53 protein-coding genes and 1 pseudogene (2 of these 54 cut by a window edge) are annotated in these 57199 nt (G+C 56.4%); 34 read left to right on the top strand and 20 right to left on the bottom strand.

Annotated elements, in window-relative coordinates; genetic code table 11:
- On the bottom strand, positions 1-419 hold the 5' portion of the coding sequence (proC, locus tag MWH02_RS06800; RefSeq protein ID WP_271460125.1) for a pyrroline-5-carboxylate reductase. 394 nt of this gene lie to the left of the window's left edge; the window shows 419 of its 813 coding nt (coding positions 1-419); the start codon lies at positions 417-419; its stop codon lies off the left edge, out of view.
- Between the two features lie 147 nt (positions 420-566).
- On the opposite strand from proC, the gene MWH02_RS06795 reads away from it, so the two are divergent.
- Complete coding sequence (locus MWH02_RS06795; protein WP_008106050.1) at positions 567-1010, top strand: YaiI/YqxD family protein; 444 nt, start codon at positions 567-569, stop codon at positions 1008-1010.
- On the opposite strand, the gene MWH02_RS06790 is transcribed toward MWH02_RS06795, so the two are convergent.
- Positions 1011-1703, bottom strand: a complete 693-nt coding sequence (locus MWH02_RS06790; protein ID WP_271460124.1) for a DUF2076 domain-containing protein — start codon at positions 1701-1703, stop codon at positions 1011-1013.
- A 284-nt stretch (positions 1704-1987) separates the two neighbouring features.
- Between MWH02_RS06790 and aroL the strand changes: the two genes are divergently transcribed.
- From aroL to ppnP, 7 genes are all read left to right on the top strand, one after another.
- Complete coding sequence (gene aroL / locus MWH02_RS06785) at positions 1988-2512, top strand: shikimate kinase AroL (RefSeq protein WP_271460123.1); 525 nt, start codon at positions 1988-1990, stop codon at positions 2510-2512.
- 108 nt (positions 2513-2620) lie between these two features.
- Entirely contained in the window at positions 2621-2812 is a 192-nt protein-coding gene (locus MWH02_RS06780; RefSeq protein WP_101762471.1) for a YaiA family protein, read from the top strand.
- Between the two features lie 357 nt (positions 2813-3169).
- On the top strand, positions 3170-3922 hold the full coding sequence (locus MWH02_RS06775) for an IclR family transcriptional regulator (RefSeq protein ID WP_192413994.1): 753 nt from the start codon (positions 3170-3172) through the stop codon (positions 3920-3922).
- A 189-nt stretch (positions 3923-4111) separates the two neighbouring features.
- Positions 4112-5671, top strand: coding sequence for an OPT/YSL family transporter (locus MWH02_RS06770; protein ID WP_271460122.1), 1560 nt, complete (start codon positions 4112-4114; stop codon positions 5669-5671).
- A 15-nt stretch (positions 5672-5686) separates the two neighbouring features.
- Positions 5687-6619 carry a DUF1177 domain-containing protein gene (locus MWH02_RS06765; RefSeq protein WP_210081288.1) on the top strand — a complete coding sequence of 311 codons (933 nt, stop codon included), beginning with the start codon at positions 5687-5689 and terminating at the stop codon, positions 6617-6619.
- Between the two features lie 2 nt (positions 6620-6621).
- Positions 6622-7299 (top strand): AroM family protein, encoded by a 678-nt coding sequence (locus MWH02_RS06760; protein ID WP_101762467.1) that lies wholly within the window; start codon positions 6622-6624, stop codon positions 7297-7299.
- Between the two features lie 104 nt (positions 7300-7403).
- Entirely contained in the window at positions 7404-7688 is a 285-nt protein-coding gene (gene ppnP / locus MWH02_RS06755) for a pyrimidine/purine nucleoside phosphorylase (protein WP_101762466.1), read from the top strand.
- 127 nt (positions 7689-7815) lie between these two features.
- Here the strand turns inward: ppnP and rdgC are convergent, their stop codons facing one another.
- Positions 7816-8727, bottom strand: coding sequence for a recombination-associated protein RdgC (gene rdgC / locus MWH02_RS06750; protein ID WP_101762465.1), 912 nt, complete (start codon positions 8725-8727; stop codon positions 7816-7818).
- Between the two features lie 145 nt (positions 8728-8872).
- Between rdgC and mak the strand changes: the two genes are divergently transcribed.
- Positions 8873-9784: a fructokinase gene (gene mak, locus MWH02_RS06745; RefSeq protein ID WP_110867766.1), complete on the top strand. Its 912-nt coding sequence runs from the start codon at positions 8873-8875 to the stop codon at positions 9782-9784.
- Between the two features lie 308 nt (positions 9785-10092).
- Here the strand turns inward: mak and eat are convergent, their stop codons facing one another.
- Positions 10093-11457 (bottom strand): ethanolamine permease, encoded by a 1365-nt coding sequence (gene eat, locus MWH02_RS06740; protein WP_061717487.1) that lies wholly within the window; start codon positions 11455-11457, stop codon positions 10093-10095.
- A gap of 259 nt (positions 11458-11716) precedes the next feature.
- Here eat and MWH02_RS06735 point away from each other — a divergent pair, with 259 nt between their 5' ends.
- Both MWH02_RS06735 and qhpR read left to right on the top strand, forming a co-directional pair.
- On the top strand, positions 11717-12721 hold the full coding sequence (locus MWH02_RS06735; protein WP_271460121.1) for a phosphotransferase enzyme family protein: 1005 nt from the start codon (positions 11717-11719) through the stop codon (positions 12719-12721).
- A 151-nt stretch (positions 12722-12872) separates the two neighbouring features.
- Positions 12873-13964 (top strand): AraC-like transcriptional regulator QhpR, encoded by a 1092-nt coding sequence (qhpR, locus tag MWH02_RS06730; RefSeq protein WP_271460120.1) that lies wholly within the window; start codon positions 12873-12875, stop codon positions 13962-13964.
- On the opposite strand, the gene MWH02_RS06725 is transcribed toward qhpR, so the two are convergent.
- On the bottom strand, positions 13894-14313 hold the full coding sequence (locus tag MWH02_RS06725; RefSeq protein ID WP_271460119.1) for a cell envelope integrity TolA family protein: 420 nt from the start codon (positions 14311-14313) through the stop codon (positions 13894-13896). The two genes, qhpR and MWH02_RS06725, sit on opposite strands and share 71 nt — an antisense overlap.
- A 154-nt stretch (positions 14314-14467) precedes the next feature.
- Here MWH02_RS06725 and MWH02_RS06720 point away from each other — a divergent pair, with 154 nt between their 5' ends.
- From MWH02_RS06720 to MWH02_RS06710, 3 genes are read left to right on the top strand one after another with little or no spacing between them, the layout of a single operon-like run.
- Entirely contained in the window at positions 14468-15145 is a 678-nt protein-coding gene (locus tag MWH02_RS06720; RefSeq protein WP_101762459.1) for a CsgG/HfaB family protein, read from the top strand.
- An 11-nt stretch (positions 15146-15156) separates the two neighbouring features.
- Positions 15157-15516, top strand: a complete 360-nt coding sequence (locus tag MWH02_RS06715; protein ID WP_101762458.1) for a DUF4810 domain-containing protein — start codon at positions 15157-15159, stop codon at positions 15514-15516.
- Positions 15513-16166 carry a GNA1162 family protein gene (locus tag MWH02_RS06710; RefSeq protein ID WP_210081254.1) on the top strand — a complete coding sequence of 218 codons (654 nt, stop codon included), beginning with the start codon at positions 15513-15515 and terminating at the stop codon, positions 16164-16166. The genes MWH02_RS06715 and MWH02_RS06710 overlap by 4 nt, the downstream gene beginning before the upstream one ends.
- Before the next feature lie 101 nt (positions 16167-16267).
- Here MWH02_RS06710 and MWH02_RS06705 read toward each other — a convergent pair whose 3' ends face one another.
- Positions 16268-19951: an AAA family ATPase gene (locus MWH02_RS06705; RefSeq protein WP_271460118.1), complete on the bottom strand. Its 3684-nt coding sequence runs from the start codon at positions 19949-19951 to the stop codon at positions 16268-16270.
- On the bottom strand, positions 19948-21165 hold the full coding sequence (gene sbcD, locus MWH02_RS06700; protein WP_271460117.1) for an exonuclease subunit SbcD: 1218 nt from the start codon (positions 21163-21165) through the stop codon (positions 19948-19950). Before sbcD ends, MWH02_RS06705 begins: the two co-directional genes overlap by 4 nt.
- A 197-nt stretch (positions 21166-21362) precedes the next feature.
- Between sbcD and phoB the strand changes: the two genes are divergently transcribed.
- The 6 genes from phoB (at position 21363) to proY (ending at position 29382) form a co-directional block, all read left to right on the top strand.
- Positions 21363-22052, top strand: coding sequence for a phosphate response regulator transcription factor PhoB (gene phoB / locus MWH02_RS06695; protein WP_007887040.1), 690 nt, complete (start codon positions 21363-21365; stop codon positions 22050-22052).
- A 20-nt stretch (positions 22053-22072) separates the two neighbouring features.
- A complete protein-coding gene (phoR, locus tag MWH02_RS06690) occupies positions 22073-23383 on the top strand; it encodes a phosphate regulon sensor histidine kinase PhoR (RefSeq protein WP_101762454.1) in 1311 nt (436 codons plus the stop codon).
- Between the two features lie 657 nt (positions 23384-24040).
- Positions 24041-24967 (top strand): PstS family phosphate ABC transporter substrate-binding protein, encoded by a 927-nt coding sequence (locus MWH02_RS06685; protein WP_271460116.1) that lies wholly within the window; start codon positions 24041-24043, stop codon positions 24965-24967.
- Positions 24968-25133: 166 nt separating this feature from the next.
- Entirely contained in the window at positions 25134-26237 is a 1104-nt protein-coding gene (locus MWH02_RS06680; protein ID WP_271460115.1) for a cobalamin-independent methionine synthase II family protein, read from the top strand.
- Positions 26238-26639: 402 nt separating this feature from the next.
- Entirely contained in the window at positions 26640-27959 is a 1320-nt protein-coding gene (brnQ, locus tag MWH02_RS06675; RefSeq protein WP_101762451.1) for a branched-chain amino acid transporter carrier protein BrnQ, read from the top strand.
- A gap of 67 nt (positions 27960-28026) precedes the next feature.
- Positions 28027-29382, top strand: a complete 1356-nt coding sequence (gene proY / locus MWH02_RS06670) for a proline-specific permease ProY (protein WP_101762450.1) — start codon at positions 28027-28029, stop codon at positions 29380-29382.
- Positions 29383-29715: 333 nt separating this feature from the next.
- Here proY and MWH02_RS06665 read toward each other — a convergent pair whose 3' ends face one another.
- The 3 genes and pseudogenes from MWH02_RS06665 to MWH02_RS06655 form a co-directional block, all read right to left on the bottom strand.
- Positions 29716-30525: an inositol monophosphatase family protein gene (locus MWH02_RS06665; RefSeq protein ID WP_101762449.1), complete on the bottom strand. Its 810-nt coding sequence runs from the start codon at positions 30523-30525 to the stop codon at positions 29716-29718.
- 190 nt (positions 30526-30715) lie between these two features.
- Positions 30716-31967 (bottom strand): annotated as a pseudogene (locus MWH02_RS06660) (mechanosensitive ion channel family protein).
- Positions 31968-32059: 92 nt separating this feature from the next.
- Positions 32060-32641: an ACP phosphodiesterase gene (locus MWH02_RS06655; protein ID WP_210081250.1), complete on the bottom strand. Its 582-nt coding sequence runs from the start codon at positions 32639-32641 to the stop codon at positions 32060-32062.
- 183 nt (positions 32642-32824) lie between these two features.
- On the opposite strand from MWH02_RS06655, the gene queA reads away from it, so the two are divergent.
- The 5 genes from queA to secF are packed head-to-tail and all read left to right on the top strand — an operon-like array spanning position 32825 to position 38263.
- Positions 32825-33895: a tRNA preQ1(34) S-adenosylmethionine ribosyltransferase-isomerase QueA gene (gene queA, locus MWH02_RS06650; RefSeq protein ID WP_210081249.1), complete on the top strand. Its 1071-nt coding sequence runs from the start codon at positions 32825-32827 to the stop codon at positions 33893-33895.
- Positions 33896-33929: 34 nt separating this feature from the next.
- On the top strand, positions 33930-35054 hold the full coding sequence (gene tgt, locus MWH02_RS06645) for a tRNA guanosine(34) transglycosylase Tgt (RefSeq protein WP_061717469.1): 1125 nt from the start codon (positions 33930-33932) through the stop codon (positions 35052-35054).
- A 24-nt stretch (positions 35055-35078) separates the two neighbouring features.
- Positions 35079-35411 (top strand): preprotein translocase subunit YajC, encoded by a 333-nt coding sequence (yajC, locus tag MWH02_RS06640; protein WP_008103990.1) that lies wholly within the window; start codon positions 35079-35081, stop codon positions 35409-35411.
- A 25-nt stretch (positions 35412-35436) separates the two neighbouring features.
- Positions 35437-37284, top strand: a complete 1848-nt coding sequence (secD, locus tag MWH02_RS06635) for a protein translocase subunit SecD (RefSeq protein WP_101762445.1) — start codon at positions 35437-35439, stop codon at positions 37282-37284.
- 10 nt (positions 37285-37294) lie between these two features.
- Complete coding sequence (gene secF, locus MWH02_RS06630) at positions 37295-38263, top strand: protein translocase subunit SecF (RefSeq protein WP_101762444.1); 969 nt, start codon at positions 37295-37297, stop codon at positions 38261-38263.
- A gap of 58 nt (positions 38264-38321) precedes the next feature.
- On the opposite strand, the gene MWH02_RS06625 is transcribed toward secF, so the two are convergent.
- Together MWH02_RS06625 and lysM are read right to left on the bottom strand one after the other, a co-directional pair.
- The gene (locus tag MWH02_RS06625; RefSeq protein WP_101762443.1) at positions 38322-38882 is read right to left on the bottom strand and encodes a SadB/YajI family lipoprotein; all 561 of its coding nucleotides are present in this window, start codon (positions 38880-38882) and stop codon (positions 38322-38324) included.
- Between the two features lie 14 nt (positions 38883-38896).
- Positions 38897-39337 (bottom strand): peptidoglycan-binding protein LysM, encoded by a 441-nt coding sequence (gene lysM / locus MWH02_RS06620; protein WP_271460114.1) that lies wholly within the window; start codon positions 39335-39337, stop codon positions 38897-38899.
- Positions 39338-39542: 205 nt separating this feature from the next.
- Between lysM and nrdR the strand changes: the two genes are divergently transcribed.
- From nrdR to thiL, 5 genes are all read left to right on the top strand, one after another.
- On the top strand, positions 39543-39992 hold the full coding sequence (nrdR, locus tag MWH02_RS06615; RefSeq protein WP_008103978.1) for a transcriptional regulator NrdR: 450 nt from the start codon (positions 39543-39545) through the stop codon (positions 39990-39992).
- 3 nt (positions 39993-39995) lie between these two features.
- The gene (gene ribD, locus MWH02_RS06610) at positions 39996-41099 is read left to right on the top strand and encodes a bifunctional diaminohydroxyphosphoribosylaminopyrimidine deaminase/5-amino-6-(5-phosphoribosylamino)uracil reductase RibD (protein WP_222233085.1); all 1104 of its coding nucleotides are present in this window, start codon (positions 39996-39998) and stop codon (positions 41097-41099) included.
- A gap of 90 nt (positions 41100-41189) precedes the next feature.
- Positions 41190-41660, top strand: a complete 471-nt coding sequence (gene ribH, locus MWH02_RS06605) for a 6,7-dimethyl-8-ribityllumazine synthase (RefSeq protein ID WP_007887008.1) — start codon at positions 41190-41192, stop codon at positions 41658-41660.
- A 19-nt stretch (positions 41661-41679) separates the two neighbouring features.
- A complete protein-coding gene (gene nusB, locus MWH02_RS06600; RefSeq protein ID WP_007887007.1) occupies positions 41680-42099 on the top strand; it encodes a transcription antitermination factor NusB in 420 nt (139 codons plus the stop codon).
- Between the two features lie 46 nt (positions 42100-42145).
- On the top strand, positions 42146-43123 hold the full coding sequence (thiL, locus tag MWH02_RS06595) for a thiamine-phosphate kinase (protein ID WP_271460113.1): 978 nt from the start codon (positions 42146-42148) through the stop codon (positions 43121-43123).
- Between the two features lie 166 nt (positions 43124-43289).
- Here thiL and MWH02_RS06590 read toward each other — a convergent pair whose 3' ends face one another.
- From MWH02_RS06590 to xseB, 4 genes are all read right to left on the bottom strand, one after another.
- Positions 43290-44264 carry an aldo/keto reductase gene (locus tag MWH02_RS06590; RefSeq protein WP_271460112.1) on the bottom strand — a complete coding sequence of 325 codons (975 nt, stop codon included), beginning with the start codon at positions 44262-44264 and terminating at the stop codon, positions 43290-43292.
- 91 nt (positions 44265-44355) lie between these two features.
- Positions 44356-46221 (bottom strand): 1-deoxy-D-xylulose-5-phosphate synthase, encoded by a 1866-nt coding sequence (gene dxs / locus MWH02_RS06585; RefSeq protein ID WP_101762438.1) that lies wholly within the window; start codon positions 46219-46221, stop codon positions 44356-44358.
- 19 nt (positions 46222-46240) lie between these two features.
- Complete coding sequence (ispA, locus tag MWH02_RS06580; protein ID WP_101762437.1) at positions 46241-47140, bottom strand: (2E,6E)-farnesyl diphosphate synthase; 900 nt, start codon at positions 47138-47140, stop codon at positions 46241-46243.
- Positions 47140-47382 (bottom strand): exodeoxyribonuclease VII small subunit, encoded by a 243-nt coding sequence (xseB, locus tag MWH02_RS06575; protein ID WP_101762436.1) that lies wholly within the window; start codon positions 47380-47382, stop codon positions 47140-47142. Before xseB ends, ispA begins: the two co-directional genes overlap by 1 nt.
- A 237-nt stretch (positions 47383-47619) precedes the next feature.
- On the opposite strand from xseB, the gene thiI reads away from it, so the two are divergent.
- Positions 47620-49068, top strand: coding sequence for a tRNA uracil 4-sulfurtransferase ThiI (gene thiI, locus MWH02_RS06570; RefSeq protein ID WP_101762435.1), 1449 nt, complete (start codon positions 47620-47622; stop codon positions 49066-49068).
- A gap of 114 nt (positions 49069-49182) precedes the next feature.
- Here thiI and yajL read toward each other — a convergent pair whose 3' ends face one another.
- Positions 49183-49791 (bottom strand): protein deglycase YajL, encoded by a 609-nt coding sequence (gene yajL, locus MWH02_RS06565; protein ID WP_192236713.1) that lies wholly within the window; start codon positions 49789-49791, stop codon positions 49183-49185.
- A complete protein-coding gene (gene panE / locus MWH02_RS06560; protein WP_271460111.1) occupies positions 49745-50665 on the bottom strand; it encodes a 2-dehydropantoate 2-reductase in 921 nt (306 codons plus the stop codon). The genes yajL and panE overlap by 47 nt, the downstream gene beginning before the upstream one ends.
- Positions 50666-50790: 125 nt before the next feature.
- Here panE and MWH02_RS06555 point away from each other — a divergent pair, with 125 nt between their 5' ends.
- Positions 50791-51282, top strand: a complete 492-nt coding sequence (locus tag MWH02_RS06555) for a YajQ family cyclic di-GMP-binding protein (protein WP_101762432.1) — start codon at positions 50791-50793, stop codon at positions 51280-51282.
- Here the strand turns inward: MWH02_RS06555 and MWH02_RS06550 are convergent.
- Positions 51279-53051, bottom strand: a complete 1773-nt coding sequence (locus MWH02_RS06550; RefSeq protein ID WP_192236711.1) for a sigma-54-dependent Fis family transcriptional regulator — start codon at positions 53049-53051, stop codon at positions 51279-51281. The two genes, MWH02_RS06555 and MWH02_RS06550, sit on opposite strands and share 4 nt — an antisense overlap.
- 275 nt (positions 53052-53326) lie before the next feature.
- Here MWH02_RS06550 and exaC point away from each other — a divergent pair, with 275 nt between their 5' ends.
- A complete protein-coding gene (gene exaC / locus MWH02_RS06545; RefSeq protein ID WP_271460110.1) occupies positions 53327-54847 on the top strand; it encodes an acetaldehyde dehydrogenase ExaC in 1521 nt (506 codons plus the stop codon).
- A 36-nt stretch (positions 54848-54883) separates the two neighbouring features.
- Positions 54884-55918, top strand: a complete 1035-nt coding sequence (gene adhP, locus MWH02_RS06540; RefSeq protein ID WP_192236781.1) for an alcohol dehydrogenase AdhP — start codon at positions 54884-54886, stop codon at positions 55916-55918.
- A 33-nt stretch (positions 55919-55951) separates the two neighbouring features.
- Here the strand turns inward: adhP and MWH02_RS06535 are convergent, their stop codons facing one another.
- On the bottom strand, positions 55952-57199 hold the 3' portion of the coding sequence (locus MWH02_RS06535; protein WP_192236709.1) for an MFS transporter. The gene runs 117 nt beyond the window's last position; 1248 of the gene's 1365 nt are visible here — the last part of the coding sequence; its start codon lies beyond the right edge, outside the window; the stop codon is at positions 55952-55954.

Raw genomic sequence — 57199 nt, 5'->3', positions numbered from 1 at the left:
ACCAGCACGTTTGGCGTCACCGAGGTCATACCTTCGTTCACCAGTGATGGCGTATTGGGCATCACGCGGATGATTTTGCGATCGTGGCCGAGCACCGATGCCAGAGAATCCAGCGTCACGCCTGCGGCGATCGAGACCACCAGCACATCTTTCTTCAGCTGGCCGGCAAGATCTTTCAGTACTTTGAGAATCACATTGGGTTTCACCGCGCCAAACAGGATATCCACTTCGCGCGCCAGACTTTCCACGCTGTCTGCGGCGGTGACGCCATATTGCTGCGCCATCGCCTGATTGGTGGCGGGCTTATGGTCGAACACCCAGATATTGGCGGGGGCGATCTGCCCGCTGTTGACCAGTCCGCTAATGATGGCTTTCGCCATATTGCCGCAGCCGACAAACCCGATTTTTTTATCCAGCATCGCTTTATCCTCTAAGTGGTTCATTTTCTGTGGGGGTAAGCTTACGTCAGCGAGGATTAATAACAAGGCGGGCGGCCAGCAAAAACAGTTGCCATTCTGCCGTAGCACGGCAAGATCAGCCTCATTGTCTGTGAAAAAGGAGTCATCATGTCGATTTGGGTTGATGCCGATGCCTGTCCCAATGTCATCAAAGAAGTGCTGTACCGCGCGGCTGAGCGCACCAAAGTTACCGTGACCTTTGTCGCCAACCAACCGCTGCGCGTGCCGCCGTCGCCGTGGCTGAAAACGCTGCAGGTTGCTGCCGGGTTTGACGTGGCGGATAACGAGATTGTGAAACGGGTGCAACCCGGCGAGCTGGTGATTACCGGCGATATTCCGCTGGCGGCAGAAGTGCTGGAGAAGGGCGCTGCGGCGCTCAATCCGCGCGGAGAGCGTTATTCGACAGACACCATTCGTCAGCGCTTAACCATGCGTGACTTTATGGAAACGATGCGCGCCAGCGGGATTCAGAGTGGCGGCCCGTCGACCTTAAGCCAACGCGACCGCCAACTGTTCGCCAATGAACTGGATAAGTGGTTACGTCAGCGCTGATCAGACGAAGCTATCATCGTCGTCAAAGTCGCCGCCGCTGCCAAAGTCACCGAAATCATTGTTGTCCGCCAGGTTGTTATCCCAGCCCGAGTTATCATTCAGGAACGCATTGTTGCTGTCGTTGCCGTTAAAGGTGTCGAGGCTGTTATCGACCTGCGGCAGCGCCGGTTCGTTGATGATGTTAACGATCTCTTCCGGCTGCGAATGGTGGAACATGCTGGTCAGCATATCCGCCATCACCACGCCGCCCGCCACGCCAACGGCCGTCTGCAATGCGCCGCCGAGGAAGCCGGTGCCGCGTGCCGCCGGCGCAGCAGATTGCTGCAGTGGTGGCGCATATTGCTGTTGTGGCTGCGGCGGTGGATTCCCCCACGCTGGCTGTTGTTGCGCCGCCGGGCGCGATCCGCCACCAAACAGGCTGGAAAGAAAACCGCCGCTGCTCTGCTGCGGTGCCTGTTGCTGCTGCGCCTGCGCCAGACGATTTTCCAGATCCGTAACCTGCGCATTAAGCTTTTTCAGCGCCGCTTCCTGAATCAGGATCGCCTGTGACATGTAGTAAGGCGCGCCGGGCTGATTCTGTAAATGCTGTTTGATTAACTGCTCTGCGCCAGCATCACGCGGGCCGCTTTGCGTCTCAGCCTGTTTCAATCGGCTGAACAGGTTTTCAATAAGTTGTTGTTCTTCGCTTTGCATGGGGAACCCTCCGTTAAGGTATGCCTCATATATGAGGGCGCGACCGAAGAAAGTAAATCAGCGGCCTGGTAAGGAAATGTTGGCCGCTGTTACATTTGGCCCGATGCACGATTCATGCATTGTTTTTTGCAGCTTAATCAAACGACTAGCTTAGGATGTGACTGAAATACGCGTAAATCGTGCCTCGCGGGTGGCTGATAAAATAAAATCCAGGTATTATGCGACGCATTATTGACCTGATGACGTTGCCCGTGCGGCACAATTACGGCGGAGGATGAGCCTGGATGTCATTACCCATCTATCTGATCGGCGCACGCGGTTGCGGTAAAACCACGGTTGGCCAGGCGCTGTCGCAAGCGCTGGGCTATGCCTTCAACGATACCGATCACTATTTGCAACTCATTACGCAACGCAGCGTGGCGGAGATTGTCGCATCTGAAGGGTGGGATAGCTTCCGCGCCCGCGAAACGGAATCGCTGCGCGCGGTCACCGCTCCGAATACGGTCATCGCCACCGGCGGCGGCATGGTGCTGGCGGAAGTGAATTGTCGCTTTATGCGCGAACACGGCCAGGTGATTTGGCTGAACGCGCCTTCAGACGTGCTGGCCGATCGTCTGGAACATCAGCCGGAAGCCGCGCAGCGTCCCACCTTAACCGGCCGCCCGATTGCCGAAGAGATGGGCGATATTTTGCGTGAGCGTGCTCATTTGTATCGCCAAACCGCGCATCATGAAGTCAACGCGATGCAATCGCCCGATCGCGTAGTAGAGCAAATTCTGCAATCGCTCTCTTTAGCGCGCGCCAGCTAAACCCTCAGATTTCTCTCTGTTTTTTTGCAGCGATCCTCAGTTGTCTATACTTAGCGTTAGGCAGAGGATCACCGCTGTCTGTGGACAACTGATAGAAGAGGGAAAACAATGCCAACGAAACCACCCTATCCGCGCGTCGCGCGTATTGTCGCCGTTGAAAAAGGTTCGGCGGATCAAACCGTCACCTGGTATGAATTACGTGCCGACCATCCCAAACCCGATACATTAATAAGCGAACACAAAAGCGAAACCGAAGCGCAAGATGCCAAAGAGCGCTACGAAGACGCTGAAAAAGATTAAGTTTACCCGTCATATTTCAAGCTGCAGGTGCGTTGGCTGCATGTGTTCACCCCAGTCACTTACCTAAGTAAGCTCCTGGGGGATTCACCCATTTGCCGCCTCCCTGCAACTTGAACTCTATAGGGTAAAGAATTCAGCCGAAAAACTGCAATATTCCAAAAAAGTTACACACTTTCCTGCGGAATATTTAACTCACCTGATTACGTCATTTATTTCCCACTTCACGCCGTATTTTATTCTGCCTTAAATTCCCTCAGAAACGTCCGGCTTAAAATTTGCGCTTGACCGTCAAAGCGTCGCGCTTTACTTTCTGGTTATTGAAAGAGGAACTGTGTTCCATATAGTGAAACCAACGCCATGACCACACTCGAAAATGCCTCCGCTGTACTGAAGCTGTTTCAGCGCTTTGGCGTGACGCAGGGCCATCCCGGCTTGACCTTTACCGAGGTGGTGGATGCGTTAGGCATGCCGAAAAGCACGGTCTCGCGCCTGTTAGCGACCATGGAGAGTGAAGGCTTACTTGAGCGTGACACTGAAAGTCGCTGCTTCCAGATTGGTCGCGTGCTGCTGTCGGTGGCGGGTCACTATCTGTCGACGCCGCTAGTGGATAGCGCGTCGGCGCCGATGGCGCGCCTGGCGGCCAGCAGCGGTTGCATGGGTTATATCTCGGTGCTGGATGGCGACGATGTGCTGGTGATGCGCATGTATCACGGCCGTTTCTTCACCCAGTTGGTGACGCCGCCGGGCACGCGCGTTTCATTGACCGGCACTTCGACCGGACGCGTGCTGCTGGCGCAGCTCAGTGATGACGAGGTTCGCGAACGTTTTGCCAGCAACTGGCAGGCGGCTTCGATGAACTCGCCGCTGAGCGTCGATGCGTTATGCAAAGAGTTAGCGGTAATTCGCCAGCAAGGCTGGGCACTGGCGCGCAATGAGACGCTGCCGGGCATCAGTTCGCTGGCGGTCGCGGTAACCAATAAACATCGCGGTGAAAGTGCCGCTCTCTGTCTCTCGTTTTTATCGCAAGAAGCGGCGCCCGGATATCCGGAGAGGCTGCTCAGCGAACTACGCGCAACGGCTGCACTGATGGCCGAAAAATACGGCGCATAATCCTGTCCAAAACAGGGAACCCTATTTTAGTTTTGAAGGCGTTTATTCGCGCCACACCAGGGAAATAGCAGGTCTTCGGACCTGCTTATTTCAATAATCAGGGAACGATTAATATAAAAACGTTGATGTCCCACGTGTCGGGCACTTCGAATTAAAGCGTTTTCTACAGGGTGAAAATACGGGGATCTCATGCGTCAAAATAATCCAATAAAAAGCGTTGGCGTTGCCTTAATGCTGGTTCTGCTGTCCGTTGCCGGCGCCATCATTGGGGTTCAGCTTATTACCACCATTGGGGTAACACCCAATACCTCTATTATCGGCGCGCTGTTTGCCATGCTGCTGGCGCGTATTCCGCTGCAATGGTTTCGTCGCTATCGCTCCATTGAAGTACAAAACCTCGCGCAAACCGCCATCTCCTCTGCCACCTTCGGTGCGGCCAACAGCCTGTTGATGCCGATTGCGGTGCCGTGGGCGCTGGGTGAGCCGCAACTGGTGCTGCCGCTGTTTGTTGGCGTCAGCGCGGCGATGCTGCTCGATGCTTATTTACTCTATCGTCTATTTGATACCCGCGTCTTCCCGGCCAGCAATGCGTGGCCGCCGGGCGTGGCGGCAGCCGAAGCGATCAAAGCCGGTGACAAAGGCGGTCGTCAGGCTTGGCTGCTGGTGGTGGGGATTGTTGGCGGCATCGTGGGTTCGATGCTGAAGATCCCGATGTCGGCATTTGGTACCGCGTTTATCGGTAATATCTGGGCGCTCAGCATGCTAGGTATGGGTTTCCTGCTACGCGCCTACGCGCAACCGGTTGCTGGCATTGATATCAACGCACTCTATATTCCGCACGGCGTGATGGTCGGTGCCGGTTTGGTGGCGTTAATTCAGGTGGTGCAGGTGATTCGCAGCCGCCGCAATGATCAGGTCAACGTCAGCCGTAGCGACAGCGAAGTCAAACGTTCGCTGGGTTTCGGCACCGTCGGTTACATCGTCATCTCCACGCTGCTGGCGCTGGCGGGCGGTCTGTGGAGCCAGATGGGCCTGCCGATGCTGGTGCTGTTTATCCTTTACGCCGCCTTTGCTGCCTTCGTGCATGAATTGATTGTTGGTATCGCCGCCATGCACTCTGGCTGGTTCCCGGCCTTTGCGGTGGCGCTGATCACCCTGATTCTCGGTATTCTGCTCGGCTTCCCGCCGCTGGCGTTGTGCCTGCTGTGTGGCTTTACCGCCGCTACCGGTCCGGCGTTTGCCGATATGGGTTATGACCTGAAAGCCGGCTTTATCCTGCGCGGTAACGGTGCCGATGTGCAGCAAGAGCTGTGGGGCCGCCGTATCCAGCTGATCGCCGCGATGATTGCCTTTGTGATCTGTATTCCCGTGGTGTGGTACGCGCACACCATTTTCTTTGCCGAGAATCTGCTGCCGCCGGTGGCGCGCGTCTATGCCAAAACCATTCAGGCCGGTGCCGAACCGGGGATTGCCGGAAACCTGCTGATGTGGGCGATTCCGGGCGCGATTATTCAGTTGATCGGCGGACCAAAACGTCAGCTTGGCGTCCTGCTGGCGACCGGCTTGTTAATCAACAACGCCGCGGCAGGTTGGGCGGTGATGGTGGGCATCGCGCTGCGCATTATCATCCTGCGCGTGTGGGCCGAGCGTGGACGTTCACCGATGGAGGTGATGGCCGCCGGATTTATCGCGGGCGACGCGCTCTATAGCTTCTTCCATTCACTTTTTGCCAGCGGCAGCAAAAAATAATCCAGGAAATTGATGATGAGTTTACAGCAGACACTGCAGGTCTTTGAGTTACTCGATAGCGCTTACATCGATGGCCAACAGGTGGTCGATCTGTTCGCGGCCTATCCGGGCGTCACCGCCAGCACGAAACGCGTTAGCGGGCCAAAAGGGCGGACCGATTTCGTCCGCATCGATATCCCCGGTGCGCAGGGCAAAAGCAACGGCGGCAGTGCGCCAACACTCGGCATCATTGGCCGTCTCGGCGGTATCGGTGCGCGTCCAACGCGCATTGGTATGGTGTCGGATGCCGATGGCGCCGTCGCGGCGGTGAGCAGTGCGTTGAAGCTGGCGCAGATGCAGACCAAAGGCGACGTGCTGGCCGGTGATGTGATTATCACCACCCACATCTGCCCGGATGCGCCAACCCGTCCGCACGAGCCAGTCGATTTCATGGATTCGCCGTGCGACGACATCACCATGAATGACAACGAAGTGATCGCTGATGTTGATGCGATTCTGTCGATCGATACCACCAAAGGTAACCGCATTCTCAATCACAAAGGCTACGCGCTGTCGCCGACGGTGAAAGAGGGCTACATCCTGCGCGTATCAGAAGATCTGTTACGCATCATGGAGATGACCAGCGGCAAACCGGCGGTTACCTTCCCGATCACCACGCAGGACATCACGCCATACGGCAACGGGGTTTATCACCTCAACAGTATTTTGCAACCTTCCACCGCGACGGATGTACCGGTGGTCGGCGTGGCGATCTGTGCCGAATCGGTGGTGCCGGGCTGCGGCACCGGCGCCAGCCACGAAGTGGATATCGCTTTAGCAGTGAAGTTTGCGGTCGAAGTGGCGAAAGAGTTCGGGCGTGAAACCTGTCACTTCTACGACCCACAAGAGTACGCGCTGCTGCTCTCTTTGTATGGTAGTCTCAGCCATCTGCGCACCCGGAAAGCCTGATGATGAACATCTCCCTGGTCACACTGACGATTGGTCAATCACCGCGCAGCGACATTCTGCCGCTGCTGCTGGAACATCTGCCCGCCGATCAGGTGGCGCATGCCGGTTTACTCGACGGCCTGACGCTAGCCGAAGTTGAGCTGCAGTATGCGCCCGCGCCGGGTGACAAGGTGCTGGTATCGCGTATGACCAGCGGCGAGCAGGTGCGCCTGTCCGTAGCAAAAGTGGAGCTGGGACTGCAACGTAAGATTAACGCGCTGGAGCAGCAGGGCTATGACACCATTTTGCTGCTGTGCACCGGCGAGTTTGGCGCGCTGAAAACCCAATCCGCTTTGCTGCTGGAGCCCGATCGCATCATCCCACCGCTGGTACGCGCGATTGTGCAAGATCATAAAGTCGGGATTGTGGTGCCGGTGGAAGAGCAGATTGCCGAGCAGGCCAACAAGTGGCGCAATTTGATCACTCCGCCGTGTTTTGCCGTTGCCAGCCCGTATCTGGCGGAGCAGGCCGATTTGGTGGAAGCGGGATTGTCGCTGCAGGAGCAGGGCGCGGATGTGGTGGTGCTGGATTGCATCGGCTATCACCAGCAGCACCGCGATTTCCTGCAGAAAATGCTGGGTATCCCGGTGCTGCTGTCGAACGTGCTGGTGGCCAAGCTGGCGGCAGAATTGATCGTCTAACGCAGGGAGATCACAAGTTGCGATCTGTGGCGCTAATTCGCGTGACAGATCAGCGAGTTCCTTAGTAATCTGCCAGTCACGATAATGTGCTGTGAGGAAGTAATATGCTCAATACAAGTGAGTATTTCGACGGAAAAGTGAAATCCATTGGTTTCGACAGCGTGACCATTGGCCGTGCCAGCGTTGGCGTGATGGCCGAAGGTGAATACACCTTCGGCACCAATCAACCGGAAGAGATGACGGTGGTGAGCGGCGCGCTGAAAGTGCTGCTGCCGGGCGAAACCGAGTGGAAATGGTACGAAGCCGGCACCAGCTTCAACGTGCCAGGCCAAAGCGAATTCCATCTGCAGGTGGCAGAGCCTTCTTCTTATCTGTGCCGCTACCTCTAAACTCAAGCTTTAGAACATCTTAAACCTGCGACTTCTGTTGAAGCGCAGGTTTTTTTATTGCTCGACCCACGAAAATCCTGCGGGTTTGTCGTAGGGTCACCCTTAATGGCGATCAGGATCGAGAGGATTAACGCTTCGCTTCGCCGCCTAACGCTTCGACCAGATTGCCGATCAGCGCGGCCAGTTCGCTGGTCATAAGAATAAAATCGGCATCGAAACGCTGGGCGAAATCATCGCGGTCGATGTCATCATTCTGCTCACGCAGCGTGTCGCTGAACTTCAAACGCTTCACTGAAGCATCATCGGCAATAACGAACTGAATGCGTTCCTGCCAGTCAAGCGCTAGCTTGGTGACCACTTTACCGGCTTCAATGTGTGTAGCGATTTCGTCGGAAATCAGATCCTGCTTCTTACAGCGGATCACGCCGCCATCTTCCAGCATGGCTTTCAGCTCGGCTTCATCCATCAGGGCAAAACCGGCTGGCAGCTCACCTGAGCGCACCCATTCGGTCAGCGTCAGCTCGATCGGATTCTCCAGCGTCAGCGGTACCACCGGCAGCGAACCGAGGCTTTTACGCAGCAGCGCCAGCGTGTCTTCGGCTTTCTTGGCGCTGGCACAGTCGACGATGATCAGATTGTTAACGGTGTCGATCCACATATACGTCTGGCTGAAACGGCTAAACGCGCGTGGCAGCAAGCTGTGCAGCACTTCATCTTTCAGCGAATCTTTCTCGGTCTTCTTCAGCTTGCGGCTCTGTTCAGCTTCCAGCTTGTCGATTTTGGCTTCCAGCGCCTGCTTCACCACCGGCGACGGCAGAATCTTCTGCTCGGTGCGTGCACAAATCACCATCTGACCGTTGATTTCGTGCGTCAGCGCTTCGCTGCGGTTGCCCATCGGTGAAACCCAGCCGGTTTTCGCCATATCCTGGCTGCCGCATGGCGAAAAGGTAAAGGCGTCGAGCTGTTTTTCCAGATCGTCTGCGGACAGCGGAATGTCACGATTCAGACGATAAACCATCATATTTTTAAACCACAACATCGGGATTCCTTACCGTGGGTGCGATCGGGCGCACAAGTCTCAAAGTCAGCGCGCATGATAGCGAAACATCGGATTGGTTTCATTGCCTTTCCCGATTCAGCCTTCTACTGTATTGGTCACCAGAACGAATAATGAGGAATAAATCGTGCGCATCGGGATTGATTTAGGCGGGACCAAAATTGAAGTGATTGCACTGTCTGATCAGGGTCAGGAACTGTTCCGTCATCGCGTTAACACGCCGCGTGACGACTACGCTGCCACGGTTCAGGCGATTGTCGATTTAGTGCTGCTGGCGGAGGAGAAAACCGGCCAGCAGGGCACGGTCGGCATCGGCATTCCCGGCACGATTTCGCCCTACACGCAACGGGTGAAGAATGCCAACTCCACCTGGCTGAACGGTCAGCCGCTGGATAAGGATTTAGCGCAGGCGCTGAATCGTGACGTGCGCATCGCCAACGACGCGAATTGTCTGGCGGTTTCCGAAGCGGTAGATGGCGCGGGCGCGGGTCAGCCGCTGGTGTTTGCGGTGATTATCGGCACCGGATCGGGCGCGGGCGTAGCGATTGGCGGTGAGTCGCGCATTGGCGGTAACGGCAATGCTGGTGAGTGGGGCCACAATCCGCTGCCGTGGATGGATGAGGATGAATTGCGCCATCGCGCGGAAGTGCCCTGTTATTGCGGCTTGCAGGGCTGCATTGAGACCTTTGTATCGGGTACCGGCTTCGCTATCGATTATCAGCGTCTGAGCGGTAAAGCGCTGAAAGGCGCGGAGATCATCAAGCTGATTGAGCAGCAGGATCCGGTGGCGGAACTGGCGATGAATCGCTACGAAATGCGTCTGGCGAAATCACTGGCGCAGGTAGTGAATCTGCTGGATCCCGATGTGATTGTGTTGGGCGGCGGCATGAGTAACAACGATCGCCTGTACCAAACCGTGCCGGCGCTGATGAAGCAGTGGGTGTTTGGCCGCGAGTGTGAAACGCCAGTGCTGAAGGCGGTACATGGCGATTCGAGCGGCGTGCGCGGGGCGGCGTGGTTGTGGCCGTTGAAAGGGTAGTTTCTGGCACGCACCTCTGTATGTGCTCGCTTTCCCCCTCCTCGGTTTGTGCTCGCTTTCCCCCTCCTCGGTCCTCCCCCATAAATGGGGGAGGAAGATGCTGCCACATGTCAGTGAGGAAGCTGCATGTGGCAGCGTCTCCTTCCTCCGCTTGCGGGGGAAGGCCGGGATGGGGGACAGCGTGCACACTTCCACCAATGGGGGAGGAAGATGCTGCCACATGTCAGCGCTGAAGCTGCATGTGGCAGCGTCTCCTTCACCCGTTTACGGGGGAAGGCCGGGATGGGGGACAGCCAGCACTAACCCACTCACTCACCCACTAACATCGAATCCTGCGGCGCGTTATCACGCTGGGCTTTCGTCGCCAGGAAGTAGACATATCCCACCGCCATAATCGCCACAAACAAGCCGCCAATCACCGGGTTGAACCACAGCATCGCCACCAGACACACCAGCGACAGCACCAGCGCAATGCCCGGCACAATCGGATAGCCAGGCGCACGGAAGCTGCGTTCCATCTCTGGCGCAGTGCGACGCAGTTTAAACAGGCTCAGCATACTCATCAGATACATCACAATCGCGCCGAACACCGCCATGGTGATCATCGCAGCGGTCAGCGTCATGCCTTGCAGATTAATGAAACCATCGCTGTAGATCGCGGCGATGCCAATCAAACCGCCGGCGATAATCGCGCGGTGCGGCGTCTGAAAGCGCGACAGCTTCGCCAGACTTTGCGGCAGATAACCGGCGCGGGCGAGGGCGAAGAACTGGCGCGAATAGCCGAGAATAATGCCGTGGAAGCTGGCAATCAGACCAAACAGACCAATCCACACCAGCATGTGCATCCAGTTGGAGTTTTCACCGACAATCATCTTCATTGCCTGCGGCAGCGGATCGTTGATGTCCGACAGCTTGCGCCAGTCGCCAGCGCCACCGGCCAGCAGCATCACGCCAATCGCCAACACCACCAGCGTCAGAATGCCGGTGATATAGGCTTTGGGAATAGTGCGTTTGGGATCTTTGGCCTCTTCGGCCGCCATCGCCGCGCCTTCAATCGCCAGGAAGAACCAGATGGCGAACGGAATCGCGGCAAAGATGCCAGACATCGCCGGCATGCCGAAGTGATCGCTGCCCGCCCAGCCGTTAGCGGCAAAGTTGGCGATGCTGAAGCCCGGCGACACCACGCCCATAAACACCAGCAGCTCCAGAACCGCCAGCACAGTGACCACCAATTCGAACATCGCCGCCAGCTTAACACCGAGAATGTTCAGCGTCATGAAGACGATATAAGCGCCGACCGCGGCGGTTTTCGGATTGAGATCGGGATATTGCACGTTGAGGTAAGCGCCAATCGCCATGGCAATCGCCGGCGGTGCGAACACGAACTCAATCAGCGTGGCGAGGCCCGCGATCAAGCCGCCGGTTTCACCGAACGCGCGGCGGCTATAGGCAAACGGACCGCCCGCATGCGGAATCGCGGTGGTCAGTTCGGTAAAGCTGAAAATGAAGCAGGTATACATGGTGGCGATCATCGCGGTGGTAATCAGAAATCCCAGCGTGCCCGCCACGCCCCAGCCGTAACTCCAGCCAAAATATTCCCCGGAAATCACCAGTCCAACCGCAATGCCCCACAAATGCAGGGTGCCCAGCGTGGGTTTGAGCTTATTCGTCATCATCTTCTCCCCGTCGTCATTGTTGGTGCGGCAGCTTCACCGCGCTTTTTTATCTTTGCGCTACAGTGAAGTGATAATGCCGCTGCCGGGCGCGGGAAAACTTGACGCGGGCGCAGTGAGTTTTGTCCTCCACGGTCAACTCTGAGGCAAGAAAAGTGCCAGATGCACGCTGCGGTCAACTTTGGGTTGTCTGCGGTCAAGCAGTCAGGACGACGTCATCCCATGCTGATACCACTTGCTTGATGCTGGAGATTGATGAATGAGTGCCGAACAATCCGATACCTTAACCGATACTGAAATCACCCTGCTGGCGCATCAGGCGCTGGCCCGTTATCCCGCGGCACTGCGCGGCGAACTCAAGCTGCTGTGCCGCTCGGAAAATGCCACCTTCCTGTTGCAGGCGGCGGGCAAACGCTATGCGCTGCGTCTGCATCGTCCTAACTATCACAGCAAAGCGGACATTCAGAGCGAGCTGCTGTGGCTGGATGCGCTGCGTGACATTGGCATCATGGTGCCGCAGGCGATCCCGGCCAGCGAGGGTGAGACCGTGCTGACGCTGCCGATGGCAAACGGCGCCGAGCGCTACGCCGTGTTGTTCCACTGGATTGAGGGTGACATGCCCACCACCGATGTCGATCCCAAAGCGTTTCAGCAACTGGGTCACATCACCGCGCGCTTGCATCAGCACAGCCGCAGCTGGCAGAAACCGGCGGGTTTTCAGCGTATCATCTGGGATCATCACACCATGGTCAGCGATCATAGCCATTGGGGACGCTGGCAGGACGCGCCGAACCTCAATCCGGCCGATCACGGCATCGTCGCCGAAGCGGTAGCGCGCGTCGGGCAGGAGCTGCAGGGCTTTGGCAAAGGGGCGGATCGTTATGGTTTGATCCACGCCGATCTGCGTCTGACCAACCTGCTGCTGCATAAAGGCGAAACGCGGGTGATCGACTTTGATGACTGCGGACTCGGCTGGTATCTGCACGATCTGGCGGCGGCGATCAGTTTTGTTGAGCACCATCCGCGCGCCGCCGAATGGGTGGATAACTGGATCCTCGGTTACGAAAAAGTGGCGCACATCAGTGATGACGAGATGGCGCTGGTGCCGACGCTGCTGATCCAGCGCCGCATCCAGATGACCGCGTGGATGGGATCACACGCGGAAACGGAAATGGCACTGAGCCTTGGGCCGCGCTGGGCCGATCACTCGGTGCGCCTCTGCCGACGTTATCTGGAAACCAATCAGCTGCCGGTTGGCGTCTGATGCACCAGCAGTGAGCAGCTTTGCGCTGTCGCGGCGCAGCAAAGGTCGCCATTCATGGCGACCCTGCGACAAAATCCGCAAATCATTCGCCTGGTACGAATATTGCTGGAATCCTCAACCTGTTTCACTCGCGCCACACGCAGAGGTTCCGATGCAATCATTCATAACACCCACTGAAGCCTTGAGCGCCTTGTCCGTCAGCGCCAGCAACCGCGGCGTTTTGGCGGCGGCGGCCACCGGACTGAGCGGGTTTATCACTGACAAAGGCGGCGATGTCGATCGTATTTTTGGCATCAGCGGCATCAACTCCGAACTGCTGGCGAGCCCTACGCTAAGCCTGGGTTTGGTGAACTACTGCCGTGTAATGGAAGAGGCTGCGCGTCATTCCGGTTTTGATAACTTCGGTTTGCATTACGGTAAGCAGTTCAAACCGCAGTCATTAGGCTTGATCGGGTATATCGGCCTCTGTTCGCCCACGCTGGAGCAGGCGCTGCACAACGTGGTAAATGCCTTTCCGTGGCATCAGCACGACACGCTGACGCGGCTGGTGGATAAAGGCGAGTGCTGGCGGCTCGATTATCAGGTGCGCCACGGCGCGATCCTCTCCAGACGCCAGGATGCGGAGCTGACGCTCGGTATGTTTCTCAACTTGATCCGCCACGTTGCCGGCAAAAACTGGGCACCGCGTGAAGTGCACTTTGAACATCCGCGCCCGGAGCAGTGGCACGAGCACTGCAAAGTGTTTGATGCGCCGGTGTGGTTTGATCAACCGTTCAACTCATTACTGATCCCGAAACGCGATCTGCTGCGCAGCATGCCGGAACAAGATCCGATGTTGCTGATGGTGATGCAGGATGCTATCCGCCGCCTGAACAGTTGTGCCAGCCTGCAAAGCGTGGTGGAGCAGGCGCGATCGCAGGTCAATCTGTCACTGATGCAGGGCGAACCGGTGCTGGAAGATATTGCCGAAAAAATGGGCTTGTCGAGCTGGTCGCTGCAACGGCGGCTGCGTGAGGAGGGCATCAGTTTCACGGCGCTGGTGGACAAGGTGCGCTGCGAGATGGCGACGCACTATCTGCAACAGAAGCAGCTGCCGATCTCAGAGATGGCGCTGCTGCTCGGCTATTCCGAAGTCAGCGCCTTCTCCCGCGCCTTCCGCCGCTGGTTTGGCATCAGCCCGCGCCAGTGGCGCCAGGATGGCTCGGCGTTGCCGGGGCAAAACCGAACCACGCTGGCTGGCTAGCGTCCGGCGGCGGCGGTAAATGGTTGCTTTGACCAATCAACTGCCAGGCGCGCAGGCACAGCGTTTCGTCGCCTTGCGTCTGCGTCACCGCGTAGCGCCCGCTGTTTTGCCACTCAAGCCGCACCAGACATTGCTGACCGGCATAACGGCGCGCATCGCGGAAATGCTGGTTGAGCTGATGCTGCATCTCATCAGTCCACTTGCAGGATGCGCTGCCCGGCGCGCTCTGCGGCTGACACAGATTGGCGATGCTATCCTGTTGCTTTGGCTCAGAATGCTGACAAGCGCTGAGGCCCACAACAATCATTAACCCGCCCAATAATCCCGCCATTCGATTAATTAAATTCATTAATATGCCTGTACTTTCACTAAAGTTCCTCTCTCTCACTGCCGACAGTCTACAGACCGACTCAACCAATGCTATGGCATTACTCTGACTGTCGGCAGAACCAGAATTTGCCGCAGCCTTGCGGCTTTATCTCCTTTTGATTCATGGATTAGAAATGCAGAAAAAATATGCCCTTGCGGCACTCTCCTTGTTAAGCGCCACGCTGCTCAGCGGCTGCGCGACCGAATCGTCACGCGCCATTGAAGCGCCACAGGTACGTGCGGCCAGCCAGCCCGCGTATCAGGGCGTGCGCAGCCCGATTGCGGTTGGCCAGTTTGATAATCGCTCCTCGTACATGAACGGCATCTTCTCCGATGGCGTGGATCGTCTTGGCAATCAGTCGAAAACCATTTTGGTCACGCACCTGCAGCAGACCAATCGCTTCAACGTGCTGGATCGCAGCAACCTGAAAGAGTTGCAGCAGGAAGCCGGCTTTAAGAAGAGCGAGCAGAACATCAAAGGTGCGACTTACATCATCACCGGCGATATCACCGAATTTGGTCGCAAAGAAGTGGGCGATCAGCAGCTGTGGGGCATTTTGGGGCGCGGTAAGAACCAGATCGCCTATGCCAAAGTCAACCTGAATGTGGTGGATGTCACCACCTCAGAAGTGGTGTACAGCGCGCAGGGCGCGGGTGAATTCAAGCTGTCAGCGCGTGAGATCGTCGGTTTCGGCGGCACCGCCAGCTATGACTCCACTCTCAACGGCAAAGTGATGGATCTGGCGATTCGTGAAGCGGTAGATCATTTAGTGGATGGCATTAACAGTGGCGCATGGCGTCCGGCGAAATAAGGATATTGAGCATGAAAGGGTTGCAACTGAGCGCGGCGCTGATCGCTGCGGGTGTGCTGGCAGGCTGTGCGCCAAAAGGGCCGGAACCGATCTATTACTGGGGCGATTACCAGCAGCAGATCTACAGCTATTACAAAAAAGATAGCGATCCGCAGAAGCAGATCGAAGCACTGAATCTGGATATTGAAAAAGCCAAATCGGTCAACAAACCGGTTGCGCCGGGCCTGCACGCGCAGCTCGGCCTGCTGTACGCCAAAACCGGTGCTACCGATAAAGCCTTCGGCCAGTTTGCCACCGAGAAGCAGCTGTTCCCGGAATCGGCGCCCTATATGGACTTTCTGATGAAGAAAAAACAAGGAGTTGCCCAGTGAACAAGCTGATTGTGTCTTTAGGCGTACTGGCCACGCTGCTATTGACCGGCTGCGCGCATAAAAAACCGTACGATTACAGCGCCTTCCGCGCCAGCATGCCGGCCTCAATTCTGGTGTTGCCTGCGGATAACCGCGCGCCGGATGTGAACGCGGCGAACAGCTTCACCTCGCTGGTGACGCGTCCGCTGGCGGAAGCGGGCTATTACGTGTTCCCGGTGGCGGTGGTGGATGAAACCTTCCAGCAGAACGGATTGACCAACGGCCATGAAATTCAGGCTGTCAGCCCGCAGCGTCTGCATGACATCTTCCACGCCGACAGCGCGCTGTACATTTCAGTGACCGATTACGGCAGCAGCTATCAGGTGATCCAGAGCGTGACCAGGGTGTCGGCGACGGCGCGTCTGGTGGATTTGCGCAGCGGTAAAGAGCTGTGGCAAGGCATTGCCACCGCCAGCGACGCGGAAGATGGCAACAACAATAATGGCGGTATTATTGGCATGTTGGTCTCTGCTGCGATTAAGCAGATTGCCAGCAATGTGTCGGATAAGGCACACACCATCGCCGGTGTGACCAGCGCCCGTCTGCTGGCGCAGAACGAGCAGGGCGGTTTGCTGGCCGGCCCTCGTTATAAGTTGGTGAGTACGCGATAAAAGAATGCAGTGAATCGTAGCGGCGCGATTTATCGCGCTCTTTTCGGATGGACACCGCCTTAACAAGCGCAATAAATTGCGCCGCTACGAATTGTGCGTTTTTAAGCGAGATCGCCCGGCAACTCGAGCTTGCTGTAACCCAGGCCATTCATCTTGCGGACACGGATCTGCACCGGAATACGCTCTTTCATCGCTTCGACATGGCTGATCACGCCGATGGTTTTGCCGCTGGCGTTGAGGGCATCGAGCGCATCCAGCGCGGTATCCAGCGTCTCGGCATCCAGCGTGCCGAAGCCTTCATCGAGGAACAGCGATTCGATGCGCGTTTTATGACTCACCAAATCTGACAGCGCTAACGCCAGCGCCAGGCTGACGAGAAAACTCTCGCCGCCCGATAGCGTGCGCGTATCGCGCGTGGCGTCAGCTTGCCAGGTATCAACCACTTCCAGCTCCAGTTCTTCACTGATGCGGCGTTGCAGCAGATAGCGACCGTGCAGGCGATCGAGCTGACGGTTCGCCAGCCACACCAGATGGTCGAGCGTCAGACCTTGTGCGAAGCGGCGGAATTTATCGCCTTTGGCCGAACCCACCAGATCGTTCAGACGCCCCAGCTGCGCCAGTTCCACTTCATCGGTGGCGATTTGCGTCAGCAACGATTGCTGCTGCAAACGCTGTTGTGCATCGCTGTGTAACTGCTGCTGCGCTTCGCCCTGTTGACGGGCATTGTCACGTAACGTCACGCGCAGCTGTTCCAGCTGCTGCTGAATCGTGGCGGCGATCTCATCGCTAAGATCCGCAGGCCGCTGCTGCTGATGCGCCGTCCAGCGCTGCATAAGCTGTTCGCTGAGGGTGAGCTGCTGCTGGCGCTGCTGATCGAGCGTTTGCAACTGCTGGCGCAGCTGCTGCACCTCGCGCTCCTCCAGCAGGGCGGCACGCAGCGCGCGCTCATCGTCAAAATCACTCTGCTGCAGCGCGGCGAGGAAGGCGCTTTCTGCTGCGGCAGCGCGCTCACGTAAGGTGTTTTGCTGCGCCGCGATCTGCTCGCACTGGCCATTCAGGCCGTGCAGCAAGCTTTGCGCCTGTTGCCAATGCTGAAGCTGCTGCGCCAGCGCCTGTTCACACTGTTGCAGCGCGGCATGCTGCTGCTGCCGGGCTTCTGTCACCCGACGATCGCCAAACAGCTGTTGACGCTGTTGTTGCTGCTGTTGGCGCTGCTGCTGCAAAGCGCTGAGCGTCTGCTGCAGCTCATCCAGCCGCTGCTGTTCACGCGCCAGATTCTGCTGCAGGCTGCTGCGCTCACTTTCGGCTTTCGCCAGCTGTGGCTGCAACTCGCCGTGTAACCGTTCATTTTCCTGCCATGCGATCCAGCGTTGTTGTAAGGTGCGCAGCCAGCTTTCCCGCTCAGCGACATCTGGCAGGACGAGCTGATGCTGCGTCAGCTGCTGTTCCAGCTGCTGCGCCAGTTGCTGCATGGCGCTGCGTTCGCTGGCCTCGCGCTGGCTGATTTCATCCAGCGTCTGCTGCGTGCTGGCGATCTGCTGCTGCGCCAGCTGCTGCTGATTCTGATGCTGCTGCCACAGCTGCTGCTGTTGCAGATGCGCATCCTTTGCCTGCTGCAGCGCACGCGCGGCGTTTTCCCGCGTCTGCAGCTGCTGTTGCTGCAGCTGTTCCTGCGCATCCTGCTGCTGTTGCCACTGCGCAAAATCGTCCTGCTGCTCTAGCGTGCAGGTAAGTGCCAGCTCACCGCTCAGCGCTTGCCATTGGGTGTTCACCGTCGCCAGTTGCTGATCGTAATCGCTGATCTCCTGCTGCAACGCCTGCTGCTGTTGCAGCGACAGTTTCTGCTGCTCGCCTTTGGCGGTGCCGGACTCTTTTAACTGCGCCACGCGTGTTTCCAGCGCGGTTAAACGCTGCTGATTGGCACCGGGCTCAAGCTGCTGATATTGCGCAATCGCCGGATGCTGGCACGAGCCGCACAGCGGGCAGGGCTGATCCGGCTGCAGTTTGGCGCGCTCGTCGGCCAGCTGGGCGATGGTGCGCTCCAGCTCGCAGATTTTGCGCACATCGAGCAGCGCCTGATGTTCCCGTTTGTACTCCTCGCGCAGCGCTTGCAACGTCTTTTCCGCGTCCTGATGCTGCTGCTGGAGCTGCGCCAGTTTCTGCTGACGCTGCAACCGCTGCGGTTGCAGCGCGCGCCACTGCGCGGCGAGCAGGTTAAGCTGCTGGCGCGCAGGGCGTTGGGTTTGATGCTGCGTCAGGGCGTCGCGCAGTTGCGCGCTGCCGATCTCCGCCTCAAGTGAAGTCAGTGCTTGCTCCGCTTGCATACGCTGCTGCGCGGCCTGCGCTTCGGCTTGCTGCAACGGTTGCGCCGCCTGTTCACGCTGAGCCTGCGCCTGTTGATGCTGCTCCAGCTGGCTGCGCTGCTGTTGGTGCTGTGCGATCAGCTGCGTCAGCGTCTGCTCGCGCTCATCCAGCCGGGCGATCTCCGCCTGCCAGCGCGTTAATTCCGAGCCCCAATGGGCGACAGCGGCTTCGCGGGTGCGGAATTCCTGCTGCTGCGCCAGCTGTTGTTGTAAACGTTCACTTACCTGCTGTTGCTGGCTGAGTGCGGTTTGGCTGGATTGCAGCGCCTGTTGTTGCTGCAGATGCAATCGCTGCTGTTCATCCAGCTGCTGCGCGAGGGTGGTGATGCGTTGATCGAGCGGGATAACCTGCTCGGTGAGCAGCGTTTCAAGCTGCTGCTGTTGCTGTAACGCCTGTTCACGCGCCTGCTGCGCAGCCTGATAATGGTTTTCGCCCTGTTGCAGCGCGGTTTTGGCTTGCTGCCGTTGCGCTTGCAGCTGCTGCGATTGCTGTTCCAGCGTACGCAGATCGCCCTGCAACTGTTCGCGCTGCTGCAACTTCTCGCGCAGTTTTTCTGCCGGTTCGGCGCGCGCCAGCCGCTGACGATCGTCATCCGCCTGCTGCCAGGCCTGTTGCGCGGCAAGCAGCGTCTGTTCGGCCTGCTGCTGCTCTTGCGTTAGCTGTTGCTGCTGCACCAGCCATTGCTGCTGATGCTGCGCCAGCGTCAGCTGTTCGCTGAGAATTTTCTCCTGCGCGCCAAGTTCCGCCAGCTGCTGCGTCAATTCTGCCCGGCGCGCTTCATCCAGCAGCGACATGCCACCGGCGCGGGCGCGCAGCGTATCCAGCTCGCTGCGCGCGGTGCGCCAGCGTTCATAGATCTGCACTGAGATTTGTCCGTAGATTTCGGTGCCGGTCAGCTCTTCCAGCAGCTCGGCGCGTTCGCCGGGTTTGGCATTCAGGAAGGCGGCAAACTGGCCTTGCGACAGCATCATTGAGCGGGTAAAACGGGCGAAATCGAGCCCCGACAGGGTCTCAATCGCTTTTAGCTTGTCGCCAACTTTATCGGCAATGATTTGATTATCGGCGACGCGCGCCAGCTCGACGCGCGGTGCCTGCAGCTTACCGTCGGCTTGGCCGCGCGCGCGGTTCTGGCTCCAGAAGGCGCGCCAGGCTTCGCCTTTGATCTCAAACTCCACCTCCGCCAGACACTCGGCGGTGTCGCGGGTGATCAGCTCGTTCTGGGTTTGCGACAGCGTGCCGAGGCGCGGCGTCTGATGATAGAGCGCCAGGCAAATCGCATCGAGTAAGGTGGTTTTGCCCGCGCCAGTGGCGCCGGTAATGGCAAACAAGCCGTTGCTGGCAAAGGGCTCGCGACGGAAATCGATAAACCATTCGCCGCGCAGCGCATTGAGGTTTTTAAAGCGTAGCGTCAAAATTTTCATGCGGATGGATTCTCCAGCGCGGCAAGCTGGGTACGGAACAGCTGCGTTAACTGCTCGGCCTGCCCGGCATCCAGCTGATCTTCCTGCGCCAGTCGGCGAGCAAACACGTCTTCCACTTTTAGTTCGCTCAGGGTTTCGTTCTCCAGCCGTTCGAGGCTGCGCTGCCGCTGTTCGCGGCTGCGGCGCACCAGCAGCACTTCGACCGGCAGATTTTCGGTGAGCGCTTCAATGCGACGTTGCAGATCGCTGAGATATTCCTGCGTGGTGATCTCAATATCCAGCCAGACTGGCTGTTCGCTGGCGCTCGCGCTGAACTGCGCCAGCTGATGTTCAATCTCCGCCATCGAGCCTTTCAGCATCTGCATCGGCTGGAAGTGCGGGATGGTTAGCGGCGTAACGGTATCGAGCGTGGTGCTGAATTCCAGCAGGAAGACGCTTTTCTCGCGGCCAAGCTCATCAAAACTGAGCGGAATCGGCGAACCGCTGTAATGAATGTGCTCGCTGTTGGCGATGCGCTGGGCGCGATGGATGTGACCGAGCGCGATGTAATCGGCGGGCGGAAACGCCTGCGCCGGGAAGGCATCCAGCGTGCCGATATAGATGTCGCGCACCGAATCGCTTTTAGTCACGCCAACAGTGGTGAGATGACCGGTGGCGATGATCGGCAGCGTAACGTCCTGCGCATCGCGCTGCGCCTGCGCGGCAGCAAAGCAGTGCTGATAATGCTGCTCGATCGCCTCCAGCAGCGAGATCTGCTTTTCGCGGCCGGATTGGCCGGCCTGGCTGCGCAGAATGTCGCGCGGACGCAGATAAGGAATGGCGCACAGCAGCGCGCCCGGCGCGCCATCGCGCTGCTTCAGGGTTAATACCTGCTGTTCGCCCTGCGGCGTGGCGCTGGTGATCACCTGCGTATTCAGGCAGGCCAGCAGCTCGCGCGATTCATTCAGCGTCGCCACCGAGTCGTGATTGCCCGCCAGCACCACCAATTGGCAGCCGCTTGGCTGCAGCGCCACCACAAAACGGTTAAACATTTCACGCGCGTAGCTCGGCGGCGAACCGGTATCAAACAGGTCGCCGGCGATAATCAGCGCATCCACCTGATGCTGCACAATCTGATCCAGCAGCCAGTCGAGAAACGCCTGATGTTCCCGCGCGCGACTTTTGCTGTAAAAGAACTGACCGAGATGCCAGTCAGCGGTGTGAATGATGCGCATGTTTGCTCCGTGCTCTGTTTAGCGAAGGCGAATTATAACCACTTAAGATCACAAAGAAAAAAAGCAGAATTTTATTGTGACATTTCTGTTTTTTATCTATCTATCTTAGGGCGGTGTTTTCATAAAAGTGTCACAAAACTGACGCATAATGGCGCCGCAAATCCCAGTGACACGGTGTCACACTAGCAGGAGTTACAATGGCTAAGCGCATTTTGGTTGTGGAAGACGAAGCTCCCATCCGTGAAATGTTATGTTTCGTGCTGGAACAGAATGATTACCAGCCTATTGAGGCGGAAGATTATGACAGCGCGATTGGTAAGCTGATCGAACCCTGGCCTGATTTGATTCTGCTGGACTGGATGTTGCCCGGCGGCAGCGGGATTCAGTTTATTAAGCATTTGAAGCGCGAAGCCATGACGCGCGACATTCCGGTGATGATGCTGACGGCGCGCGGTGAAGAGGAAGATCGCGTGCGCGGTCTGGAAGTGGGCGCGGATGATTACATCACCAAGCCATTCTCACCGAAAGAGCTGATGGCGCGTATCAAAGCGGTGATGCGCCGTATTTCACCGATGGCGGTGGAAGAGGTGATTGAGATGCAGGGCCTGAGCCTTGATCCTTCCTCACATCGTGTGATGTCGGAAACCACGCCGCTGGAGATGGGACCGACCGAGTACAAACTGCTGCACTTCTTTATGACCCACCCGGAACGCGTGTACAGCCGCGAACAGCTGCTGAACCATGTTTGGGGCACCAATGTGTATGTCGAAGATCGCACCGTCGATGTGCATATTCGCCGTTTACGTAAAGCACTGGAATTAACCGGCCACGATCGCATGGTTCAAACCGTGCGCGGAACAGGGTATCGTTTCTCTGCCCGCTATTAAACGTAAACGGAGTGTTTACCGTGCTGGAACGACTCTCCTGGAAGAGATTGTTGACCGAGCTGGCGCTGGTCTGTTTACCTGCGCTGGTGTTGGGTCTGTTGTTCGGATATCTGCCGTGGCTGCTGCTGATTGCGGTGACCGGCGTGATGTTCTGGCACTTCAGAAATCTGATGCGTCTGTCGCACTGGCTGTGGGTCGATCGTTCAATGACGCCGCCCACCGGACGCGGCAGCTGGGAACCGCTGTTTTATGGCCTGTACCAGATGCAATTGCGCAACCGGCGGCGTCGCCGCGAGCTGGGCAATCTGATCAAACGTTTCCGCAGCGGGGCAGAATCGCTGCCGGATGCGGTGGTGCTGACCACCGAAGAGGGCACTATTTTCTGGTGCAACGGCCTGGCGCAGCAGCACCTTGGCTTGCGCTGGCCGGAAGATAACGGCCAGAACATCCTCAATTTGCTGCGTTATCCTGAATTTTCCCGCTATATCCGCCAGCGCAAGTTCGACATGCCGCTGACGCAGATCCTCAATAATCAGCGTCATATGGAATTCCGCGTGATGCCTTACAGCGAAGGTCAGTGGCTGATGGTGGCGCGTGATGTCACCCAGATGCACCAGCTGGAAGGCGCGCGACGCAACTTTTTTGCTAACGTCAGTCATGAACTGCGCACGCCGTTAACGGTATTGCAGGGTTATCTGGAAATGATGGACGACTCGGTGATGAACGAGCGCACGCGCAGCAAGGCGTTGCATACCATGCAAGAGCAGACGCGCCGCATGGACAGCCTGGTGAAGCAGTTGCTGACCTTGTCGCGTATCGAAGCGGCGCCAGCCATCGATCTCAAAGAGACGGTGGATGTGCCGGGCATGCTGATGCTGTTGCAGCGTGAAGCGGAAACGCTGAGTCAGGGACGTCACACCATCCATTTCCATACCGATCCGCATCTGAAAGTGTTCGGCAATGATGAGCAGCTACGTAGCGCCATTTCCAATCTGGTCTATAACGCGGTGAATCACACGCCCGATGGCACGCGCATCGACATCAGCTGGCTGCGCACCAAACAAGGCGCGCAGTTTAAGGTGTGTGATGACGGGCCGGGCATTAGCGAGCAGCATCTGCCGCGCCTCACCGAGCGTTTCTATCGCGTGGATAAAGCGCGTTCGCGCGCCACCGGCGGAAGCGGATTGGGGCTGGCGATCGTGAAGCATGCGTTGGGACATCACAACGCGCGGCTGGAGATCACCAGCGTGCCGCATCAGGAAACCTGTTTCAGCTTCCTGCTGCCGCCACGCTTGATTGTGGCTAACGTGATGCAAGAGCGGGTTAATTAAGGTCGTAGGATCGCTATTCATGGCGCCATACTTATCAGTTAATAAAGCCTTTTTGGTGCGGGCGCTGACACATCTGCTGCGTCACGGGCCGTCCTCGCGCCGCTAGCGCGGTACCTTCGGCTTCCACGTTGTGCCGACGGACCGTTCGCGGATCGGCCTTCCCTGGCCGACCCCGAACTGCCTCGCGCATCCATGCGCGAGGCTCCTGGCCCAACGTAAAAGCCTCAGCGCTGCGAATGGCCCTTTTGCCGCAGCAGACGCGCCAGCGCCTGAAGCGAATGAGTCCTTTTCAACAACACGCACTGAAGCTTATGAGCAGGCCGGGGGCACTTTTGGCCCGGCAATCCGCAGCGCTGAACGAAGCGAGGAAGCCAGGAGAGCCCGCAGGACGCGGGCGAAAGGCGGAGCCGGGACAAGGAAGTCCCGTCTCCGCCGGTCCGTCAGGCAGACGAGCGAAGTGAAGGTACCGCGTAAGCGGCGCGAGGACCGCCGGACCAAAAGTGACACCGGCCTGCGCACTCGTCGTTGGTTTAACTGACAAGCATTACGCCATTCATGGAGACCAATTCCCGCCTCATTAACAACCCATACGCAATGTATTGCGTGATAAATCGCACCGCTCCAGAATAGGCGTCTTACTGAATTGCGGAATCGCCAATGAAATCGCTGCTGATCTCCCTCTTGCTGCTTTGCTCTGCTTTGGCACACGGCCAACAAACCATGCTAACCGGCAATCTGAGCAGCGTTGGATCGGATACGCTGGGTTATCTGATGACATTATGGGGCGAGGATTTCAGCCGCCAGTCGCCGGGCGTCAACGTTCAGGTGCAGGCGGCGGGATCTTCTACTGCGCCGACGGCGCTGGCGGCAGGTGCTGCCCAGCTGGGCGCGATGAGCCGGCCGATGCAGATCGACGAACGTCAACTTTTTAACGCGCGCTACGGCTATCCGCCGCTGGCGGTGCCGGTGGCGATGGATGCGCTGGTGGTAGTGGTTAATCAGGACAATCCGCTGTCGCGCATCGCGCCGCAACAACTCGATGCGCTGTTCTCCATCACGCGTCTGTGCGGCGGGCAGCAAGTGCCGCAGCGCTGGGGCGATCTCGGCCTGAGCGAAGGCCAGTGGGCCACGCGCAGCATCCAGCGCTATGGCCGCAACTCGGCGTCGGGAACATGGGGCTTCTTTAAGCAGCAGGCGCTGTGCAAAGGTGATTTTCGTGCTGATGTCGCTGAATTCCCCGGCTCTGCGGCGGTGGTGCAAGCCGTTGCCGCCACGCCCAACAGCATCGGTTATGCCAGTTTTGGCTTTCATCTCAGCGGCGTGAAAATGCTACCGGTGGTCACGGCGAACGGCGACAGCGTGATGCCGGATGCCGAATCGATTCGCAACGGCCGCTATCCGTGGTCGCGCCCGCTTTATATCTACGTCAACAAAGCACCCGGCAAACCGCTGCCGCCGCTGGTGAATGCCTTTCTGCATCAGGTGTTATCGCCACAAGGTCAGCGTCGGGTGAGCGAAGCGGGTTATCTGCCGTTGTCAGATAGCCAGATGGCGCAAGCGCGAGCGGCAATTGAGGGAAATTGAAGAACGTGCATCTGAACATGAAATAGTTTCATGTAAGCTGAATTTTCTTCCGTTGCCGAAAGGGTAACAGCGTGGCATTCTTTTTGGACATATAGCCGTCCAGATGGCTGAAATAACCCAGCGAAATTATACCCTGACGCAACTATGCGCTCAGCCAGGAGATAAAATGCCACGTCATAACCCGTCCCGCGCCGATACCGTCGGCAGTTTTCTGCGTCCCGCAGCCATCAAGCAGGCGCGTGTGCAGTTTGCCAATGGTGAAATCAACGCTGATCAACTGCGTCAGGTTGAAGATCGCGAAATCCGCCATGTTGTGGAGCAGCAGCGTGCCAATGGCCTGCAGATCGTTACCGATGGTGAATTCCGTCGCGCTTGGTGGCACTTCGATTTCTTTGGCGATTTGCACGGCGTCGAGCTGTTCGAAGCGGAGCAAGGCATTCAGTTCAACGGCGTGCAGACCAAAGCGCACGGCGTGAAAGTCACCGGTAAAGTGGCTTTTAATCCTCAACACCCGATGCTGGATCACTTCCGCTTCCTGCAAAGCGTGGCGGGCGATGCGGTTGCCAAGATGACCATTCCCAGCCCAAGCGTGCTGCACTTCCGCGGTGGCCGTAAGGTGATCGATGCCACGGTGTATCCCGATCTGAAAGAGTACTTCGCCGATCTGGCGCAGACCTACAAAGACGCCATCAAAGCGTTTTATGCGGCTGGTTGCCGTTATCTGCAGCTGGATGACACGGTGTGGGCCTATCTGTGCTCAACCGAACAGCAGCAGCAGATCCGCGAGCGTGGTGAAGATCCACAGGAACTGGCGCGCATCTATGCTGAAGTGCTGAATACTGCACTGGAAGGTAAGCCAGAGGATCTGACCGTTGGGCTGCATGTGTGTCGCGGCAACTTCCGCTCAACCTGGATTTCCGAAGGTGGCTATGAGCCGGTCGCCGAAGTGCTGTTTGGCGGCGTAAATATCGATGCTTTCTACCTTGAGTATGACAACGAACGTTCAGGTGGTTTTGAGCCGCTGCGCTTCCTCAAGCCGGGTCATCAGCAAGTGGTGCTGGGTTTGATCACCACCAAAACCGGCGAGCTGGAGGATGCGCAGCAGGTGAAAGCGCGTCTGCAGGAAGCAGCACAGTTCGTGAGTCTTGATCAAATCTGCCTTAGCCCGCAGTGTGGCTTTGCCTCAACCGAAGAGGGCAACAGCCTGAGCGAAGAGCAGCAGTGGCAGAAGATTCGTCTGGTGGTCGATATAGCAAGAACAGTCTGGTAATGCTGTAAAGTTAGCCAAACAGGCGCGTAAATCGCGCCTTTTGTGCATCTGCAGGCTGATTTATGCAAAGAGATCTCTCGCATCGAGGAAACATTTAGCAAATCATCTGAGGTGTTTTGCCGCTATTCCACCGTGATTCACTGCTTTCTCCCACTATCTTGTTATATCCTTCTGGTTTTTCGATCCTGTATTGCCTTTCTTCGCTATAAACGTTCTAATTTGCGCCGTTGTCGATTTATCCCTCTGCGAACAGAAGAAAAGTAGATTAAATCACCTGCGCTTTAACGATTAGACCCGCATAACACGCTGGTCTTGCCTGATAAGCCCTTGTTTTAGCGCATCCAGAGGACAACACGAACTCAACTTCCACCGCAACATCAGCTACAGGCAGTACAGAAGTTTATGACACATCGTTTAACCTCCAAGGATATCCTGGCGCTGGGCTTCATGACGTTTGCCCTGTTCGTTGGCGCAGGAAATATCATCTTCCCACCGATGGTGGGGATTCAGTCTGGCGAACACGTTTGGATTGCGGCTTTCGGCTTCCTGATTACGGCTGTTGGCTTACCGGTGATCACCGTCATCGCGCTGGCGCGTGTGGGCGGCGGCATTGATGCGCTGAGCTCGCCGATTGGTAAAGCCGCAGGCTTGCTGCTGGCGACCGTGTGTTACCTGGCTGTTGGCCCGCTGTTTGCCACGCCGCGTACCGCCACCGTTTCCTTTGCCGTAGGTATTGCACCGCTGACCGGCGACGGCACGCTGCCGCTGTTCATTTACAGCCTGATTTACTTCGCGCTGGTGATTGGCATCTCACTGTATCCGGGCAAACTGTTGGATACCGTCGGCCACTTCCTCGCTCCGCTGAAAATTCTGGCGCTGATTGTGCTCGGCGTTGCCGTGCTGATCTGGCCGGCCGGTGGCGTTTCGCCGGGCACCGAAGAGTATCAGCGTGCCGCCTTCTCCAGCGGTTTCGTTAATGGTTATCTGACCATGGATACGCTGGGAGCGCTGGTGTTCGGTATCGTCATCGTCAATGCGGCGCGCTCACGCGGTGTGGAAGATGCCAAACTGCTGACGCGCTACACCATGCTGGCGGGCATCATTGCCGGTATCGGTTTGACGCTGATTTACCTGACGCTGTTCAAACTCGGTAACGATAGCGGCGCATTGGTGGCGCAAAGCGCGAACGGTGCTGAGATTCTGCATGCTTACGTGCAGCAGACCTTCGGCGGCATGGGCAGCTTCTTCCTTGCGGCACTGATCTTCGTCGCCTGCATGGTGACGGCGGTGGGCCTGACCTGCGCCTGTGCAGAATTCTTTGCGCAATATGTTCCGCTGTCGTATAAAACGCTGGTATTTATTCTGGGTCTGTTCTCGATGGTGGTGTCGAATCTCGGTCTGAGCCATCTGATTCAGATTTCGATTCCGGTGCTGACGGCGATTTATCCGCCATGCATCGTGCTGGTGGTGCTGAGCTTCACGCTGAAGTTCTGGAACAAAAGTTCGCGTATTATCGCGCCGACCATGCTGGTAAGCCTGCTGTTCGGTATCGTTGATGCCATCAAAACCACCAGCTTTAAAGATGTGTTGCCGCTGTTCAGTCAGCATTTGCCGCTGGCCGATCAGGGACTTTCCTGGTTGCCGCCATCGCTGGCGATGCTGGTGATTGCCGCGGTAGTTGATCGGGCAAAAGGACGTGAGCAGGTCGCGGTTCATCAGTAAGCGACATTGCTGTTAATTCCAACCACGGGCTTGCCCGTGGTTTTTCATTTTCAAGGTACTGAGTGTTATGCAAGAAACCAATAAGCTCAAACGCGGACTGAGCACGCGCCACATTCGCTTTATGGCGCTGGGATCGGCGATTGGCACCGGGCTGTTTTACGGCTCGGCAGATGCCATCAAAATGGCGGGTCCAAGCGTGCTGCTGGCGTACATCATCGGCGGTGCGGTGGCGTACATCATCATGCGTGCGTTGGGGGAAATGTCGGTCAACAATCCGCAGGCCAGCTCATTCTCGCGCTATGCGCAGGATTATCTCGGCCCGCTGGCCGGATACATCACCGGCTGGACCTACTGTTTTGAAATCCTGATTGTGGCGATTGCCGACGTAACGGCTTTTGGTATCTACATGGGCGTGTGGTTCCCCGATGTGCCGCACTGGATTTGGGTGCTGAGCGTGGTGCTGATTATCGGCGCCATCAACCTGATGAGCGTGAAAGTATTTGGCGAAGTGGAGTTCTGGTTCTCCTTTTTCAAAGTCGCCACCATCATCATCATGATTCTCGCCGGCTTCGGCATGATTTTCTGGGGCATCGGCAACGGCGGCCAGCCGACCGGCATTCACAATCTGTGGACCAACGGCGGCTTCTTCGCGCACGGCATTGTCGGCATGCTGCTGTCACTGCAGATGGTGATGTTTGCCTACGGCGGCATTGAGATTATCGGGATTACTGCCGGTGAAGCGGAAGATCCGAAGACCTCGATTCCACGCGCCATCAACTCCGTACCGATGCGTATTCTGGTGTTCTACGTTGGTACGCTGTTCGTCATCATGTCGATTTATCCGTGGAATCAGGTGGGCACTTCTGGCAGTCCGTTCGTGCTGACCTTCCAGCATTTGGGTATTGCGGCGGCGGCATCAATTCTTAACTTCGTGGTGCTGACGGCGTCGCTGTCGGCGATTAACAGCGATGTGTTTGGCGTGGGGCGTATGCTGCACGGCATGGCGCAACAGGGCCACGCACCGAAGGTATTCCAGAAGGTTTCGAATCGAGGAATTCCGTGGGTGACCGTTTTGGTGATGATGCTGGCGATGCTGATTGCGGTGTATCTCAACTACCTGATGCCAGAGAAAGTGTTCCTGGTGATCGCCTCGCTGGCGACCTTTGCTACCGTTTGGGTGTGGATCATGATTCTGCTGTCGCAGATCGCCTTCCGCCGCAAGATTGGCAAAGAGCAAGCCGGTAAGCTGGATTTTGCCATGCCGGGCGGTAGCGCTACCGCATGGTTCGGCGTGCTATTCCTGGCCTTCATTATTGGGCTGATTGGTTACTTCCCGGATACGCGCGTGTCGCTGTACGTTGGTTTTGCGTGGATTGCGCTGCTATTACTGGCGTGGCCGCTAGTGAAAAAGCGTAAAAGCTGATGATATTGTAAGGTCGCCATTGATGGCGACCTTTATTATCGATGACGATTAAAAATAATAAAAAAAAATAATCACGCTATCCCGAAATAATAAAATGCCAAAAAATATCTCGGCGCATCCTGGCGCCGAAAAGAACAACAAAAAAGGAGAAAATAAGTATTACTAAGGGATGTTTGACTTGCGCAGCATATCGTATTTTTATTGATGCCGGGATGTTTAAGAAAAAAAGAGAAAATTCTCACTTCGGAATAGAATATTACTTACAGCGCGCTTAAGTAATTTTGCATGAAGGTTAAGTTCGCATAAATTAACGAACTTAACCGATTACGGAAATTATAACGATAAATGCCCAGGCAGCAGCGCTTTCAGCTGCGGATAAATCACCGCATTAGCCAGCAGCACCGGATTGCCGTTCTGCAAGCCGTGATTAGCCAGATAATCGTTGGTAATGCCGCCCGCTTCGCGCATCAGCACAATGCCCGGCAAGCCATCCCACGGATTCATATGCGCTTCGTAGTAACCAATTAAGCGACCGGCCGCCGCCCATGCGCTCATCAACGCCCCCGAGCCGTTGCGGATAAACATGCCGCCCTGCGCCAGTAATGCGCTGATAAAAGTGGTCAGCGGTTCAATCGGTTGGCTGTTGGAGCTGCTCAGACCAAGCAATCCCTGATCGAGCTGCTGCGCGCTGTGCGCCTGAATGCGCTTATCATTAACCCAAGCACCTTTGCCGCGGCAGGCGTGAAAGGTTTCATGATGATTGGGATCGCACACCACACCAATCACCGCTTCGTTTTCACAAACGATCGCCAGCGATACGCACCAGTTGTGCAAGCCGTTAAGAAAGCTGCTGGTGCCATCAATCGGATCGAGCACCCAGATAAAGCGTGCGCCAGCAGTATTGCCGCCGCTCTCTTCACCCAACACCGCATCGTCAGGAAAGCGTTCGTGGATCAAATGCTTGACCAATGCCTCAACGTTGCGATCGGCTTCGCTGACCACATCCTGCAGATCTTTCTTATGCTCAACCACTAATTGATGACGTTGCTGATACCAGGATAGAGCCCGGCTGGCGGCGGTTTTGGCAACATCACAGGCGAAATGATAACGTGCGTCGAGTTCGGTAAGCGAAGCTGATGACATCTTTCCCTCTTATGATTTTCAGGCTGGCGAAGCAACAACAGACGCCAAAAATGGCGTATTGGCTGTGTGACGAAGTTAACAAAAGTTAAGAAAGGCTTCATTAAGCCGCAGATGGCTGCGCGTGACAAGAGGGGGAAAAGCCCGCCAGTGAAATTTTTCTTCTTACTGGCGGGTAATACGGGATGAAGCCTTAGTGGCGGGTTCTTACGCCAATTTTGACGCATGTCATTACCGGTTGGCGATTGATGGACGCGCAGACCGAAAGTAGGTAGCACTGCGTAAATATGGTCAAAGATATCCGCTTGAATATTCTCGTACTCTTTCCACACCGTGGTGTTGGTGAACACATACACTTCCAGCGGCAGACCGTTTTCACCTGGCGCTAACTGCCGCACCATTAACGTCATCTCTTTGTGAATACGCGGATGCTGCTCCAGCCAGCTCTGCAGCCAGACGCGGAAGGTACCGATATTCGTCAGGCGGCGACCGTTGAGTGGCGAATCTAAATCACAGCCCAGTTGCGCATTCCATGCGGCCACTTCTTCGCTTTTGCTATCCAGATACGGTGCCAGCAGATGCGCACTTTTCAGCTGCTGCATCATGGCATCGTCAAGGAAGCCAATACTGGTGGTATCAATATGAATGCTGCGCTTAATGCGACGCCCACCGGATTCCGACATGCCGCGCCAGTTTTTAAAGGAGTCGGAAATTAAGGCGTAAGCGGGAATGGTAACAATGGTGTTATCCCAGTTGCGCACTTTTACCGTGGTTAAAGAAATATCGATGACCGCACCGTCCGCGCCATATTTCGGCATTTCCAGCCAGTCATTCATTTTCAGCATATTATTGGCCGCTAACTGAATACCGGCCACCAGACCCAGAATCGGATCTTTAAATACCAGCATCAGCACCGCGGTCATGGCACCGAGTCCGGTGATCAATACGCCGGGCGATTTACCCAACAGCAGCGAAATAATCATGATTACCATTAAAATGGCGGCGATCAATTTCACGCTCTGGATAATACCGCGCAGCGGCAATTGCTGTGCCAGCATGCTGTTCGCGCTGAGCTGCTGCAGTAAATCCAGCAAGGAGAACAACATCAGCAGGGCGAAGATCATCATCCACAGCTGGGCGAAAATCAGCAGCGCTGCATAGATCTGAGCACTGTCGTGCAGGAAGAGTTCAGTCTGTAATTTGAATAGCACACCTTGCATCAGCCAGACGCTGCGGCTAAACAGGCGGCTGTTAATCAGCGCTTTTGGCCACTGACGGCTACTTTTCTCGGTGTAGCGACGCAGCAGCGGCAAGATAGCGCGGTGCAGAATGGCGTGAGTAAGCAGTGATATGGCAAAGATTATGGCAATCACTATCCCCAACGCCAGGATGTGCGTGTAGCTAAGACCGGCTTCTGCGAGCCGGTTGGCAATAAGATGCTGCATGAGATTTCCCTGAGTGTGACGAAGATTAAGGTCACGCAGGGTAGGTGATGGGAAATTTCCCGTCCAACAGACGGGTCTTGAATTACCTAATATTACAATTCCTGCGCGCGCGCGGCGGCCATTAAGCGCGGATAAAACTGGAAGAACAGCGGCTTAAGTTGCTCGTAGTGATCAACAAAATCCTGATAGGAGTCGCGCAGCGCGGCTAAGCGCGGACGGCGATGCGCCATGCCGTTGAGCACGCGTGCCAGCCGCGTTGGTTCGGCATAGTGCTCAAACCAGCGTTCGCGCCACATCACTGCGTTCAGCTCAATGAAACCTTCCGGCGTGCCCGCCAGCTGCGGCACGATGTTTTGTTCAGCCGCCGCGGTAAATGCCACCAGCGACTGCGTTGGGTTGAATTTATCCCAGTGCAGCGCGAGGAAATGGTCCCAAATCACGTCCAGCGTGATGGGGGCCACGCGGCGCGTTTCCGGACGAAACAGCGCACGCGCAATCCGCACTTCGGGCAGGTTATCGGTCAGGACGTCGAGGCGACGATGCATGGCAATGCCATCCACCACCGGTGCAGGCCATTGTGATTGCACGTTGCCGCGCACGAAATCGGCCATAAGATTGCCCAGCAGAGAGCTGTTAGCCAGCTGCGCCAGGTGAAGGTGAGCGAGAAAGTTCATGGCGCATTATATACACGTCATACATCAAGTTACAGGTGCGTGGGCTGCTCTCGTTTGCCGCCTGCCTGCACCTCGAATTATTTTGTGTATTCGCAGAATCACAGAAGCGCAGCCAGTTGTTCAGAATTTGCCGCTTTTCCGCTAGACTATGCCGCCTGATTTTAAGTCCTGAAGAAGTGAAGCATGCGCGTAGCCGATTTTACCTTTGAGTTGCCAGAATCCTTAATCGCCCACTATCCGCAGGCGCAGCGAAGCGGTTGCCGCTTGCTATCGCTGGATGGTCCAAGCGGCGCGTTAAGCCACGGCGTATTTACAGACGTGATGGATAAGCTCAATCCGGGCGATCTGCTGGTGTTCAACAACACCCGCGTGATTCCGGCGCGCGTCTTTGGGCGTAAAGCCAGCGGCGGCAAAATCGAGATGCTGGTTGAGCGCATGCTGGACGATAAGCGCGTGCTGGCGCACGTGCGCGCCTCCAAAGCGCCCAAGCCGGGCGCAGCGCTGCTGCTGGGCGATGACGAAAGTGTCAAAGCCACGATGGTGGCGCGCCATGACACACTGTTTGAGATCGCCTTCGAAGACGATCGCGCGGTGCTGGATATTCTCAACAGCGTCGGCCATATGCCGCTGCCGCCGTATATTGATCGTCCGGATGAAGATGCTGACCGTGAGCTGTACCAGACCGTGTACGGCGTGCGTCCCGGCGCCGTCGCCGCACCGACCGCCGGTTTGCACTTTGACGAGCCGCTGCTGGAAGCGCTGAAAGCTAAAGGCGTCGAGATGGCGTTTGTCACGCTGCACGTCGGTGCCGGGACTTTCCAGCCGGTGCGCGTTGAAACCATCGAGGATCACATCATGCATGCCGAATACGCGGAAGTGCCGCAGGATGTGGTGGATGCGGTGCTGGCGTGTAAAGCACGCGGCAACAAAGTGGTCGCCGTGGGCACCACCTCAGTACGTTCGCTGGAGAGCGCCGCGAAGGCCAGCCAGGATGCGCTGATTGCACCCTTCTTCGATGACACACAGATTTTCATCTATCCCGGCTATCACTATCAGGTGATCGATGCGCTGATCACCAACTTCCATCTGCCGGAATCGACCCTGATTATGCTGGTTTCGGCCTTTGCTGGTTATCAGCACACCATGGCGGCTTATCACAGCGCGGTGGCAGAGCAGTACCGTTTCTTTAGCTACGGGGATGCGATGTACATCACCCGTAATCCACAAGCGCCTGACGAAAGCGTCGGCGCATAATTGAATCAGACTGTTTCTCTGATCAGAGGTTAATGTGAAATTTGAATTAGATACTACCGACGGGCGCGCGCGCCGTGGCCGTCTGGTCTTTGATCGTGGCGTTGTTGAAACCCCAGCATTTATGCCCGTGGGCACTTACGGCACGGTGAAAGGCATGACGCCGGAGGAAGTGAAAGAGACCGGCGCGCAGATCCTGCTCGGCAACACCTTCCACCTGTGGCTGCGCCCAGGTCAGGAGATCATGAAACTGCACGGCGACCTGCACGATTTCATGAACTGGCAAGGACCGATCCTTACCGATTCCGGCGGCTTCCAGGTGTTCAGCCTTGGCGATATCCGTAAGATCACCGAAGCGGGCGTGCACTTCCGTAACCCGATCAACGGCGATCCGATTTTCCTCGATCCGGAAAAGTCGATGGAAATTCAGTTCGATCTCGGTTCTGACGTGGTGATGATCTTCGACGAATGTACGCCATATCCGGCGGATTGGGATTACGCCAAACGTTCGATGGAGATGTCGTTGCGCTGGGCACAACGCAGCCGCGATCGCTTCGATTCACTCGGCAATAAAAATGCATTATTCGGCATTATTCAGGGCGGTGTTTACGAAGATTTACGAGATGTCTCGGTTAAAGGTCTGGTAGAGATTGGCTTTGATGGGTACGCTGTGGGCGGCCTGGCGGTGGGTGAACCTAAAGAGGACATGCACCGAATCCTGGAGCACGTCTGTCCGCAAATTCCGCAAGACAAACCGCGTTATTTGATGGGCGTCGGCAAGCCAGAAGATCTGGTGGAAGGCGTTCGCCGCGGTATCGATATGTTTGACTGCGTTATGCCAACGCGCAATGCGCGCAATGGTCATCTGTTTGTTACCGATGGCGTGGTGAAAATTCGTAATGCCCGGTATAAAGATGACACCGCAACGCTGGATGCAGAGTGTGATTGTTACACCTGTCGCAATTATAGCCGCGCCTACTTGCATCATCTTGATCGCTGTAACGAAATACTGGGCGCACGCCTGAATACGATTCACAATCTGCGCTATTACCAGCGTTTGATGGCCGGTTTACGTAAGGCTATCGAAGAGGGTAAATTAGAGCACTTTGTTAGCGAGTTCTACCAACGGACGGGGAAGGCGGTTCCTCCGCTGAACGTCTGATAATTCATCAATGAGGGAAATTTAATGAGCTTTTTCATTTCTGACGCCGTAGCCGCAGCAGGCGCACCGTCTCAGGGAAGTCCGTATTCTCTGGTGATCATGCTGGTGGTCTTTGGTCTGATCTTCTACTTCATGATTCTGCGTCCACAGCAGAAGCGTACTAAAGATCACAAGAAACTGATGGATTCCATCTCTAAAGGTGATGAAGTGCTGACCAGCGGTGGTTTAGTTGGCCGTGTGACCAAAGTGGCAGAAACTGGCTATGTTTCTATTGCCCTGAACGACACCACTGAAGTAGTTGTTAAACGTGATTTCGTGGCCGCCGTTCTGCCGAAAGGTACTTTGAAGGCGCTGTAATTTTTTCTTCCCGAAGGGAACTGCCGTGTTAAACCGTTATCCTTTGTGGAAGTACATCATGTTGGTCGTCGTGATTCTCGTCGGCCTGCTCTATGCGCTTCCTAACCTTTATGGTGAGGATCCGGCCGTTCAGATCACTGGTGCGCGCGGTGGCGCCGCCAGTGAGCAAACGTTGGATCAGATCCAGACCGTATTAAAACAAGACAATATCGAGAGCAAATCCCTCGCTCTGGAAAATGGTGCCATTCTGGCCCGCTTTGCAACGCAGGATGGACAGCTGCGCGCGCGTGATGCACTCACCAGCGCGCTGGGCGAAGACTACATTGTGGCCCTTAACCTTGCGCCGGCAACGCCTCGCTGGCTGAGCATGCTGTCCGCGGAACCGATGAAACTCGGTCTTGATCTGCGCGGCGGCGTTCACTTCCTGATGGAAGTGGATATGGATACGGCTCTGGGCAAACTGCAAGAGCAGAACGCCGACAGCCTGCGCAGCGATCTGCGCGACAAAAGCATTCCGTATACCACCGTTAATAAAATCGCGAACTATGGCGTAGAAGTGCGTTTCCGTGACGGCGCCAGCCGTGATGCGGCAATCAGCTACTTGTCTACTCGCCACCGCGATCTGGTGATCTCAAGCCAGGGCAGCGATGCGCTGCGTGCGGTGATGAGCGATGCGCGCCTGAGCGAAGCGCGTGAATATGCGGTGCAGCAAAACATCACCATTCTGCGTAACCGTGTGAACCAGCTCGGCGTTGCCGAACCGCTGGTGCAGCGTCAGGGTTCTGACCGCATCGTGGTGGAACTGCCGGGTATCCAGGACACCGCGCGCGCCAAAGAGATTCTGGGCGCTACCGCCACGCTGGAATTCCGTCTGGTGAACACCAGCGTGGATCCAACCGCAGCGGCCAGCGGCCGTGTGCCCGGCGATTCGGAAGTGAAGAAAACCCGCGACGGGCAGCCAGTGGTGCTGTACAAGCGTGTGATTCTGACCGGTGATCACATCACCGATTCCACGTCGAGCATGGATGAGTACAACCAGCCGCAGGTGAACATTTCACTGGATGGCGCGGGCGGCAACATGATGTCCAACTTCACCAAGGACAACATCGGTAAGCCGATGGCGACCCTGTTTGTGGAGTACAAAGACAGCGGTAAGAAAGATGCCAACGGCCGGTCAATTCTGGTGAAACAGGAAGAAGTGATTAACGTGGCTAACATTCAGTCGCGCCTCGGTAACAGCTTCCGTATCACCGGTATCAATAATGCAAACGAAGCACGTCAGCTGTCGCTGCTGCTGCGCGCGGGTGCGTTGATTGCGCCAATCCAGATTGTAGAAGAGCGTACTATCGGCCCAACCATGGGGCAGCAGAACATCACACAAGGCCTCGAAGCCTGCCTGTGGGGTTTGATTGCGTCAATCCTGTTCATGGTGGTGTTCTACAAGAAGTTTGGTCTCATCGCTACCAGCGCGCTGCTGTGTAACCTGGTGCTGATTGTCGGCATCATGTCACTGCTGCCAGGCGCGACGCTCACCATGCCGGGTATTGCCGGTATCGTGCTGACGCTGGCGGTTGCGGTCGATGCTAACGTGTTGATTAACGAACGTATTAAAGAAGAGTTGCGTAACGGACGCTCGGTACAGCAGGCGATTCATGAAGGCTATAAAGGCGCCTTCTCCAGTATCGTCGATGCCAACGTCACTACGCTTATCAAAGTGATCATTCTTTATGCGGTCGGTACCGGTTCAATCAAAGGCTTTGCGATTACTACGGCTATCGGTATCGCAACCTCAATGTTTACCGCTATCGTCGGCACCCGTGCCATCGTTAACCTGGTGTACGGCGGCAAACGCATTAACAAGCTGTCTATCTGAGGAGTGCGTTGTGGCACAGGAATATAGTATTGAGCAGCTAAACCACGGGCGTAAAGTCGTCGACTTTATGCGCTGGGATAAGCTGGCTTTCATCATCTCCGGTCTGCTGATTGTGGCATCTATCGTCATTGTCGGTGTGCGAGGCTTCAACTGGGGCCTCGACTTTACCGGCGGAACGGTGATTGAGATTAACCTGGAAAAACCAGCGGATCTCGACGCGCTGCGTGAAGGTTTGGTGAAAGCGGGCTTTGAAGAGCCGCTGGTGCAGAACTTTGGTAGCAGCCGTGATGTGATGGTGCGTATGCCTCCGGCCACCGGCAATGCCGGCACCGAACTGGGCAATAAAGTGCTGGCTTCCATTAGCCAGACCACGCAGCAGAACGCTACCGTGAAACGCATCGAGTTCGTTGGCCCAAGCGTGGGTAGCGATCTGGCGCAGGCCGGTGCGATGGCGCTGCTGTCTGCGCTGATTGCGATTTTGATCTACATCGGCTTCCGCTTTGAGTGGCGTTTAGCGCTCGGCACCGTTCTGGCGCTGGCGCACGATGTGATCATCACCTGTGGCATTTTGTCGCTGGCGCACGTCGAAATCGACCTGACGATTGTCGCCTCATTGATGTCGGTAATTGGCTACTCGCTTAACGATAAGATCGTGGTATCCGACCGTATTCGTGAGAACTTCCGCAAGATTCGCCGCGGTTCTTCTTACGACATCACTAACGTGTCGCTGACCCAGACGCTAAGCCGTACCTTGATCACCTCCATCACTACGCTGGCGATGATCATGATCCTGTTCGTGTTTGGTGGTGCGTTGCTGAAAGGTTTCTCACTGACCATGCTGATCGGTGTCACCATTGGTACCATTTCATCGATTTATGTCTCTTCAGCGCTGGCGCTGAAACTCGGCATGAAGCGTGAACATATGCTGGTACAGAAAGTGGAAAAAGAGGGCGCAGATCAGCCTTCGATTCTGCCGTAACGCGGAGTCAGAAAGTAAACGGGCTGCCATTGGCAGCCCGTTTTTTTATGCCTGTCGATCAGGGCGTGGTTTTCGTCGCTGGAGGCTCAACATCGTGCACGCGCACGTAGCCGAGTTGCTCCGGAGTTAACCCGCTGAGTCGCAGCGGTACGCTAACGGAACTGCGCGGCATTAACTGTGCAGGAACCTCGATGGTCTGGCTCAGGCTGCCCGCGTTAAGCGGTTTGCCGCTGGCCGGATCCATTTCGCCCCATACCACGGTCGCGCGCAGTGCCGGAATCGGCTGATCATCGGTTGAGCGGATATTCAGATTGGCGCGACTGCCGCTGGCTTCACCCGCCACCTGCGAGAGTGACAAACGCAATTTACCTAGCTGCGTCTGTAACTCCACCGGCGTATTGGCTTGCGGTAACAGCCACGCGCCCTGGGTGGATTGGCTGTTCAGCTGTCCCTGAATCTCCAGCGCCGTTGCCTGATTGGTCAGCTTGCGCATCTGCTGATTAAGCTGACTCACCTCCTGATGCAACTCTTTGACCTGCGGTGAAACCGGCGTTGAACTGCAACCACTGAGAACCAGCAAAGAGAGTGCTGCCGGAGCCCAAAACGTCCTGATCGTCATGCAATGTCCTTTCTTTATTCGGGAATTCGTAAAACCTGGCCAGGGTAGATCTTATCAGGATGCGTCAGCATTGGCTTGTTCGCTTCGAAAATCTTGTTGTATTCATTAGGATTTCCGTACACCTCTTTCGATACTGCACTCAAGGTATCGCCTTTTTTCACGGTATAGAATTTCGCGGGCGTAGCGGCATCGCTGGCGGTGACCTTGTCATCCACCTTGGTGATGCCCGCGACGTTACCGGCGGCCACCAGAATCTTCTCTTTCAACTCCTGAGAGATGCCATCACCAGTCACAGTAACGGTATCGCCTTTGACATCCACCTTGACCTTATCGCTGTCGGGCAAACTGAGTTTGTTGATGTGATCCTGCAATTTCTTGCTGGCATCGTCGCCGCCGCCACTGACGGCATCCCACAGTTTTTCTCCAGCATCTTTCACGAAATCAAACAGACCCATACATCCTCCAGATTTTTATGATGTTGGCCGCCTTGCTGGCGGCTCTTTAAGCGTAGTGGTTTTTTGCCTGAGGTCATGTAGGTGATGTCTTGCATTTGGCTTAACGTCACAAACGGGGATTCACACATTATGTGCCACACACATACATTTTGTGGCGCGATCGCGCTACACTGTGTGGCCTATTTATCTCGCATCAGGAAGCCTCATGCATTGCCCATTCTGCTCCGCTGTGGACACCAAAGTGATTGATTCTCGTCTGGTTAGTGAAGGATCGTCGGTGCGTCGCCGTCGTCAGTGTCTGGTGTGTCATGAGCGTTTTACCACCTTTGAAGTGGCAGAGTTGGTGATGCCGCGCGTGGTAAAAAGCAACGATGTGCGTGAACCCTTCAATGAAGACAAGCTCAGCAGCGGCATGATTAAGGCGCTGGAAAAACGCCCCGTCAGCGCCGATGCGGTTGAAAGCGCGGTCAATCATATTAAAACTCAGCTGCGTGCCACCGGTGAACGCGAAGTGCCAAGCGCACTGATCGGCAATCTGGTGATGGATGAGCTGAAAAAGCTCGATAAAGTGGCCTACATTCGCTTTGCCTCGGTCTATCGCAGCTTCGAAGATATTCGCGATTTTGGTGAAGAGATCGCCCGCCTACAGGACTAATCCATGACTGACGAACGCTATATGGCGCGCGCGCTGGAACTGGCGCGGCGCGGACGCTTTACCACCACACCTAACCCCAACGTCGGCTGCGTGATTGTGCGCGAGGGCGAGATTGTCGGCGAAGGCTGGCATCAGCGCGCCGGCGAACCGCATGCCGAAGTGCATGCGCTGCGTATGGCGGGCGAACGAGCTGCTGGCGCAACCGCGTATGTCACGCTGGAACCTTGTAGCCACCATGGACGCACGCCGCCATGCTGCGATGCGCTGATTGCCGCAGGCGTGACGCGCGTGGTCGCCGCGATGCAGGATCCCAATCCGCAGGTGGCAGGACGTGGACTCTACCGTTTACAGCAGGCGGGCATCGACGTCAGTCATGGCCTGATGATGAACGAAGCGGAAGCGCTGAACCGGGGTTTTCTCAAACGTATGCGGACCGGATTCCCGTGGATCCAGCTGAAACTCGGCGCATCCCTTGATGGCCGCACCGCCATGGCGAGTGGCGAAAGTCAGTGGATCACATCCGCGGCCGCAAGGCGCGATGTGCAACGTTTACGCGCCCAGAGTTCAGCTATTCTTAGCACCAGCGCCACGGTGTTGGCTGACAATCCGTCGCTCACGGTACGCTGGAGGGAATTGAATGAAGAGGTGCGTGCGCAGCTTGATGAAAGCCAGCTGCGTCAGCCGGTGCGCGTGGTGATTGATAGCCAACAGCGCGTCACGCCGCAGCACCGACTGATTGACCAGCCAGGCGAAACCTGGCTGATGCGCAGCGAGCCCGATCAACACGCGTGGCCTGCCAGCGTGACCCAGATTGCGGTGCCCCAGCGTGGTGAACAGCTTGATTTGGTCGCGATGATGATGTTGCTCGGCCAGCGCCAGATCAACAGCGTGTGGGTGGAAGCGGGTGCCGGATTAGCGGGTGCTTTGCTGCAAGCGGGCCTGGTGGATGAGCTGATTGTTTACATGGCGCCAAAGCTGTTAGGGAATGCCGCACGCGGCCTGTGCACGCTGCCCGGACTGGAACAGCTGGCCGATGCGCCGGCCCTGAATTTTAGCGATGTGCGCCTGGTTGGCGATGACCTGCGCCTGACGCTGACGCCGCGCTGAAAGCGCGCGGAAAAGCCTGAGCGCGTCGCCAAAGAGTATGATAGAATCCGCCCCCTTCTGCGGGGCCATAAAACAACCCAAAGGATATGTATGAAAGTTATCGAAGCTCCTGTTGCCACGCCTGATGCAAACATTGCCATCGTAATTGCGCGTTTTAACAACTTCATTAATGACAGCCTGCTGGACGGCGCGATTGACGCACTTAAGCGCATCGGCCAGGTGAAAGCAGATAACATCACCGTTGTCTGGGTTCCAGGTGCATACGAACTGCCGCTGGCAGCACGCGCACTGGCGAAAGCCGGTAAGCACGACGCCATTGTTGCGTTGGGCACTGTCATCCGTGGCGGCACCGCACATTTCGAATATGTGGCCGGTGAAGCCAGCTCGGGCATTGCGCACGTCGCGATGACCAGCGAAATCCCGGTGACCTTCGGCGTGTTGACCACTGAAAATATCGAGCAGGCGATTGAACGCGCCGGCACGAAAGCAGGTAATAAAGGTGCCGAAGCGGCCCTGACTGCACTCGAAATGATCAACGTATTGAAAGCCATCAAAGCCTGATTTTTGTAAGGGGAATTTTGTGAAACCTGCTGCTCGTCGTCGCGCCCGTGAGTGCGCTGTCCAGGCGCTTTACTCCTGGCAGCTGTCTAAGAACGACATTGCCGATGTGGAATACCAGTTTCTGGCGGAACAAGACGTCAAAGACGTCGATATTAGCTATTTCCGCGAATTGCTGGCCGGTGTGGCGACTAACAGCGCGTACCTGGACGGTCTGATGAAGCCTTACCTGTCGCGTCAGCTGGAAGAGCTGGGCCAGGTAGAAAAAGCCATCCTGCGTATTTCGCTGTATGAGCTGAGCAAGCGTTCTGATGTGCCGTATAAAGTGGCCATCAACGAAGGCATCGAGTTGGCAAAAGTGTTTGGTGCTGAAGACAGCCACAAATTCGTCAACGGTGTGCTCGACAAAGCTGCCCCGCAAATTCGACCAAACAAAAAATAGCGTTAAAGGCCGGTTATCCGGCCTTTTTCTCATTGAGACCTGACTTATGTCTTGTGGTGAATTCGAACTGATTGCACGTTACTTTAACCGCGTCACCAGCTCCCGCCGCGATGTGGAGAAAGGAATTGGTGACGACTGCGCGTTACTTAACGTGCCAGAAAAACAGACACTTGCCATCAGCACCGACACGCTGGTTGCAGGCGTCCACTTCTTACGTGATATCCATCCCGCCGATCTCGGCTACAAAGCCGTCGCCGTTAATCTCAGCGATTTAGCCGCCATGGGCGCCGATCCGGCCTGGCTGACGCTGGCATTAACGCTGCCTGAAATTGATGAACCGTGGGTGGCGGCCTTTAGCGACAGCCTGTTTGAGCTGCTGGATTATTACGATATGCAGCTGATTGGTGGCGATACCACGCGCGGACCGCTGAGCATGACGCTCGGCATTCACGGTTTAGTGCCAGTGGGAAGGGCGCTGAAACGTTCGGGCGCGAAGCCAGGCGACTGGATCTTTGTCACCGGCACCTTGGGTGACAGCGCGGCCGGTTTATCGCTGCTGCAGCATCGCCATCGCCTGAACGATCCGGCGGTGCACGAAGCGTTGATCAAACGCCATTTGCGTCCAATGCCGCGCGTGCTGCAAGGCCAGGCGCTGCGGGGGCTGGCAACCTCGGCGATCGATATCTCTGATGGCCTGATTTCCGATCTCGGCCATGCGCTGACCGCCAGCCGCGTTGGCGCTCGCATCAATCTCGACGCGTTACCGCTTTCAGCTGCCCTGCGCGATCACTTCGAGCCTGAACTGGTGCTGAAATGGGCGTTGAGCGGCGGCGAAGATTACGAGCTGTGCTTTACCGTGCCAGAAGTGAACCGTGGCGCGATCGACGTGGCGCTCGGCCATTTTGGTGTGCCTTATACCTGTATTGGGCAGATTGCACCCGAATCGGAAGGGCTGAGTTTGCTGGAGAACGGCAAGCCGCGCAGTGTAGATGTGAAAGGGTTTGATCACTTCGGCGCGAAGTAAATTGCCCTCACCCTAACCCTCTCCCACAAGTGGGAGAGGGGACGATTAGGTAGGGACTGCTCGTTCTGCTCCAACAAGTGGGGGAGGGGATGATTAGGTAGGGACTGCTCGTTCTGCTCCCTCGCCCGCTTGCGGGAGAGGGCTGGGGTGAGGGGAATGGTCTACCTTACTCAAACCCTACCAGCGGATGCGGTTGATATACCGTTTCCAGCTCGGCAATCTCATTCTCACTCAACTCAACATCCACCGCTTTCACCAACTCGGCGAACTGTTGCTCGCGCGAAGCGCCAATGATCGGCGCGGTGACCGCCGGTTTATGTAATAGCCACGCCAGCGCCACCTGCGCGCGCGTCACGCCTTTATCGGCGGCTACATTAGCCAGACGCTCGGCAATTGCCGCATCGTTCTCTTCGGTGCCGGTATACAGCTTCTCCATCACATTATCTGATACCGAACGTGCGGTGGTTTCGCCCCATGGACGCGTGAGTTTACCGCGCGCCAGCGGGCTCCACGGCAGCACCGCGATCCCTTCGCGCTGACACAGCGGATGCATGTCATTCTCTTCCTCACGCTGAATCAGGTTGTACTGATCCTGCATGCTGACAAAGCGCGCCCAGTTATTTTGCTTTTGCAGATCCAGCGCCTTAGCAAACTGCGATGCGTGCATTGATGATGCGCCGATGTAACGCGCCTTGCCGGATTTCACCACTTCATGCAGCGCTTCCAGCGTCTCTTCAATCGGCGTGGCGTAATCCCAGCGGTGAATCTGCAGCAGATCGACATACTCCATACCAAGGCGCGTCAGGCTGTCATCAATCGATTGCAGGATATTCTGGCGCGACAAGCCTTGTGACAGATTACTCAGCGGGAAATAGACCTTGGTGGCGACCACAACCTGATCGCGGCGGGCAAAATCTTTCAGCGCCCGGCCCACGATCTCTTCGCTGCTGCCATCGGAATAGCTGTTAGCGGTATCGAAGAAGTTGATGCCGGCTTCCAGCGCCTGCTTGATCAACGGTCGGCTGCTCTCTTCAGGCAGCGTCCACGCGTGATTGCCGCGCGTGGGATCGCCGTAAGTCATGCAGCCTAAACAGAGACGTGAAACCTGTAAGTCGGTTTGGCCTAGGGGAATGGTTTTCATCTATTTGGGCTCCTGCTCTTATGCTTGAGGGAAATCGTTCCCTAAGCATAGCAGCAGGCTCGCTCACCGGGCGGTGAGCGAGTAGGGTAGATTACTGGGCGAGCCAGTCAGTGATTTGCTGCTGAATACCGGCGGCATCCAGCTGATAATCCTGACGTACTTCTTCCTGCGTACCTTGCGGGATGAACTCATCCGGCAGGCCGAGGTTGAGCACTGGCACGCGCAGGCGTTTTGCCATCACGTATTCGTTGACACCGCTGCCGGCGCCGCCTTTGATGGCGCCTTCTTCCAGCGTAACCAGCGAATCGTGGCTGGCCGCCAGCTCGGCAATCAGTGCTTCATCGAGTGGCTTCACAAAACGCATATCCACCAGCGTGGCATTCAGCGCTTCCGCAGCGGCAGCGGCTTCTGGCAGCAAAGTACCGAAGTTAAGGATCGCCAGCTTTTCGCCGCGACGCTTCACAATACCTTTGCCCAGCGGCAAGCTAGCCAGCGGTTCCAGCGTTGCGCCGGTGCCGGTACCGCGCGGGTAACGCACCGCACTTGGGCCATCCTGATAGTGATATCCGGTGTAAAGCATCAGACGACATTCGTTTTCATCGCTTGGCGTCATGATCACCATCTCTGGCACGCAGCGTAAGAACGCGATATCAAATGCGCCCTGATGAGTTTGACCATCCGCGCCGACAATACCGCCGCGATCGATAGCAAACAGCACCGGCAATTTCTGGATGGCGACATCGTGGATCAGCTGATCGTAGGCGCGCTGCAGGAAGGTCGAGTAGATCGCCACAACCGGTTTGTAACCACCAATCGCCATACCCGCCGCGAACGTTACCGCGTGCTGCTCGGCAATCGCCACATCAAAATATTGCTGCGGATAGTCGCGTGAGTAGCTCACCATGCCTGAACCTTCGCGCATCGCTGGCGTGACCGCCATCAGGCGCGGATCGTCAGCCGCCATTTCGCTCAGCCAGTTGCCGAAAATCTTCGAGTAGCTTGGCAAGCCCGGCACGCTTTTCGGCAGCGCCAGGCTGGCGGGATCGAACTTCGGTACCGCATGCCAGGTAATCGGATCTTCTTCCGCCGGGGCATAACCTTTGCCCTTTTTGGTCATGATGTGCAGGAACTGCGGACCTTTCAGATCGCGCATGTTCTTCAGCGTGCTCACCAGCGTCAGCACGTCGTGACCATCTACCGGGCCGATGTAGTTAAAGCCCAGCTCTTCAAACAGCGTACCCGGCACCACCATGCCTTTCAGATGCTCTTCTGTGCGCTTCACCAGCTCTTTAATCGGCGGCAAACCGCCCAATACACGCTTGCCGCCTTCGCGCAGGCGTGAATAGGTTTTCCCGGAGAGAATCTGTGCCAGACGATTGTTGAGTGCGCCCACGTTCTCGGAGATCGACATCTCGTTGTCGTTGAGGATCACCAGCATATCCGGCTTGATGTCACCGGCGTGGTTCATGGCTTCAAACGCCATGCCGGCGGTGATCGCGCCATCGCCAATAATACAGGCGGTGCGGCGGCCTTTGCCTTCACGTTCGGCGGCAACCGCCATGCCGAGCCCGGCGCTGATCGAGGTGGAGGAGTGACCTACGCTCAGCACGTCGTACTCACTCTCACCGCGCCACGGGAACGGATGCAGGCCATTTTTCTGGCGGATGGTGCCGATACGATCGCGGCGTCCGGTCAGAATTTTGTGCGGATAGGCCTGATGTCCCACGTCCCACACCAGATGATCAAAGGGGGTGTTATAAACATAATGCAGCGCCACTGTTAGCTCGACGACGCCCAGACCCGATGCAAAGTGGCCGGAAGATCGGCTCACGCTATCCAGCAGATACTGACGCAGTTCGTCACACAGCTCCGGAAGTTTTTCTTTCGGTAATAAACGTAATTCCTGAACCGTGTTGGCTAACGCCAGTGTCGGGTATTTTGCAATATCAAAACTCATCAGAGACTCATTATGAAAGTTATTTATCGCGTTCAATTATGAAGCTTGCCAGCGCTTGTAAGGCGAGTGTGTTGTAAGACTGTGCCGCCAGAATATCGAGCGCGCCGAGCGCCTCTTGATAAAGATCCCAGGCTTTACTGCGGGCATTTTCCAGCCCCATCAATGAAGGATAGGTGCTTTTACCCAATGCCTGATCCGCGCCCTGTGTTTTTCCTAACACGGCGGTATCGCCGACCACATCGAGGATGTCATCCTGCACCTGAAACGCCAGTCCGATGGCATTGGCGTAGGTATCCAGTAGCGGCATCGCGGCGCGGCCACGATCGCCGGCGGCTAATGCGCCAAGACGTACCGCGGCGCGAATTAACGCGCCGGTTTTATGGCGGTGAATCTGTTCCAGCTGCGCCAGATCGATGCTTTTGCCTTCCGCCGCCAAATCCAGTGCCTGACCGCCGCACATGCCTGCCACGCCGCTGGCCTGCGCCAGTTCGGAAATCATCGCAATACGCGCGTCGGCGCTGACGCCGGGCATCGGCTGATCGGCCAGAATCGAAAAGGCCAAAGTTTGCAGAGCATCGCCGGCGAGAATCGCCGTGTCTTCACCATATTTAATATGGCAGGTTGGCTGCCCGCGGCGTAACGCATCGTCGTCCATCGCCGGCAGATCGTCATGAATCAGGGAATAAGCATGGATGCATTCCACGGCCGCAGCCGGCACATCGAGGCTGGCGGCATCGGCCTTTAGCATTTCGCCTGTTGCGTACACCAGAAAGGGACGCAGACGCTTACCGCCTAATAATGCCCCATACTCCATGGCATTCACCAGAGGAGAACTCTGAAAAGGAAGTGGATCTATTAAGCGCGTCAATGCCTGATTAACGCGTTGATGGTAAGCGCTCAGCAGTTTAGCAAAATCCATTACTCATTTTCCGGGGTAAAAGGGGCGAGGGCGGCATCTTTCTCATCGCTAAGCAGAATTTGCACACGCTGCTCTGCCTGCTGCAGGGTTTGCTGACCGGTACGTGCCAATTGTACGCCGCGTTCAAATTCGTTCAGCGCCTGCTCTAACGGCAGCTCGCCACTTTCCAGGCGGCTGACAATCTGTTCCAACTGCTCTAATGCGCTTTCAAAACTGGCAGGCGCTTCGGCTTTTTTCGGCATAATCAGTGTCGACTCACAGGTTAGGAGATCATCTTGCAATCGGTCATGGTAGCTGACGAGGATTAATTAGCAAAATAATGAATGTGATGAAGGTTGCTTAAAGCAGTCACCCGGCAAAGGTGATATACTTTTGCGCCTCGGATGCGGGGGCTCCTGAATTAACCCGCAATTATATGATTTTAACAGTTAAGTGCCGATGCTTTTAGCACTTATTTGTCCAAACGAACCCCTGTCGCCATGAAGTTTATCGTCAAGCTGTTTCCAGAAATCACCATCAAAAGTCAGTCGGTACGTCTGCGCTTTATCAAAATTCTCTCCAGTAGCATTCGTAATATTCTGCGCACCGTGGATGAAGAGATTAAAGTCGTGCGCCATTGGGACCACATTGAAGTGCGTTCTAAGAATGAGTCGCTGCGCGAAACCCTTGTCACCGAACTGACGCGCATTCCGGGCATTCACCATGTGCTGGCGGTGGAAGATCGCGCCTACACCGATATGCACGACATCTTCGAGCAGACGCTGGTGCTCAACCGCGAGCGTCTGGAAGGCAAAAGCTTCTGCGTGCGCGTCAAGCGTCGCGGCAAGCACAGCTTCAGCTCGCAGGACGTGGAACGCTACGTTGGCGGCGGCCTTAACCAACACATCGCCAGCGCGCGCGTGCAGCTCAATCGTCCGGATGAAACGGTGAATCTGGAGATCGACGACGATCGCCTGTTGCTGATCACCGCACGCTATGAAGGCTTAGGCGGATTCCCGATTGGTACCCAGGAAGATGTTCTGTCACTGATTTCCGGCGGTTTTGATTCTGGCGTGTCGAGCTACATGCTGATGCGTCGCGGCTGCCGCGTGCATTACTGCTTCTTCAACCTTGGCGGTGCGGCACACGAGATTGGCGTGCGCCAGGTTGCACACTACCTGTGGCAGCGCTTTGGTCGCTCACACCGCGTACGTTTCGTAGCGATCAACTTCGAGCCGGTAGTCGGTGAGATTCTGGAGAAAGTGGACGACGGCCAAATGGGCGTGGTGCTGAAGCGTATGATGGTGCGTGCGGCGTCGATGGTAGCAGAACGTTACGGCGTGCAGGCGCTGGTGACCGGCGAAGCGCTGGGCCAGGTTTCCAGCCAGACGCTGACCAACCTGCGTTTGATCGATAACGCCTCCGATACGCTGATCCTGCGTCCGCTGATCTCCCATGACAAAGAGCATATCATTGATGTGGCGCGTAAGATCGGCACCGAAGATTTTGCCCGCACCATGCCAGAATATTGCGGCGTGATTTCGAAAAGCCCAACCGTTAAAGCGGTGAAGGGCAAGATCGAAGCGGAAGAGCAGAACTTCGACTTCGAGATCCTTCATCGCGTGGTGCAGGAAGCCAGCAACGTCGATATCCGTGAAATCGCCGAGCAGACGGAAGAAGAAGTGGTGGAAGTTGAAACCGTTGACTCCTTCATCAGCAACGACGTGGTGCTGGATATCCGTTCGGCCGATGAGCAGGAGGCAAATCCGCTGATCGTCGAAGGCGTTGAAGTAAAAACTCTGGCGTTCTACAAACTCAGCACCCAGTTTGGCGACCTGGACCAGAGTAAAACCTGGCTGCTGTATTGCGATCGCGGTGTGATGAGTCGCTTGCAGGCGCTCTATCTGCATGAGCAGGGCTTCAAAAACGTGAAGGTTTATCGTCCATAAGCGATAAACCGTAGCGGCGCGATGAATCACGCGTATTTCATGCGGCATCAGTGTTGCAGTGAAATGCGCAATTAATCACGCCGCTACAATCATGTGCAGTGTGCTGTAACAACGTTACCGCTCTTCAAACTCCTGATAATTATAAATCCCTGCTGCCAACACCAGCTGTGAAGCCACTTCACGCGCGGTCTCTTTATCCACCAGCAAATCAATCAGCTTCAACGCAAAATCCATTGCGGTGCCCGGTCCCTGGCTGGTCAGCAGATTAACGCGCGGATCCCACACCACGCGGCGCTCCATCCATTTGCTGTCGGGAATGGTGTCACGCAGGCCGGGAAAACCGGTCATATTGCCGACCGGAAACAGATCGTGCGCGACCAAAACCGTGCCGGGCGCGGCACAAATCGCCGCCACAATCTTGCTGGAGAGATGGAACTGGCGCACGGTTTCCACCAGCAGCGGGCTGTCGCGGAAGGTCTCCGCGCCTTTCAAACCGCCGGGCAGCACAATCGCGTCGTAGTCGTTATCCGCCACCTCAACCAAAGGCGCATCCGCCAGCAGCCGCACGCCGCGCGAACAGACGATCTCACGCGTGCCATCGCTCTCCACGCTGGCGGTGGTGACGCTTAAACCGCCGCGTACCAGCAAATCGATAGTAGTGACCGCTTCGGTCTCTTCACTTCCATGTGCCAGGCAAACCAGAACCGATGCGTTCGCGCTCATAGTGGGACTCCTTACGTTTAATCAGATCGTACAAACGGGTGTTTTCCGGCAGTGAAATGCCCTGCGCGCGGGCGCGACGCAACAGGTAGCCGGTGATGTAATCAATTTCGGTCAGACGCTGCGCGCGCACATCCTGCAACATTGATGAGGTATTGACGGCGGTGCTATCGATCACGTCGTAAATGATGTCGCGCAGATTATCCACCGCCATGTGCTGGCCTTCGCGTTCCATCACCCAGGCGATCTCTTCGCACAGCAGCGCGACTTGTTCCGGCCAGGCGCGCAGCGCCCCGTTCTGGCAATCGTGCTCAACGGTCATCGGATTGATCACGCAGTTGATTGCCAGCTTGCGCCAGCTGGCGGCGGCGATGTTGTCATGCCAGGCCACATCCGGCAGCGCCTGATGCAGAATATCAGCGATATCGCTCTGTGCGGCGCTCTCACGATTAGCAGGGCCGATATGGGTGATGCCGTGCGCAATATGCTTAATCACCGTGCCGTCGCGCATTGCCGCGTGCGTGGTGATGCCGCGCAACAGCGGCTGACGCAAATCTTTCAGCTCTTCCAACGTTCCCATGCCGTTATGCAGCAGCAGAATTGGCGCGTGCGTCGGCAGCACGCTTTGCAGATTTTTCACCGCAGGGGAAACCTGGGGCGCTTTGAGCGTCACCAGTAACAGCTGGCTTTCGGCGAGGAACAGCGGATCATTGGCAATAAAGGTGTGATTGCTCACCTCGCCTTGCGGATCGACTACGTTGGCTGAGCAATAGGGCTGCGGTACACGTAACCAGCCCTGCACCTCATGTCCCTGACGGGCGAGAGCGGCGAGCCAAATTTGACCTAAGGCGCCACACCCCAACACGGTAATTTTCATTTTGCCTCCCGTGGGCGGGTTCCTGTTTTCACGTTACGGGTAAGTATAGCTTTCCGCGTATCGTGTTTTATTAGCGCCACAAGACGCGTATTATGCATGTCACTTTAGTATCAGGAGAAGAAAAGATGCCATCTTTCGATATCGTTTCCGAAGTCGAATTGTCGGAAGTGCGAAATGCCGTGGAGAATGCGAACCGCGAGATCTCAACTCGTTTCGATTTCCGTAACGTGAGTGCAACCATTGAGCTCAACGAAAAGAATGAGACCATCAAACTCAGCAGCGAATCTGATTTTCAGGTCAAGCAGCTGGTGGATATTCTGCGCGAAAAGCTGCTGAAGCGTGGCATTGAAGGCGCGGCGATTGAAGTGCCAGAAGAGATCGTGCACAGCGGTAAAAGCTGGTCGGTGGAAGCCAAGCTGAAGAAAGGTATCGAAAGCGATATCGCGAAAAAGCTGGTGAAGCTGATTAAAGACAGCAAGCTGAAAGTGCAGACGCAGATTCAGGGTGAAGAACTGCGCGTTACCGGTAAGTCACGCGACGACCTGCAAGGTGCGATGGCGCTGGTGCGCGGTGGCAACCTCGGTCAGCCTTTCCAGTTCAAAAACTTCCGCGATTAATCGCGTTTGTCGCGCGCCGCACGACGATAAAGCGTGCTGCGCGCGACGCCTAAGGCTTCCGCCGTTTTACTGATATTACCATTGAAGCGCTGCAGCGTTTCGCTGATCAACCGCCTATCATGACTCTGCCGATCGGACTGTGGCTGCACCGCCGCACGCTGATACTCTGCCGGTAAATGCACTTCTGTCACTTCTTCACCTTCATCCGCCAGTGCCAACAGCACGCGTAACAAGCTGCGCAATTGCCGCACGTTGCCCGGCCACGGCAGCTGCGCCAGAGCCGTCAACAGCGCAGGTGAGAGCTGAATATCGCGATCCGCGCCGCCCAGCTCCAGCCATAAACGGCTGATAAAGCCCTCTACTTCCGGCCAGGCGCGCAGCGGCGGAATGGTCATCGAGAATTCCTGCAGGCGATAGAGCAAATCTTCGCGGAATTCGCCTTCGGCCACGCGCTGTGCCAAATCGCGGTGCGTGGCGCTGATCACCGCGAAATTCACCGGCCAGCTGCGGCTGGATCCGAGCGGCGCCACCTCTTTCTCCTGCAACACGCGTAGCAAGCGGGTTTGTAGTGCCAGCGGCATATCGCCAATTTCATCAAGGAACAGCACGCCGCCATCCGCTTCACGGATTTTGCCGATGTAACCATTCTTGCTCGCGCCGGTGAACGCGCCGGGTTGATAGCCAAACAGCTCAGATTCAATCAGCGCTTCGGGGATGGCCGCGCAGTTAATGGCAACGAATTTGCCTTCGCGCCAGCGGCTTTGCTGATGCAGTGCGCGGCTGACATACTCTTTGCCGCTGCCGGTTTCGCCGTGAATGCACAGTGAAACGCCGGCATTGAGCAGCCGCACCATCTTCTCGCCATCGCGGCCCAGCGAGAAAGGCAGCTCGCTGGCGGGTTCACTCGGCGTGGCAAAATGGCTGCGCTGCGGTGCTCGCAGGCGAAAATAGTAGCGCTGCGTAGCGTAATCGAGCGGAGCGGGAATGCTGTTGGCGTGCTGCTGCTGTTGCGGAAACAGTTGTTGAAAGGTCACGCTGCCGAGTTGCCCGACGCTCAGCGCCAGCTCGCGCATCGCCAGACGATTGGCGGCGGTCAGGACGTTATCCGAGAACACCAGCAGCAGTTCATCGCTGGTATCAATACCCTGCGGCTGCAGATGCAGGCTCATCAACCATTGCTGCGGGTGCAGGCTCTGCTTCACCCACAAATATTCGATCTGTTTCGCCGCCGCTTTCACCCAGCTAAAGGTCTGCGGATGCGGGAAGTGCGCCGGGCCGGAAATATCCAGCACGCCAGCAATCTGACCGTTGGGCATTTGCAGCGGCATCGCCGCACAGTACAAACCTTGATTGAGCGTCAGGAAGTGCTGATGACCTTGAATCTCGCAGCCATCATCAATCGCCAGCGCGGTGCCAATCGCATTGGTGCCACGCCCGCATTCACTCCATAAATTACCCGGCGCCAGCGCATAACGTTGGGCTTTTTCCAGCGAGGGCATATCGCCAAAGGTATTGAGCACCAGACCGGTGGCATCCGACAGAATCACCACCGATTGCTTCTCGGCGAGTTTCTGCGCCAGCTGTTTGATCACCGGCTGAGCGAACTGCTGCAGCCCGGCATTGCTGGCGAGTACATCGGCCAGTTCACCCTGGCGAACACGCGGAAAATCATCGGCGGTGCGATCGAGGCCATACAGCTGGCTACGGAACCAGGAGTCGCTTAATAGCGGATTGGCGTTAACGGCAGACGCGGATGGATGTCCCTGCATTGATGACCTCATGCCCAAGCGAAAGTGTTGCGACATTGTAGCGGGTCGGTTTCTGTACTGTTGCGATACGCAACACAGATGGTGAACTTTTCTGCACAACATAGCCAGGTCATGTTGTGCGGCGGCTCTTAACTTAATGATGATATTGGTTTTTTAATGAAATATCGTCTGATGAAAAAAGCTGGCACGCCCGCTGCAATAGCTCCTCTGACAGCACGTTTTCTGGAAGGCGACTGAGCCTTCAGAATATCTGACCCTACATAAAGGAGTTTGCGATGCGTTATGCACATCCCGGTACGCCCGGCGCTTTGGTTTCATTCCAGGCGATTTACGGCAACTACATTGCGGGCAAATTCGTCGAGCCGCTCAGCGGCCAATACTTCACTAACACCTCGCCAGTGGATGGCAGCGATATCGCGCAGTTCCCGCGTTCGGATGCGCGCGATATCGATTTAGCGTTGGATGCGGCGCATCAGGCGGCCGATGCCTGGGGAAAAACCAGCGTGCAGCATCGCGCCAACATCCTGTTGCAGGTGGCGGATCGCATTGAGGCCAATCTCGAAAAACTGGCGGTAGCGGAGAGCTGGGATAACGGTAAACCGATTCGCGAAACCCTGAACGCCGATCTTCCGCTGGCGGTGGATCACTTCCGTTACTTCGCCGGTTGCCTGCGTGCGCAAGAGGGCAGCACCGCGGAGATCGATGAAACCACCGTGGCATATCACTTTCATGAACCGCTCGGCGTGGTTGGGCAAATCATTCCGTGGAACTTCCCGCTGTTAATGGCGGCGTGGAAACTGGCGCCAGCGCTGGCGGCGGGCAACTGTGTCGTGCTGAAACCGGCGGAACAGACGCCGCTCGGTATTACTCTGCTGATGGAGGTGATTGGCGATCTGTTCCCGGCTGGCGTGTTGAATGTGGTGCAGGGCTTTGGTCGTGAAGCGGGTGAAGCGCTGGCGACCAGCAAACGCATCGCCAAAATCGCCTTTACCGGTTCAACGCCGGTGGGGCGCCACATTATGGCCTGCGCTGCTGAAAATATCATTCCCTGCACCGTCGAGCTGGGCGGCAAGTCGCCGAATATCTACTTCGCTGATGTGATGGATGGTGAGGACGAGTTTATTGAGAAGGCGGTGGAAGGGTTAGTACTCGGTTTCTTCAATCAGGGGGAAGTCTGTACCTGTCCATCGCGCGCCTTGATTCATGAATCGATCTATCAACCCTTTATGGATCGCGTGATGGCCAAGGTGGCGAACATCCGTCGCGGCGATCCGCTCGATAGCGACACCATGATTGGTGCACAGGCTTCACGCCAGCAATTCGATAAAATCCTGTCGTATATCAACATCGCACGCGACGAAGGCGGGCAAATTCTCACCGGTGGCGATCGCGCCAGCATGGCCACCGAGCTGAATGATGGATTCTACATTCAGCCGACCTTAATCAAAGGAACCAACCAGATGCGCTGTTTCCAGGAGGAGATTTTTGGGCCGGTGATTGGTGTTACCACCTTTAAGGATGAGGCAGAAGCGCTCGCCATCGCCAACGAAACCCAGTTCGGTCTTGGTGCGGGCGTGTGGACGCGCGATACCAATCTGGCTTATCGCATGGGACGCGGCATCAAAGCCGGGCGCGTCTGGACCAACTGTTATCACATCTATCCCGCTCACGCGGCATTCGGCGGTTACAAGCAGTCGGGTGTAGGCCGTGAGACGCACAAAATGGCGCTCAGCGCCTATCAACAAACCAAAAATCTGCTGGTTAGCTATGGCACCGCGCCTTTGGGCCTGTTCTAAGTCCGCATCCGTTCAAATGGAGAGTGAAAGATGAATATGCAAATCAAAACCACCATGAAAGCCGCTGTTGTGAAGGCTTTTGGTGAACCGTTAGTGATTGAGCAGGTGCCGGTGCCGCAGGTCGGGCCGGGGCAGATTTTAGTGAAAATTGCGGCTACCGGCGTGTGCCATACCGATCTTCACGCGGCCGAAGGCGACTGGCCGATTAAACCCAATCCGCCGTTTATTCCGGGCCACGAAGGTGTGGGCCAGGTTGTGGCGCTCGGCGAGGGCGTTAAGCACCTGAAAATGGGCGATCGCGTCGGTGTGCCATGGCTCTATTCGGCGTGCGGTCACTGCGAACACTGTCTCGATAGCTGGGAAACGCTGTGTCTGTCGCAGCAAAATGCCGGTTACTCAGTGAATGGCAGCTTCGCGGAATACTGCCTCGCCGATGCCAACTATGTCGGCATCATTCCGGATAACGTCGATTACAACGAAATCGCGCCAATCCTCTGTGCCGGCGTCACCGTGTATAAAGGGCTGAAAATGACCGACACCAAACCCGGCGATTGGGTGGTGATTTCCGGTATTGGCGGTTTAGGGCATATGGCGGTGCAGTACGCGGTTGCCATGGGTCTGAACGTGGCGGCGGTGGATATTGATGATGAGAAACTGGCGTTCGCTAAACGTCTCGGTGCCAGCGTGGTGGCGAACGCGAAAAATGTCGATCCGGCCAAGGTGTTCCAGGAGAGTTTTGGCGGTGCGCATGGCGTGCTGGTCACGGCAGTTTCACCGAAAGCGTTCGAACAGGCGATTGGTACGCTGCGTCGTGGCGGCACCATGGTGCTGAACGGATTGCCGCCGGGCAAATTCGATCTGTCGATTTTCGATATGGTGTTGGACGGCATTACGGTGCGCGGTTCCATCGTCGGGACGCGCAAAGATCTGCAGGAAGCGCTGGATTTCGCCGGTCGTCACAAGGTGAAAGCCACCGTAGCGGTAGAACCGCTGACTAACATCAACGATATCTTCGCGCGGATGCACGCTGGCAAGATTGAAGGGCGCATCGTGGTGGATATGTCGCTGTAACAAAAAGCCCGACGCGATGGTCGGGCTGGTCATTTAGCAACTGGCGAGCAGCGCTTCGAGTTCGACGCGGCTCGTCACTTTACTGTCGATTTTGATGTAAGCACTTTTCTCTTCTGGCACGATAAACACCGACGCCACGCCGGGCTGCGCTTTCAAACGCTTCTCCAGATTCGGCACCGCCAGCACCGCATCGCTGAGCATAATGCGCAGGCTGCTGACGTAAGGCGGTTCCTGCATCGACATCGCCACAAACAGCCAGGCAGCCGCGACAATCGCACCGACCAGGAACACGGTTTGAGCATCAACATGACCATAGATCCATCCGCCCATGCTGCCGCCAATCGCCACACCAATGAACTGGCTGGTGGAGTAGATGCCCATCGCGGTGCCTTTGTAGCCCGGCGGCGACTCTTTGCTGATCAGTGATGGCAGAATCGCTTCCATCAGGTTGAAGGCGAGGAAGAACAGCTGCACACCAATCACCAGCGTCCAGAAGTGGCCTGCCGCGCCCCACAATACGATTTCTGCAATGATGATGATCGCCACGCAGCCGACAAACACGCGCTTCATGCGGCGCTTCACTTCGGCATAGATAATGAAAGGCACCACGGCAACAAAGGCCACCAACATCGTCACCAGATAGACTTTCCAGTGCTCGGCCGCCGGTAAACCGGCTTGTTCAAACTGTCCCGGCAGCGCCACGAAGCTCGACATCAGCAGAATGTGCAGGCAGAGAATGCCGATATTCAGTTTTAACAGTTTTGGATTGGTCAACACCGCGCGGATACTGCCTTTCACCATGCCGGATTCGCGGTTCAATACGTGGTTTGGTGCGTTCGGCACCACTAATAAGGTGATGACGATGCCAAGCGTCGCGAGGATGGCGATCATCCAGAACAGCGCGTGCAAGCCGAGTGCGTGGGTGACAATCGGGCCAACTACCATCGCAATAGCAAAAGTGACGCCGAAGCTGATGCCGATAAACGCCATCGCCTTGGTGCGGTTTTGTTCACGGGTTAAATCTGACAGCAACGCCATTACCGCAGCGGCAATCGCGCCGGAGCCTTGTAACGCGCGGCCTAAAATCACGCCCCAAATGGTGTCGGAGGTGGCGGCGATGACGCTGCCGAAAACGAACAGCAGCAGCCCGCCAACGATCAGCGGCTTTCGGCCGACGCGATCGGAGAGCAGACCAAAAGGAATCTGGAAGATGGCTTGTGCCAAACCATAGATACCGATTGCGAACCCAATCAGTGTTTCACTGGCGCCCTGTAACGCCAT

It is taken from the genome of Pantoea leporis (genome assembly GCF_028048155.1).
Classification (GTDB): domain Bacteria; phylum Pseudomonadota; class Gammaproteobacteria; order Enterobacterales; family Enterobacteriaceae; genus Pantoea; species Pantoea leporis.
This window is presented reverse-complemented; position numbering and strand designations above follow the sequence as displayed.

Excerpts from the sequence above, each read along its gene's own strand:
- MWH02_RS06590 (WP_271460112.1), bottom strand. The coding sequence starts at position 44,264 with ATGAAAACCATTCCCCTAGGCCAAACCGACTTACAGGTTTCACGTCTC.
- MWH02_RS06780 (WP_101762471.1), top strand. The coding sequence starts at position 2,621 with ATGCCAACGAAACCACCCTATCCGCGCGTCGCGCGTATTGTCGCCGTT.
- yajL (WP_192236713.1), bottom strand. The coding sequence starts at position 49,791 with ATGAGCGCGAACGCATCGGTTCTGGTTTGCCTGGCACATGGAAGTGAA.
- MWH02_RS06790 (WP_271460124.1), bottom strand. The coding sequence starts at position 1,703 with ATGCAAAGCGAAGAACAACAACTTATTGAAAACCTGTTCAGCCGATTG.
- eat (WP_061717487.1), bottom strand. The coding sequence starts at position 11,457 with ATGACGAATAAGCTCAAACCCACGCTGGGCACCCTGCATTTGTGGGGC.
- ribH (WP_007887008.1), top strand. The coding sequence starts at position 41,190 with ATGAAAGTTATCGAAGCTCCTGTTGCCACGCCTGATGCAAACATTGCC.
- MWH02_RS06555 (WP_101762432.1), top strand. The coding sequence starts at position 50,791 with ATGCCATCTTTCGATATCGTTTCCGAAGTCGAATTGTCGGAAGTGCGA.
- thiI (WP_101762435.1), top strand. The coding sequence starts at position 47,620 with ATGAAGTTTATCGTCAAGCTGTTTCCAGAAATCACCATCAAAAGTCAG.
- yajC (WP_008103990.1), top strand. The coding sequence starts at position 35,079 with ATGAGCTTTTTCATTTCTGACGCCGTAGCCGCAGCAGGCGCACCGTCT.
- panE (WP_271460111.1), bottom strand. The coding sequence starts at position 50,665 with ATGAAAATTACCGTGTTGGGGTGTGGCGCCTTAGGTCAAATTTGGCTC.
- ribD (WP_222233085.1), top strand. The coding sequence starts at position 39,996 with ATGACTGACGAACGCTATATGGCGCGCGCGCTGGAACTGGCGCGGCGC.
- MWH02_RS06665 (WP_101762449.1), bottom strand. The coding sequence starts at position 30,525 with ATGTCATCAGCTTCGCTTACCGAACTCGACGCACGTTATCATTTCGCC.
- MWH02_RS06550 (WP_192236711.1), bottom strand. The coding sequence starts at position 53,051 with ATGCAGGGACATCCATCCGCGTCTGCCGTTAACGCCAATCCGCTATTA.
- MWH02_RS06725 (WP_271460119.1), bottom strand. The coding sequence starts at position 14,313 with ATGAATTTAATTAATCGAATGGCGGGATTATTGGGCGGGTTAATGATT.
- phoB (WP_007887040.1), top strand. The coding sequence starts at position 21,363 with ATGGCTAAGCGCATTTTGGTTGTGGAAGACGAAGCTCCCATCCGTGAA.
- MWH02_RS06760 (WP_101762467.1), top strand. The coding sequence starts at position 6,622 with ATGAACATCTCCCTGGTCACACTGACGATTGGTCAATCACCGCGCAGC.
- MWH02_RS06705 (WP_271460118.1), bottom strand. The coding sequence starts at position 19,951 with ATGAAAATTTTGACGCTACGCTTTAAAAACCTCAATGCGCTGCGCGGC.
- rdgC (WP_101762465.1), bottom strand. The coding sequence starts at position 8,727 with ATGTTGTGGTTTAAAAATATGATGGTTTATCGTCTGAATCGTGACATT.
- MWH02_RS06625 (WP_101762443.1), bottom strand. The coding sequence starts at position 38,882 with ATGACGATCAGGACGTTTTGGGCTCCGGCAGCACTCTCTTTGCTGGTT.
- MWH02_RS06715 (WP_101762458.1), top strand. The coding sequence starts at position 15,157 with ATGAAAGGGTTGCAACTGAGCGCGGCGCTGATCGCTGCGGGTGTGCTG.
- aroL (WP_271460123.1), top strand. The coding sequence starts at position 1,988 with ATGTCATTACCCATCTATCTGATCGGCGCACGCGGTTGCGGTAAAACC.
- sbcD (WP_271460117.1), bottom strand. The coding sequence starts at position 21,165 with ATGCGCATCATTCACACCGCTGACTGGCATCTCGGTCAGTTCTTTTAC.
- MWH02_RS06680 (WP_271460115.1), top strand. The coding sequence starts at position 25,134 with ATGCCACGTCATAACCCGTCCCGCGCCGATACCGTCGGCAGTTTTCTG.
- MWH02_RS06655 (WP_210081250.1), bottom strand. The coding sequence starts at position 32,641 with ATGAACTTTCTCGCTCACCTTCACCTGGCGCAGCTGGCTAACAGCTCT.
- brnQ (WP_101762451.1), top strand. The coding sequence starts at position 26,640 with ATGACACATCGTTTAACCTCCAAGGATATCCTGGCGCTGGGCTTCATG.
- nrdR (WP_008103978.1), top strand. The coding sequence starts at position 39,543 with ATGCATTGCCCATTCTGCTCCGCTGTGGACACCAAAGTGATTGATTCT.
- lysM (WP_271460114.1), bottom strand. The coding sequence starts at position 39,337 with ATGGGTCTGTTTGATTTCGTGAAAGATGCTGGAGAAAAACTGTGGGAT.
- MWH02_RS06685 (WP_271460116.1), top strand. The coding sequence starts at position 24,041 with ATGAAATCGCTGCTGATCTCCCTCTTGCTGCTTTGCTCTGCTTTGGCA.
- queA (WP_210081249.1), top strand. The coding sequence starts at position 32,825 with ATGCGCGTAGCCGATTTTACCTTTGAGTTGCCAGAATCCTTAATCGCC.
- exaC (WP_271460110.1), top strand. The coding sequence starts at position 53,327 with ATGCGTTATGCACATCCCGGTACGCCCGGCGCTTTGGTTTCATTCCAG.
- proY (WP_101762450.1), top strand. The coding sequence starts at position 28,027 with ATGCAAGAAACCAATAAGCTCAAACGCGGACTGAGCACGCGCCACATT.
- MWH02_RS06765 (WP_210081288.1), top strand. The coding sequence starts at position 5,687 with ATGAGTTTACAGCAGACACTGCAGGTCTTTGAGTTACTCGATAGCGCT.
- qhpR (WP_271460120.1), top strand. The coding sequence starts at position 12,873 with ATGCAATCATTCATAACACCCACTGAAGCCTTGAGCGCCTTGTCCGTC.
- MWH02_RS06770 (WP_271460122.1), top strand. The coding sequence starts at position 4,112 with ATGCGTCAAAATAATCCAATAAAAAGCGTTGGCGTTGCCTTAATGCTG.
- MWH02_RS06720 (WP_101762459.1), top strand. The coding sequence starts at position 14,468 with ATGCAGAAAAAATATGCCCTTGCGGCACTCTCCTTGTTAAGCGCCACG.
- ispA (WP_101762437.1), bottom strand. The coding sequence starts at position 47,140 with ATGGATTTTGCTAAACTGCTGAGCGCTTACCATCAACGCGTTAATCAG.
- ppnP (WP_101762466.1), top strand. The coding sequence starts at position 7,404 with ATGCTCAATACAAGTGAGTATTTCGACGGAAAAGTGAAATCCATTGGT.
- MWH02_RS06735 (WP_271460121.1), top strand. The coding sequence starts at position 11,717 with ATGAGTGCCGAACAATCCGATACCTTAACCGATACTGAAATCACCCTG.
- MWH02_RS06775 (WP_192413994.1), top strand. The coding sequence starts at position 3,170 with ATGACCACACTCGAAAATGCCTCCGCTGTACTGAAGCTGTTTCAGCGC.
- xseB (WP_101762436.1), bottom strand. The coding sequence starts at position 47,382 with ATGCCGAAAAAAGCCGAAGCGCCTGCCAGTTTTGAAAGCGCATTAGAG.
- MWH02_RS06795 (WP_008106050.1), top strand. The coding sequence starts at position 567 with ATGTCGATTTGGGTTGATGCCGATGCCTGTCCCAATGTCATCAAAGAA.
- adhP (WP_192236781.1), top strand. The coding sequence starts at position 54,884 with ATGCAAATCAAAACCACCATGAAAGCCGCTGTTGTGAAGGCTTTTGGT.
- thiL (WP_271460113.1), top strand. The coding sequence starts at position 42,146 with ATGTCTTGTGGTGAATTCGAACTGATTGCACGTTACTTTAACCGCGTC.
- dxs (WP_101762438.1), bottom strand. The coding sequence starts at position 46,221 with ATGAGTTTTGATATTGCAAAATACCCGACACTGGCGTTAGCCAACACG.